This is a genomic window from Halorussus salinus (genome assembly GCF_004765815.2).
Classification (GTDB): domain Archaea; phylum Halobacteriota; class Halobacteria; order Halobacteriales; family Haladaptataceae; genus Halorussus; species Halorussus salinus.
In genome coordinates this window covers 597660-651163 of the sequence record NZ_ML974128.1, presented here as the reverse complement: position 1 = coordinate 651163, position 53504 = coordinate 597660, and the positions used below count along the sequence as shown (strand labels likewise).

Below are 53504 nucleotides of genomic sequence, written 5' to 3'. Positions count from 1 at the left end.
TCGTCACCACCCTCCTCCTCTCACAAGCAGGAGCCGTCGCCGCAAACGCAGGCGACGCAACTGCTGGACCCTAACTAAGCTCGTCACTTGACGTTTCGCTACTCCAGACCAACCCTTCCTTGGTCTCCACCGGCATTCGACGCTCCCGAGCGAGCAACCGATCAAGCTCCGTCGCGGACAACCGATACGAATCAGCCATCGGCGCGACGTACTTCTCCTCCGTTTGACCAAGATGAAGATTAAAAATCGTGCCAAGCCCGTGCGTCGCTCCCGGCAACGCTTGCACAATCGTCTCGAAATTCTCTCCGGACTGCTCGACCGACACATGCAACGGGCAACCGGACGGCGGAGAACACAGCGACAGTGTCCCGTCGCCAACCGTCAGCCAGCGGAACCCCGACATCGTCTCCTGACGAGCAATCCGCATCGCTGTCTGCAACTGGAAACCCGCGTTCAAAAGCCGGGCAACCGCCCGCCCAACCTTCATCGCAACACGATTCGAGACCTCCTCCATAGTCACGACTCCCGCAAGACTCCCAGACTCGACGAGCTCAACGCCTTGCTGAAACGACTGGCAGGCGTTCAATATGAATGCTTTCGTCCGCACGTCGGACACGTCGCGCGCATCGAGAAACCCATCTCGACACTGAATCCCTTTCGCGTCGACGTGGCCGATATAGTGCAGAAAGTCAGATGGCTTCGAGAAGAGCGACCGTAACTCGCTCGTCGAGATCTCTTCGTGCATCTCCACGTCGAACTGAATAAGATCTCGGACGCCGTACACGTCAGCGACCTCGCCTTCGGCCGCCATCTCGTCGTCGTTACAGACGACGTGAATCGTTATCGGCTGATCTGTCGTCGATTGCTCCAGACTACGGCGACGGGCATCGACATCAAGTTTATGCGACGAAACTGCAACTCCGGGCCCGACTCGCGCATGATCAAGCGACGGCCACACCACCTCCTCGGGTGTAACAAGAGCCTGATCCAAGTCCGGAAGCGGCTCCGACTCCTCCGTCGGCGACCGATGGAAATCATCGACAAACTCCGGCGGGTCCGGCGGCGTAGATTCTGACTCGATTGCCGTCCGCACGAGTGCGAGGTCATCGGCGATGAACGGCAGCGATTCGACTGTCTCAGAAATCGGAACAACATCGACGGTTCGAGGCCACACCGGCACTGCATCCGCGACCGACTCGAAGGCGACCGAGAGGTATTCTTCGAGTCGCTCAGCTAACGACTGGTCGTAAAGATTCTCGAAATTGAGCGACACGGTCTCCTCGACGGTGCGTTTCTCATGCACATCGTCTGGATACAACCCCTCGGTTCGGGTCACGCAATCGAGGAGGAACACCTGCCGAAGCACTTGTGCGACGGTGGTCTCGTAGCCCCGCGGCCCGTCGAGGTCGTACTCGAAGCCAGCGTCCGTGACGAGCCGAGGAGTGTCGGCCGGGACGACGTTCGCGCCGAGGTAGTACGCCAGCGACGCCGCGGGATAGACGTACTGGTAGTCCGCGGGGAGTTCGAGCCGGACTCCCGTGTCGGGGCGAGTCACACCCTCGGGGGCGTCGAACTCGTCGCCGAGTTCCACGAGCGGCGGATGACCGCGGAGGGTGGGAAAACTCCGCTCGGGACTGGTCGTCTTCAGCGCCGACCCGAGGAGCGAAATCGCGTCCATCGCGCCCACGGGATCGGGCGTGGTCGTGACGGTGCCAGCGGGCCGGTCGTGGAACGAGCGCGCGCCGACCGCGACCTCGGTCTCGCTAGGGAACTCTATCCAGACCTCGTCGCGACCATCAACAGTCGCTGTTGAAATCTCCATCGCGGACTCGACACCAAAGTAGAGTTTGACCGGGGCAGTATTTATTTCAATCCTGTGAGAGCGCTCGCTAAACGCCGTCGAGGACTCCATCGGATCGAACTGCGCGTGGACCGCCCGGCTGTTTGGACTGCGGACGAAGAGGCGCGACCGTTTCGGAATCGCGAGACGTGATGTCCGGATGCGGATGGACGTATCAATTGGCGCGTCGAAGGCCACGTCCGTCCCGCCGACGGTGACGGGGGCGGGCGTGAAGATAGGGAATTGAACTGACTGGATCGAGTCGGAGATGAGGACGCCCGCACGCTCGGAGGCCGTCGAGAAGTCGGTGTCGCGGAGAGCAGAAATCGACGGTGTCATCGGAGCAACCGGGTCCAATCCGACGTTAAGTCTAAGTGCGGGACATGCCAGCGCTCCTCGGGCCGGAGTTCCTCGTGGGTGCCGTACCGCAACTCGATCCGTGCGTCCACAATCTCGCCGAAAAATTGCGCGATATCCGACGAATCGGGGTGTCGGAGGTGGAAATAGGTGATCCCGTCAGCGTCTCGAACGAATCGTGAGATGCCGCGCACGAATCCGCGGACGGTCGTCCGGTCGGTGTCGTCGAGGAGTCCGTCGAGGCTGTTGATGACGACTCGGAGATCGCCCGGCACGAGGTCGAATCTATCGTCGAGGCCGCTGATCTCGTCTTCGATGGCGTGACGATATTGCATCAGCTCCAAGTAGTGGTTCGTTGGTGAAGGAGCGTCGTCTGGGACTGATGTAGCAGACCGGAGTGAGTCGCGGCGATCAACCACCACGCGGACGCCCGGATCGGTGGGCGTGGTGCCGTCGGGGAGGCAGTCTGTCGGGGACTCTTCCGGCACTGTTGAGGAGAGTCCGAGGATGCGTTTTCGGTCGTCTGCCCCGAACGCCTTCTGCATTTGTTTCTGTGCAATTGAGTTGCTTATTTTCCCGGTGACGAGAATGCTTCCGCCGCTCGTTTTGAGGTCGCGGAGGAAGTTCTTCAGTTGCTCGTTGCGGTTCGGGTCGTCTCCACCGCGGAAAAAATCTCCGTCAGTTCTTGTCATTGTTAAGGTGAATCAATTAGGGTTTTTAACAGTGTTTTTTACGGATGGTTTTGAGGGTTTCGGCGACCGCGTCGTCGCGGGTCTCCTCGCGATGCGCGTACACCATGGCCGTCTCCAGCACGCGGGGGTCGCGCTCGGGGCGGAAGACCGGGACGACGCCGTCCACATCGTAGCCTTGTAGGCGGAGGTCGACGAACGCGCTGTTCGCCGCTTCGCGAACGTCCTCATCGATGGACTCGCCGGTGTCGAGACCGTCTATACGGAGGTAGACCACCATCAGCCGTCCACCTCCTCGGGGAGGCCGAGTCGGTCAGCCGTCTCGGTGTTCTCGGCCAGCCACTCGCGGGCTTCCTGCTGGGTCTCCTCGATATCCGCGTCGTCCCAGACATCCGTCCACTCGTCGCCCTCGTCGATGATGGTCGCGCATGCTTCCGCGGCGACTTCCCGCGCCCGCCTTCGAGACTCGGCTTCGAATCGCTGGCAGGCGTCATCCATCGACTCCCATCGCTCGGAGCGGCCGTCCGGGCCTTCGTGGATGTCGCGTGCGTCTTCAGCGGCGGCAAGCGCGTCACAGTACTTGGCGAGCTCGTCGTCCCCACCGATATCCTCGTAGACCTTGTTGTGGAGGACGGTCGCGTCGAACTCGGTGGCGAGGTCTGATTCGAGGTGGGTCTGTCGCCGCCGGGACCGCGGGTGGCGTCGCGCCATCACCGCTCACCTCCCTCGGTGACGGCGGGGCGCGTCCGGAGGACGTAGTCCACGTCCACCCCGGCCGGGATGTCGCGAGCGCCGATAGCGAACAGGACGCGCCGGATGTGTTTGCAGCCACCGTCGGGTTCGCGGTGGCGGTAGTCGTCACACGTGCAGCGACCGTCCCGGATGTCCACTCGGTAGACCGAGTCAGTCGTATACACCTCGAACATCGCAGGACCGAACGGCGTGACGGTCATCGCTTCTTCGGCCGCCCGCCGGTCACGAGCGTCAACCGTGGCGGCGTCGCCAGTGGTCGAGACCGCCATCAGTCCTCAACCTCCTCGCAGTACCGGGCGTCCATCGCGGCCGCCTTGCGCGCTTTTCTCGGGGGCTGGCTGGCGGTCTGGGGGTAGGTCGCGACCACGCTGCCGCAGCCGCGGCATTCGATAGCGCCGTCTTCCGGCCGGACTTTGGTCGTGGTGGGCATCAGTCGTCGCCTCCTCGGCGGCAGTCGGCGCAGGTCACGCCGCGGCCGGACGTGATGCCGCCGCACTCGGGGCAGTCGTAGTAGTCGTGGTCGCCGAGCGGGTCGTCTTCGTTTTGCCGGCGCTGGAAGCGTTCGCAGTGCTGGCAGCGCTCGCCGATGCAGCGCGCGCCACAGTCTTTACACGTCATTGGTGGCCTCCGCGAGTCGATGCGTTCTTGTCGGGTCGAGTCGAATTCATGGGTGCTTCACCTTGGGTGAAGCGCGGTCGGGCGTGTTGTCGCACGCCCCGGCCAACTTCTGACCGGTGTCCCGCGCTCCTTACCTGATAGTACTAACCCCGACTACTTAACCCTTAGGGTCTAAGGATTATGGGGTAAGGCCTAAGTCCTACGACACTGTGGATTAAGGTATGGGCGCTACAACAGCAACCCACCAACCGATGCTCGACAAAGACGACCTCGGACCAGCCGACGAAGCACTCCTCGACATGCTCCGCGACGGCCGCGTCACCGCACCCTACGCCGCCGACGAAACCGGCTACAGCCTCCAGTACGTCCGCGACCGACTCGGCCGCTTCGTCGAACACGGCAACGCCCGAAAAGTCTACGAAGGACTCTACGAACTCGTCGATGACCCTCGCGCGGATGGTGAGCGCGATGCCTGAGCAAGATCCCTACCTCCGGTTCGAGGGCGAACAAGTCGTCCACAGGGTCGAGGACGGTGAGAGCACGGTCTGTGGACGGACTCTCGCCGAGGAGACCGTGTTCTCGACGACGCGATTCGACCCAGATTTTAATCCAGCGTGCGACACCTGCTTCACGGGAGGACCATGACTCAACGCCAGCACTCCCGGCTGGACTGGCCGCCGGGCTTCGACCGCACCCAGCCGGGCGACCGCGAGCGGAACAACCGGTTCGACACCGGGCTCCGCCAGTCTATCGACGACCTCGCCAGCGAGCTCGACCGCGTCGGCGTGGACGACTGGCGGCTCTCGACCGACGCCGAGCACCAAAAGCAGAACCCGCGGTATCCGTATGCGAACGCGCGGCCGGATGATCCGGGCGCGGTCGTCCGCTGGACGATGAACGATGACCAGTACGCGGCGGCGTGCGACGCCTACACCCGGCTGCGGGACAACATCCGGAGCCTGTATCTCTACATCCGGGAGAAACGGAAGATGAACCAGCGCCCTGTCGTCACCGGCGAGTCCGAATTCGCGAACGCCCGGCTCCCCAGCGGCGACGAGTCCGACGCGGTCGTCGCGCAGGAACCGCCCCACGAGATTCTCGGCGTCGCCCCCGACCCGGACCCCAGCGAGGTCCGTGAGGCGTTCCGCCAGCAGGTCCAAGCCGCGCATCCCGACCACGGTGGGAGCCAGACGGCGTTCGAGCGCGTGAAGACGGCGCGTGACCAGTTGCTCGAACAGGTGTAGCTGGTATGCAGGGGGATGGCATCGACGATTCTCTTTTAAACCCGGCGTGGTAGAAAGACTGGTATTAGAACAGACAGGTTTTACTCGTGGTCGTGAGTGGCTACTCTCATGGTCTGGTCCAACGACTCCTCGACTTTCGACGAGTACATCGCCCAACTGAAGACTGGCGAGACCGAGAAGGTCACGATTCCAAAAGACGAGGTCCCCGAACTACCCGAGTACTTCGAAGAACACGCACCAGCGAACGAACTTCAAGAAGATGGTGCCCTCCGCTCGTACCGGGACGACGAACCCGAGGACAGTGTGCACGTCATCGAGTACGAGGACTGCTGGAAGGTTCATCTTGACGACCACAACCCGAGACACAGGCCGGTCAAACACCTTGTGGAGGACGCGCCCCTCGAGGCCGCCGGGCTTGTCTTCGTGGCTGCATTACTCTTGAATCGATACGACAAGTGGCCGTTCAACGGATAGCTTTCTGCGTCGGGGGGTCTTCTTTGTCCCCGTCATCCGGGTGTCAGAGTTAGTTCTTCTCCAAAACCCGGACTATGCTGACCCCTGCAACACACATGAAGAGGTACGTGCTGATCGTTTTGAATATCTCGCCCTGTGACCGTAGTTCTGCGATGTCGGGCAGATATGTTGCGGCATCCGGGATGCCGAGATTCATCGCGACTCCGATTTCGAAGATGAGTTCGCCGAGTGGTGGGGAATATACTGATACGCCGATTCCAAGGAGGAGCATGAGGACGGCCACCTCCCCATCTCCAAGGTTTGTTCTCAAACTCATAGGACAGGATTCGGCCCAACAAATCAAAAAAATTAACCCCATACATTAATCCTGTCCTGCGATTCTAGAATAGCCAATTTCGAGGGGGTGGGGGGTTCTGGCCAAAGGTCCACGCGCACGCGTGCGTCTGATGACAGACAAGAAACCAGTCGCTAACCATTTAAAAGAGGAGGTGAGCATGATCGAGACTTCTGACCGTTCCAACATACATCCAGTACACAAATAGTCCATCCATTGAAGGGTGGGGTTTTATGTATACGTTCTAATCACTCTTGCTTATGTCCGCACTCACTACCCTACTCGCAGTAGTCATCGCATTCGCCGTCGTAGGTAACTACGCGACCAAGACGATGGTATCGGCCGGACTCAACATCCAGACCGCCAGCCCTATCGGCATGCTAGTCGCGGGCGTCATCACCATCGCCTACCTCGCCGCGAAACAATAGCTCAATACCCTCAAAAAACGTAATGTATTTATATTCCTACAAATATGCTCGGGGTATGGGAAGCGACAACGACCGTGGCTGGAATATTGTCCTCGGCCGTGCCCGTAACAGTCTCACCGCCAGCCTCCTCGGCGCATCACGCGACGGTGAACTCGCACTCCTCGACCTCCTCCTTCTCATGGTGGTCGGTGCACTCGCCACAAAAGCGTTCGGCGTCTGGTAGCTCCCCACAACTCCTTAGCCGGTGTCTTAACGGGCCGGTGGACGTGAACCCGGCATGCGACCAGTAGTAGACGGCGGGACCTCGGCGCTGTGGTCGGCTGTACGTACAACCCCAGTGTTAAACTGCCGTGCCGAGGGCGAGGACGCCGAGACTCGCCGCGCCGCCAAGCGCGAGCAATAGATAGTTCGCAATCGGGTTCGCGGCCTTCGCGACACTATACGTGTACTTTTGGTTCGAGACCGGCGCAAAGGGTTTGACGCCCATCGGCGTGATCACGTCGCCCGCGATGTGCGAGAGAATGACCGTACAACCGAGCATGAACCCATACACGGTCAGCCCGACCGCGGACAGTAAACCTGCTTGGAGGCCGACCAGTAGTCCAGCGGCGGCGAAAAGCAGGCCGATGAGGAGGGCGAACCAGACGGTGTGGGTGATCCCGCGGTGTTTGATACCGGGGACGCGTTGGTCTTGGTCGGGGAGCATCGCCAGCCCGACGACGGCGAAACCGCCGACTAGGGCGAGTTTGCGGAAGCCCGCGAGGACGAGTGGGAGTGCGAGGATGCTGTAGATGAGGAGTCCGACGCCGATATGGCCCTCTCGATGCATATCAACCACCAGACACCCCGACCCTATATTAGTTTCTTCCTCCAGATGGTTGAACACCATCCAGTAACTGTAGACAAATACTTACAGATGGATTAAGGACTGGATAGATATGCCCCACCACGTCCGCAGACGCATATTCGACATCTTCGAAGTCGGCGACGGCGGCCGCCTCGGCCGCACCATCGACCTCTCAATCATGACCCTCATCATCGGCAACGTCGCCGCCGTCATCCTCGCCACCGTCCCCACAATCCACGACCAGTACGGCGACCTCCTCTTCGCGTTCGAAGTCCTCTCAGTCACCGTCTTCACGCTGGAGTATCTCGCCCGTGTCGCTACCTGCACCACCCACCCCGACTACAGCCACCCCATCACGGGCCGCCTTCGATTCATGCTCCAGCCGTACCTCATCATCGACCTGCTGGCTATCCTGCCGTTCTTCGTCGGATTCTTCCTGTTCGACCTGCGCGTCCTCCGCGCACTCCGGCTGTTCCGGTTCTTCCGACTGTTCAAGCTCACGAAATACTCGAACTCCATCACGCGCTTCGGCGCGGTCATCCACGAGAAGAAAGAAGACCTAGTCGTCGCGTTGAGCGCGACCTCGGTCCTCCTGTTGGTCGCGTCCAGCCTGATGTACTACGTCGAGCACGACGCCCAACCCGAGAAGTTCACCAGCATCCTCGACGCGCTCTGGTGGGGCGTCGCCACCCTCACCACGGTCGGCTACGGCGACGTCTACCCAGTCACGCCAGCCGGGAAAGCACTCGGTGCACTCATCGCGACGCTCGGCGTCGGCCTGTTCGCACTCCCGGCGAGCATCCTCGCGTCCGGGTTCATCGAGGCCGCCGGAAGCGACCGCGAGTACTGCCCGCACTGCGGAGAACGACTCGACACTTAATCCCCGGCACTTAGTATCGAGATAGTTCTTGAGCTATTAGGATTTAAACACGGCGCGGAGATGAAACAATATGCGCGACGATCCACTCGACGAACTGCCGATGCAGATCGGGTTAAGCCTGATGACCGGCCTCACCGCTGGTATCGGTGCAACCTACTACTTGAACCGTGGCCCAGCATCTCTCATCGTCTTCATCATCGGAATCTATCCCATCATCCTCGGGATGGTACTCGCGGCTCGGCGATTCATCAACTGGCTCGAAGACGATGACGATGATCCACCGCCACCACCGTACGCCTCCTAACCAACAAGCGGACTACCACAGCCACGACAGCCATCAGACGCGACTACTATTCGCGCTGATACGCTGGGCGAAATCGTCCAAGACCCGGCCGGGACTCTCCCAATTCCCGAGATGCAGCACCGTCTCGCGGGGCGTCTGCTCGATTTCCTGGACTTCCAACCGCTTATCCGCAGGCAACTCGGCCCACGACAGCGCGTCCACGAGCGAGATATCCGCGACGTGGGGCACCACGACGCGCGCCGACCACTGCGGCTCCTGCACCCGCTGAATCAGATACAACGCCGCCTGCTGGCACGCCCGTACCGACGCCAACTCCGGCCGCGTCCGCACCACCGTTCGCGGACTCTCCCCCGCATCTGCCGCCGTGTACTCGCCGACCGGCTTAAACTCATAATCAATCTCGTAGGCCGCGCCATCCGCGAGACTCCCGCCGGAGAGCGCCTTGATCCGCCCTTGGGTCCGGTCGAGCGCGTAGTCCGCGCCCTGCTCAAACCCACTGGATCCTGTCGCGGGGTCGCGCACGATCTGGGTGCCCGCGACCAACTCGGATTCCGCAAGCCCAACCCACTCCCCAGCCTGCGCGGTCCACTCCTCGCCGCGGACTGGCTGATTCCCGCCCTTGATAACCGCTTTCTCGTAGCGGTTACTCGTCGATTTCGTGACCGTGTAGTCAATGAGGCTCGCGTCGATGTCCGCCTGCCGCTGGCCGGGCTGGGTCCACTCAACCCGCCAGCCGTCCTGGTCGCGCTCCAAACTCCAAATCATCCGGCCATACCCCGCAATCGAAGTCCACGCCTCGATGAGACTCCCGTCGACGCCGAACGCGTCCAAGACCGGCGTATCTTCGAGGTCGGCGCGAAGCTCGAACCCGTCGAGTGCCTGCCCCTTATACCCCTGCGTCGGCGTCGCGTCCGACCGACTGCCGTACCGTGAGAGAGTGAGTCGCCACTGGATCGACGCGCCCGCCGACCCGAACGCAGTCTCGAACGACGCCGTGTCTGTCGCCGACTGCCACGTCACGCCGTCGTCGTTGCTTAACTCCAACCGATGCGCGCCCTCGGTCTGCGCCATCGTGACCATGATTTCCGCACCGACGACGTTGAACGCCGTCCCGACCGTCTCGAACGCAACCTCGAACTCGTCCGGCGTCTCCTCGGGGCCCGCGAGATACCCCGCGTCACCGCCGTTATCGTTGTCGAACGTGAACGAAAACTCACTGCCGTAGCGGCCGCCGGTATCATAGAGTGCGACCACGTCGAAGATCGTCGTGACGCCGGTTGACCCGACGCCCTCCAGTCGGACGGTCACCGGCTCCCCCGCCGGGAGGTCCGCGCCGGTGTATCCGTCGCCGTTGAACACGTCGGGGAACTGCATCCACTCGACATCAACAGTCCCACCACCCACGTGGCTGGCGACCTCGTCGCCGTTCACGCTGAGGGAGAATCCCTGCAGGCTGGTCTGAGCGTCGAGGCGTGCCGCGACCGCAACATCGCTCGCCGGAATCCGATATTCGGGAGTGAACTCCCATTCCAGCCATGCGCCGTCGCTGCCGACACCCCGCCCAGACCCGCCTGAGAGGACATCTCGGCTTGTCGCGTAGTCCGGGTCGAATTCGTCCGTCGGCGACTCTCCTTCGGCGACGAAGCACGACTGCAGGAGCGACAACTGGCCGTCCGCGACTGCTATCGGGTCCGCGGGCTCGATAGCGCTGGCGAGCTCGTCGCGAAGCTCACTCTCAGTGTCGCCAGACTGCATCACGGTATCCGACTGCACCGTCGATGCGGGGTCGTCGACGTTCATCTGGTAGCTCGTATTATTCTGGCCGAGCTGCTTGGCGGCGAGATGCGCGGCCTCGTCGTCGAACTCAGCAGTCACGCGGTCGTCCAACTGGCGGCCACCACTCGCGACGAGCACCGTCCTCCCCGGCTTCAATTCCACGTCGTCGAGTGTCTCAATCGGACGGATCTTTCCGTCTTTCCACACGCTGACGCGGGCGTCCTCGAACCCGCTGGCTTGCCACTTCTCGTCGCGGGGAACCGGGATTCGGCACTCGGGTTTCGACTGGAGGGCAGGCGTGAACTCGGGGTCATCGAGGAGTCGGGGGCGGAGAACCCGCCCCGAGGAGTGCTCGATTTCGACCGTCCAGCCCGCGGCGTTGCGGCGCGTCCGTGACTCGCCGCTCGATTCAGTCGTCACGCTCGCGGTCGCCACCGACGTGTTCGTGGCGTCTTCGGTGAACGCGGTGAATCGGTACCGGTACGTGTTCCCCGGCGACACGGTGTCGTCGGTGCCGGTGACAGTGCCTGTCCCCGCGTTCGCGGGGAGGGTTTCGACAATCTGCCATGGGCCCCAGCCGTCGTCGTACTGGCGTTGGCGTTCGACCCGGACGCCGTCCTCGTTGTCCGCGTGGTCCTCGAAACTATAGTCGATAGCCGTCCGCGGATTCGAAGCGGGGACTGTCACGCTGGGGTTGGTTGGACTCGGGAAGTTCGTCGTGATGGTCGCGGTCGGCGACCAGTTGGTCGTGACGTGTGCGGTCCGCGTCCGCAGTTCAAAACTGTATGCCTCGCCGTCTTCGAGACCGGTGATAGTCGCCGAGGTCGCGGTCTCGCCGACCGTCCCCCAGACCTGCCACGTCGAACTGGATGACTCTCGATACCGCACCTCGTACTCGCCGTTGTCGATGGTGTCTGTCCAGTTAACCGTGATTTCGTCCTCGATACCGTTATCGAGACTGTCGATGCTCGCGCTCGGAAGCTCGGTCGTGAACGTGACAGGCATCTATTGATCCTCCGTCTCAGTATGGTCGGTGTACGCGACGACGCGCAGGTCGTACTCCTCGCCGTCGAGAAGATTGCTCGTCGTGTACTGGCTGGTCGTCCGACCGATGTTGTCGGCATCCACGGTCCACGAGGAGGCGTCGGTCGGTTTGACTTCGACGCGCTGGTCGCCGTAGTCGTGGTTCGGGGTCCACGAGACCGTGGCTTGGTCGCCGGAGATGGAGTCGACTGTGAGTCCAGTCGGCGCGGGGAGCACCGTCACCGCCGAGTTCTGCCCGCTGTCGGTACTGGCATGGTCGGTGTTCCGCCGGACGGTGTAGTAGTACTTCTCGCCGTCGGTCAATCTCGCGCCGGTGTAGCTGGTCTGTGTGAGGTCTGATACCGTCGCCACGACGGTCCCGGTTGACCCATCGGTCGAGCGGAGAATCTCCCAATCTCCGTCCGACGAGTTGTCGTTCTTGTCCCAGTTGAGCGAGAGTTCGTCTTCCACCGAGTCGTCGATACTGACCCCTGCCGCACTCGGGAGGTCCGTGACGCCCGAGGTCTCGTCGGAGAGCGTGTCGGCGGTCCCGCCGTAGTACGCAGCAACCCGATAGAAGTACCGCTCGCCGTTTTCAAGGCTGGTGTCCGTCCAGCTGGTGGTTCCGGCAGTGAGGTCGGCGACACGCGAGTAGTCCGCAGTGGAACTCCCCGAGGACTCAGCACGATACACGTAGTACCCGTCCGCTTGGTCGACGGCGGTCCACGAAAGGTCGATTTCGTTTGAGCGGGTGGCGTCAACCGACGCCCCCGAAACGGTTGTCCGGTGGGTGTTGCTGTACGCCCAGTCGGAACTCGTGTGCTCCGTTTGCGCTCGGACCGCAACTCGGAGTTCGTCGGCGGACTTATCGAAGCTGACGGCTGTCGATTCCGTCCCTGCGTCGGGAGTGCTATCGTCGGCCCATGTCCCGTCTTGTTCGACGTTCACGTCGAAGTTGGTCTCGTTGTCGCTGTTGTCAGTCCACGTTGCAGTTCCGCTGGTCGGGCTATCGATGGTGAGTGAGGTGCTAGACGGCGCGGGCAGCGCGGTCGTCGCGTAGTTCGAGTCGACCCAGTCGGAGGCCCCGGCGCTATTGTACGCCCGGACTCGATACCGGTACTGTTCGCCGTCCAGCAGGTTTGACTCGCTGCAGCTGGTCGTGTTTGCGCCGACGTCTGCGACCCGCGACCAACTCCCGTCGTAATACTTGTCGACGTGGAAGCCGTCTTCGTCGGTGCTGTTGTCGGACCACGACACCGAAGCGTCGTCGCCGCTGATCGAGAGCGATATCTCCGACGGGGCGTCCGGCGTGCGTTTCTCAAGATATAGATAATCGTAGGCCATCCGGTAGTTCGACCCGGACCCCCACGCCCCACTCGAGAAGTTTGAGACGACTACCGTCTCGATATCGACGCCCTGTCGGAGCGAGCCAGCGTGAGTCTGAGTCGTGCCACTCTGCAGGTCGCTTACCTCAAGCGCATACTCGCTATTCCCCCAGTCAAAACTGATTATCACTTCAATCCAGCGACTGTATCCATCTCCGCCATAGAACTGTCCGATCCCGTCGCCGCCGGAATAATACCACTCGGGGTTATCCGTCGCCATCCCCACCTCGTGGTTTCCGTTCGAGTTCCGAAGCCGCAGACCACCACCATAGCTAGTGTCGTCCTCCTCGAAGTAATAACCGAACGTCGCTGGACGGTACCCGCCCGACAGGTCTGCCGTGACGAGCGTCCCCGCAACCTCAACCTGCCCAATGCCGTCAGCAACCCCCGCGTAGGACCCCTCATACGGATCGCCACCGCCGTAGGTTGCTGTATCTGCTTTCCACCCGCCCGCAGTGTTCGTCCATTCTGCAACATCGCCGTCCTCAAAGTCATCCTGCACGGACACCATCAGCCAATCACCCCCTCACGCGCGACGAGTCCCTGCACAGCCTCCGAGGCGTAGTCCTGCGTGTCAGCGACGGGATCGAGGAGGTCCTGCAACCCACTCGGGGTCGGCGGCGTCTCCTGTTGGGCGACCACCCACTGCGGCCGCTCGTAGCCACGGGGCAGCCGCAAGTCCAGCCAGAACTCGCTGTCCGCGGTGGGGTCTCGGAACCGGCAGGACGCCTCGACCCGGCTCGGGCCGATCCGCGATATCGACCAGTCGTCGAGCGTCCAGTCCGACGTGCCGAGTCCGACCGTCGACCACGAGTCGTCGCCCGGCATGTACGCCTCGACGCCGAGGCCCGCGTCGAGGTGGACGCGCACGAGACCGTTATCCAGCACGGCCGCGCCCGCGAACTCGTGGCCGGTCGAGAAGCAGAATTGCCACGAGTTGATACCGTCCTGTAGTTTCGCGCGGTCGTGGTCGTCCCACACCACCACGTCGACATTCCTCTCCTGCTGATAGGCGAGGTCGTAGACGAGCGTCGGCGACGAGAACGAACTCGCTCGCGCGTCGACTACCTCCACGTCGCCGTGCTCGCCCGCTCGTGTCTCCACGACCGACACCGGTTCGGTCTGTTCGGTCTCCTCGTCGAACCACTGCACGTCGCTCGCGGCTGCGTCCACCCCGAGGAGCGCCGTCTGGTCGTTCCCGAGGTCGTTCTCAACTTGCGCGACGCTCGTACGGACCGCGCGGCGCTTCGACTCACGCGTCCCCGCCTTCGTCAACCGCCCGTCGAACTCGCGAAGCTCGTCCACGTTCGGGTCCAGCGGCTTCACATCCACGTTCTCCAGCGAGTAGTAGCCGTCTTTCCCGGACTCGCCCGCAGCGTAGAACGGCACTTGTGATATCGACCCGGCGTCGAAGAGCTCCTCGACCTCCGCAGCCATCAACCGAGCGTATTTTCCCGCGAACTGGCCGCGGAGTAGCTCTTGGTTCGGTTCGAGCGATAGTGATTCGACGGATGCGGTGTCTTCGTCGAGGAGGCCGTGGGTCGCGAGGTTCCGCTGGATCTCCGACCGGTTCATAATCTGTGCGTTCGCCGGGATGTGTAGCGTGTAGAGGTCTCTATCCATCGTTGAGTCTCCGTTATCGTTCGTTCCGCGAGGATGCGTGGTAGGGTTCTGATAGCGATGCTGTTTCGACGAACGTCAGACTGCCGTCAAACGTTGAGGACTGCTCGGTGAAGTCCACCTCAACGCGTGGCTCTTCGGGCGCGATGACGAGCGGCGCGTAGTAGCCCGACTCACTATAGTTCCCGACTTCGAGGTAGGCTTCATGCCCCGGCCGACTGTCGATCTCGCAGACCTGCAGGTAGCGGTCGAGCAGTTCCATCTGGCGCTGAAGGCTCTCGCCGGTCGCATCACTCGCGGTACCACCGTCCCCGGAGTCGCCCCACCGGTGCCCTGACCCAGTGAATCCTTGGAAGTCGAGTTCGATGACGTGCGCGCCAGCGCCAAGGTCGAGGACGACCTGCTGGCGCTTCCCGGTCCCCGCGAACTCCGTGTCGGTCTGCTGTTCGATAAAGTCGCTGAAGAACGCGAGGAACTGGTTCGCTTTCTGGCTGCCGAGCCGTCCGGTCCGCGTCTGGAACGCGACCGTGAGGTTCGTCCGGAACTCGAACACGCCCTGTTCGGGCTGGCCGTCGTTATCCACGTCCGCAGGCGGCAACGTGAGTTTCGCGCCCGAAAAGGTCACCGCCATCGCTACCGCCGCCCCGTGAACTCGCGGCGGAGTTCCTCAGCCATCGCTTGAGCTTTCTCCTCGGCGATCCGTTCGGTCTCACGCCGAGACGTTCCTTCGACGGTGACGTTACTCTCCGCGTTGATCGTCGTCGACCCACGGTTCTCCGCGGCCTTGTTCCCCGACGAGGAGTTGTCCGACTGGTTCGGTGGGTCTGTCGAGACGTTCGGCCCAGATGTTTTCAGGTCAACCGTGATGTTGTAGTTCGATGCGTCTACGTCCGGTGTTGAGACGTTGAGGTCCGGGCGGGTATCCGGCTGATTCATGTTCTGCCATGCCGCGAATGGTTCGCCTTTGCCCGGCTGGGTGTTCATCAGGTCGTTCGCCCCTGTCTTGTTCGACGCGGGATTGGGGTCGCCCGCCGTCACGTTCGACGACTTTTTACTCATCATCGCTTGCACGATATCGGTTTTTGTCACTTTCTCCGCGATAATGTCGGACCCGGAGACGATTGCGGCAGTCCCGACGAGTGCTCCCGCCGCGATGACCGCTGGAGAACTGATCAGTACCCCGGCGGTTATCGCCGCGGTCCCGCCGATAAGCGCCGACGCCGAGATCACTGCCGAATCAGACACCAGAACACCCGCCGAAATCGTCGCGGCCCCAGCGACCAACGCCGCAGGCGGGATGACGGCCGCCGCAGACACGAGCGCTGACGGAGCGATACTCGCCGCAGTCCCGACCAACGCGCTCGAGGACACCGTCGCGGTCGACGCAATCAACGCCCCGGCCGTGATAGACGCTCCACCTGCGATGACGTGCGCCGGGTTGATGTTCGCGCGATGATTGATGAGTTGGTCTGCGGTAATCGCTACGCCGCCCGCCATGAGCCCGCCGCTCGCGAGCGCTGCGACCGACCCGAGAACACTACTCAGCCCGACCGTGCCAACCATCCCGCCACCCCCACCGCCGCCGCCAGATGCTTGTCGTTTCTTGAGTTGGTCGAGGAGTTGGCGCTCCACGTCGAGCGACTCACGAGCGAACTCGTTTGCCTCCGTGAGCAGTTGTCGAGTCATCCCTCGCTCGCGACCCGTTATCTCGCGGGTTATCGACGAGGACGCTCCGGACGAAGCATCTACCCCCACCGAGACACTTCCGATGCTCGACTGAATCTCGTTCCGAGCAGCTGCGAGGCTCGTTTTGTCTACTGATACTTGCAGGGTGGACTGGGTGCTGAAGCTGGTGGTCATGAATTACAAAAACGAACGGTGGTCTTTCGAGGCGGTGCTACTGCGTAATCGTAACGTCGTGCGACTGGATTCGTGATTTCCAGTCCGGATTCCGGAGGTATACACGCACGGTAAATCGCCAGATGTCGTCAGGTTGAACGTTGTTTACAGACGTGATACCAGACGCGAGCACATGGCCGTTTTCCGCGTACAGTTGTGGGCGGACATCAAGATAGTCGATAGAACTCCCCGACGTATTCTCAACCCGACCCGTGACCCGGATTGTACTGCTGGCATCTGTTGGTACTTCCATCGAACTCTCCCGTACCCGGACCCCCTCGGGAGACGGCGTCCGGGACAGACGGCCAGCTTTCGAAATGCGGAGTTCAGCCTCCGCGATATCACTGGCGTCCCCCGGATAGACGAGCCACGGTTCCCACACGTCATCGGGACGTAACAGCCGGACATCGCCAATCGCCGTATCTAACAGTTCCTCATCACGATTGTAGAACGCTGCCGTAGCGTTCACGTACCCTAAAATCGCACCTCCGGTATTTTCAATCGTCCCCGTAACTGCGGCCTCAGTCCGGACGCTCGTCGTTCGAGATGCCAACTCGGCACTCGTAACTGAGACGTCTGCAGCCGGTGTCGGCGTCGAGACCGTTGTCGATTCCACAGGCTGGACAGCTTCCTCTTGAGGAGTCTCCGTATCGGCCGCGTCACTCTCGCTGTCTGTTCCGGCGCAACCGGCGAGCCCGAGGACGCCGCTAGTAGAGACTGCCGCACCGAGGAACATTCGGCGATTCATGACCGGCCCTTCACAGACGCAACAAATCAATCTTTAGCCAACTCACTCCTCGTCAGAAACACCGAGCGGCCCGAGATACTTCCGGACCGACAGATAGGCGTCGATAACCCGCCACGGGTACTCAGCGACCTCGCGGGGGTCGTGCCCGTCCGCCATCAACGCGGTCTGTGCGTACCGCCACATCACGCGTCGTCCGACTCGGTCTGTGTCTCCGCGAGCAATGCGTTGAAGCTCGTCTCGACGCTGTTTCCCATCGTCGTCAACTCGTCGATCCGGTATTCCGCCCACTTCAAGAACGTAATCGGGAGCTGACTCACAGCCCCGATCCGCTGCTCCTCGGTCATCTCGTCGCCGACGTACGGCGCTTCAACCGTGCCGGACGCAACCAGATACACGCGCGTCGCGCCGCCACCCGGTTGCTCCCCCCGCTCGGCCGCGGAGGAGACGACGGAGTCCTCGACCCGCCCGAATTCGCCACCCGTGAGTCCGGAGACCGTTACGGTCTCCGTCTCCCACTCCTCGAGCGCCCAGTTGAGCCCTTGGAGATAGGTGTCGATCTCGTTGCCTTCCTGCACCAGTTCACCGCGCTTCGGGTTATCGTCGGCGAGCGCGGCCGCCTGTTCTGCGAGGTCGCGTCGTCGTTGTTCAAGCCGGTCGATTTCACTCGCCAACTCGATTTCTTTCGTTTGCAGTGGCATAGTAGGGGTTAGACGATGGTGACGCCGCCGTTGACGTGGAACGACGTGCTGTCGGTCGTGTCGGTATCGCTCGATACGAGGTCGTTCCACCCGTAGGTGTCTGGTTTCAGTTTCGCAAGCTGGTACGTCGAGACCGCCGACCCAGCCGCGGACAGGTCAATGCTTCCGGAGACGTTCGACAGCGAGTCTTCGGTCGCCGACGCGCCCGCGGAGCCGTACGCGAGTTCCATCCGCGACGGCCCACTGAAGATTGCGTCCACGTCGAGCGTCGTCTCCGGGTTCTCGATGACCGCGTCGACGGGCTGGCGTTGGTCCCCCCACTGGAACCGCGCGATGTTCGAAATCGACAACGACGCCGACTGCAGCTTCGACACCGACGCCCCATCTACGGACAGTGAGAACCCGTGGAATGGCACGTCGTTGCCGTCACTCGGCCCGGTGATACCGGTGGGCGTTATCGACGTGTTCGTCGTTTCGTCGACGTACGCCATCGACAGGCTATACGAGACCATACCGTCGTTCTCCCAGTCGATACTGTACTCCAGCGGGATGCACCCGGATAACTCCCGCTCCGCAGTCCCAGACAGGAAGTCCAATCCGAGATAAAACGTCGCACTGGACGCGCGCCCCGACTTGAACCCGCTTCCGGCGTCGTTGAACACGAGTTTCTCGACCTCGCCGTGCACGTCCTTCGAGACGACCGCCTCGACGCTGACCGCACCATCCAGTCGCGTCGCAACGCTGTCGACGGGTTCGACCGCGCCGTCTTCACGCATCCGCTCAAGCGCGTTCGACAGTTCCAGTTCGGTGACGCTCGGGTTCCGGCCGGTCTTGAACGCGTCCGGGTTGCCATCGCTATCACTATCGACGAGGTCGCCCGCGAGCGTCTGTTCGTGGCTGAACGCGACCGTCGCCGTGCCTGCGCCGGTCATGGTGCGGGCCTCCTCGGTCGGCCGAGTAGATGGTTCGCGGCTTCGCGCGCGGCCTCACGGCGGACGGTGGATTTGGTTCGCTCGGCGACGCCGCGGCACAGGGTGAGTCTGCGGCGTGCGTCGAGGTACGAGTCGCCTGTCGTGGTGACCTCCGTCTCCGGGTCGCGGAGTCGCCAGACCTCGCTGCGAGACCCGGCCGCGCCACACGTGACGATTTCGACCGGCTGCGTCCAGTCGATTGTCACGTTCGAGACGGAGACTGAGAATGATAGTTCGTGAGTCATGGGAGTTCTTCGTAGCCGTTGAACACGATGTCAAAATCGTGCCGGAAATAATCCTGATAGTTGCTCGACTGGTTGCTCTCGTTCACCAACCGAAGGCCGGTGTACGTCACCCCGGTCCCGCCAGCGTCCGGATACGTCCGGTTAACGAGGAGCGCGTCACGGATGCGGTCGACCAGCCCACCGCCGCCACTGAACGGGATGCCGTCACTTCCGCCGGGGTCGATGTAGCCGAACTCGCTCTCGTGGAGTCCCTCGATGCGGACCCCGACCACGGCTTCGCGAGCGTGGTCGTACTCCGTCCCGACCGGGTCGTTGGTTACGTCGGCGAGTGATGCGCCGACCGCGTTTGTCTTCCGGAGTTCAGCGGTCCGCGACCGAATACCGTCGTCGAAGAACTCGCTTTCGTCGCGGTCGATGCGCTGGAGCGGCGTGGTGATCGCGCCGACGACGCTCCCGAGTTGGGTGAGCGTCCAGTCGACTTCCGGACTGGTCACGAGTTGACCTCCCGGTGAAGCCAGTTCTGTGCGTCACGGATCGCCCGACTCTCGGGAATCCCCCCTGTCTCGCTCCCCCACTCGACCGACTCCGTCGTTATCCACTGGTCGATACGGTCGTAGTAAAAATGCAGCACGGGGTCGCCCTCGATGGTGTGCGGGCTCACGCCGAACTCGAACAACGCGGTCAACTCCGGCCACTCGACCCGAACCGAGACCGAGGAGTCGTCGCGGTCAACCGACAGGGTGGCGTCCTGCCAGATATGGTCGATGTCGTAGTCGTTGCGCGAGGCGTACGCTTCGAAGTTCTGGCGGGCCGTCTGCTTGAACATCGGCCCGACCTCCTCGCGCATCGTCGTCTCCACGTCGTCGAGGGCGGCGTCGCGGAGCGCGTCTTCGAACCCGGAGTCGAGCGTCGTCACTGGTAGACCTCCAGTAGTTTGTTGGCCTTCCGTTCGAACTCGTCAGCGAGCGACTCGACGCTTCGGACGCGTGCGTTTTCGGGGATCTGCACCGCGGCTTCGTCGACGAAATCCGACGCGGCACGGAACGCGACCGCGCGCCGCACGTTCTGCGGGATGCCCTCGTGACCGTAGCTCCACTCGACGTAGACCGCGTTGGCGAAGCTGTCGAGGACGTACTCGTTGTCCTCGCCGTCCGCGAGGAGGTTCGTGGTGTCGAGATAGAGCCGACTCCAGCCGCCGTTGTTCACGCGGAAGTAGTAGTCGTCGCCGAGCGCGTCCGGCCACAACCCTCCCTCGTACTCGGTGGTCCAGTCCTCGTAGCTTCCATCCTCGGTGCGGACGAGGAGTTTGGAGATTGAGTCGGCGTCGCGGCGCGCGAGCTCGATCTTCGAATAGCTCCCCTGCGAGGTCTTCGGCGCAGGCCCCTCGTCGTCGACCACGAACGCGCTACTGGTCGGGATGTCCTCCTCGTCGTCACGGCTCTTCGGGCCGGTCGGAATGTCGATCTGACCGGCTTCGTCGAGGATACTGGCCCCCGCGGGCGCATACCAGTGGCGTTTCAGCGATTTCTCCAGCGGCTCGGTCTGGGCTGTGATTGCGTCGACGGCGAGTTGTTTGTCCTGCTGGATGTCTCCCGGTAGCTCCGCGTCTTGGAGTGCTCGCCGGAGGTCCTCAAGCGTGCAGTAGCCCGTGTCTGACATCGCTGGCTACCTCGGGTTGTTCCGTACTTCGATGCTGTACGTACAGCCGTTACTCGACGTAGCGCGGACCCCCTCACACTGCGGCAGGTCCACCGTATAGGTCGTCGTTTCCGAGAGCGTCTGCACGTCGGCCTCGTAGGTGGCGGCCGCGCCGTCGAACTCGATGGTCAGCGTGTCGTCGGCGTTGCCTTCAAGGTCCTCCAGCGCGACGCAGACGACCGGCGTGTGGTAGCCTCCGCCGCTGGAGAAGTTGAACTGGACGGCCTCGCCAGCAGTGAGACTCTCCGAGTCCGCGAGGACGGCGGCCGCATGCCAAGCGGGCACGGGTTAGTCCTCCGCAAGTTCGGCGCGCCGGTCGTCGACCGCTTCGAGAACGGTGTCGCTGGTTTCCACGGCTTCGACCGCGTCGAGGGAGTCGTCGAGGTTGCCCGCTGTGACTGCCTCCGCACGGTCTTGGTAGTCGTTGGCCAGCCAGTCGGACTCCGAGAAGCCCTCGCCAGCGAACGCCTCGCTGGCAGCGCTGTTCGACTCGCCAACATCCGGGTCGCGGTCGCTGTCGCCGCTCTCGACCTCGAAGTCGCGGTGGTCGTCGAGGTAGCTGGCGAGTTCCTCGTCGATGGTCTTGGTGTCGCCGGGGTCGAAGCCGACGCCACCGACGCGGTAGTGGCCGCCGTCAGCCGTATATGTGGCTTGTGGCATCTTGGGTCACCTCACACCGCGATGTTGTTGATGAGGACCGCACCCTCCTCGTCTTCGACTTGGAAGTCGTCGCGAGTGCGCATGAAGTAGCGGGCGAACAGGTCGTTCTCGGCGGTCTTGTCCGTCGCGTCCAGCACCTCGATTTCGGTGTCGCGCCAGACGCCGTAGATGAGGTTCTCGGGGTAGGTGAACAGCGCCGTGCCCTCGGGCCAGCCAGCGAACCCGTACACGTCGTAGTTGAATGGCGTCAGGTCGTCGTCGCTGAAGATGACCGCAGCGCCGAGCGGGTCCTCACGCTGGGTGAGTTCGTATTCCCAGTCCTCGATCTGGCTGAGGTTCATCATGTAGACGGGTTCGTTCACCGTCGCCGACCGCTTGAACCGGTTAGGGAGCGCCGCCCGCGCCTCGTGGAACAGCGACGTGTCGATTGCGCCGCCCGTGTGGTCGTAGGTGTTCGTGTCCGTACGGTTGTTGAGGAGTTTCAGCCAGCCATCGTTCTGGCTGAGGAACGCCTGCGTGTCGCCGCCCGACGCGTCAGCGGTGTCGCCGTTGATACCGAGATCCTGCGTGTCCACGCTCCACTGGCGCGCCATCTTGTCGAGCACGATCTCGTCGACCTGCCCGATGGTGTCCTCGACGGTCTCCCGCGGGAGGTCCCACGACAGCACGCCCTTCTCAGCGTCCATCTCGATGCCGTCCGTGTTCACCTCTGCGCTACCGCCGCTGGTCCCCTCCTCGGTGCCAGCGCCGCGGCGCATGCGTTCGCCGACGCCGATGCGGGCGAGTTCCATCTTCGGCCGCGGGAGGATCTCGGTGCGGACCATGTCCATCAGCATGGACGTGTCCTGCACGCGCCGGTACCAGTCCTCGAAGAGGTCACGCGGCATCACGCCGCCCGAGAGGTCGCCCGGCGCGATGTCCTTCAGCGCTTCTTCGTTACTCTTCCGGACGCCGGTCATGCCTGCGTAGTTTCCGTTCATCGACTACCTCCCGTGACTTCGCGAGCCTTGCTTTCCGGGATGAAGAATGCTTGTCGCTCGGTGAGGCCGCCCTCGTCGTCCCCGCCCTTCTCCGCGCCGCCGAGCTGCTGGGATTCGGTCGCGCCAGTCTGCTTGCTGATCGCGTCGATGCGCTCGGCGTTCTTCTGCGTCTGTTTGCCGATCTCTTGTGCCCATTCAGGGGCGTCCGCCAGCAGGTCGCTATCGCCGTCTGCGTTCTGGATCTCGTCCAGCCGCTCGGCGTTGTCCTTGGTCTGTTCGATCAGGTCTTGTGCCCACTCGGGGGGCTCGTCGTCTCCGTTAGTCATGTCAGAATCGTCAGTGGCAGTGGTGCTGCCATCGCCGTCCGACGTGTCGCCGCCGGGAGCGTCTTTAGCAGTTGATTCGTCGGCAGTCTCCGAGACCTCGGCCGTCGTCGCGTCCGTCGTTTCGCCACCGGAGGCCCCGGTCAACGTGTTGAGGAACGCTGTCGCCGCGCTCGTCAGCTTACTCGCCGCACCGGGCTCACCAGCGCCCTCGACGTTGATTCCACGGTCGAGCACGTCCCACAGCCGTTCGGCGTCCTCTTCGCTGTGCCCGCGCTCCAACGCTTCTTCGATGAACCCGTCACGGTTCCCGAGATGGTCGGCGAGGCGCTTCTCCGCGGTCGCCGCTCGCGCCTTCGAGGTCGAGAGAATCTGGGCGTCAGGCACCGCCGGGATGTCGACCGCACTGACCTCCTGCATGATGCCGTCTGTCAACTCCCAGTACTCCTCGACATCGACCGCGTCCGGGACCGAGACCTCGTCGGGGAGGTCGTCGGCGTCGCTGCCGGTGTACGTCCAGTCGACGTTGACCGCGCCGATAGAGTGCCCGCCGAGGATGTCGTCCTCGACGAGACTCCAGAGTTCGTCGTCGTGGTAGGCCCACGTCTGGACCCACGTGCCCGCCTCGACGGTCTGGCCACCGATCTCCTCGGCCTCGTCGAACACCTCGTTCCGTTCGAGCGTCATCCAGTCGCTCGGCCAGACAGCATGCATCACGCCGCCGTCGGCCTCCTCGACATCGATGAACGCCTCGAACTGTGCGGCGAACGCCTGAATCGTCTCGGGGCGTTCCCAGTCGCCGTGATGGTCAACCATCCACGGCACCATCACGACGCCCGTCGCGGACTGGGCGTCTGCGTCTTTCTGGACGTAGTCGACGCGCTTCTCGTAGTGCTGTTCGTCGCGCTGTTCGGTCATCTATCAATCCTCGTCGTCGTCGTTGGCGGTGGAGTCGCTGGCGTCGTCGAGGTCTTTGGCACGACCGGATGAGAGGACGCCGCGCTTTTCACCGCGCTCTTTGTCACTATTTTCGCTCATGGTAGAATCGGGATTGTCCTCGGTCAGATCTCGCTCGCACGGGGAGTCGAGGTGCTTCCGTGCTGACGGTCATCGTCGCGCTCGTCAGTCGTCAGTCGGCGCTGCGGCCCCGATCTGCGGCCAGCCAGTTGTGTCGGTTAACTCCTCGTAGACGAAGTCCCACTTGATGTGCTCGTGGTGATACGACCCATGTGAGGAGGCGTCCTTCAGGCCCGCCCACGTCTCTTCGGAGACATCGAGGTAGACGTAGATTCGGTCGACGGGGTCGCCGTGAAACCGGATATAGAGGTCGCGCGTCTGTCGGTCGTACAATCCAGCGACGAGGTTCGAGGAGTCGAACTGCATCATGTCGACGCGAGTCTGCTCCGGCGAGAGCGGGTCGTCCAACTCGACGGTGACACCGGGGCGTTCGCCAACCTTGTTCTCCGCTGGTGGCGCATCTTCCGGACGGCTGGCCTGCACCGCTGATCCAAGCGTCTCGTCGGCGTCGCTGCCGACGTTCGCGACGAGCGTCTCGCCGTCGACCGGATGGTCGTCGGGGAGTGGGTCCTCGCCGATCATCTCCAGCGCTCGGTCGACCGGCACTGCGCCGCGGACCGCCTGAATCTTCGTGCGTGCAGTCCGCGCTTCTTCGGCGGGGCGGTCCGCGCCCCGGAGCTCGAAGTCGATGGTCCACTCGTCGACGCCGAGTGCGGTCTGATGGAGAATCCGGTACAGCCGAGCCTCGAACTTCGCTTGCTCGGGTGCGATAACGTCCTCGGCGAACTCGCGGACTTGTGCCTCACTGTTCGACCGGTTGCTCGTGCTGGTGACGTTGATGAGGAGTGGCGGGACTTCGTGGACTTTCGCGATCTCGTGTTCGTTACGTTCGCGGAACGCTTGGAACTCCATGTCGTTCGAGTCCGTCGCTCCTAAGGGCTCGAACTCGATCTCGACATCGCTACCATCCTCAGCCTCCAAGGGGGTCTGCTGCTCGAACTCGTCGACTTCGAGGATGGCCGTTCGGTACGGTTCGCCTTTCAGGTTCTGTTGGAGCTCTCGAAGTTGGTCTTTCGACTCCTCGGTGAGTTTGCCGCCGGTGACTTTGATGGCGTAGTGCGGAATCCCGAGGTTGTCGAAGATGTCGTGGTTCCACTCTTGCGCGGCCTCGTCGGCGGCCATCGTCCGCATCGCCGCGACCCAGTCCGGGATGCCATAGTAGAGACTGATCGGACTTGGGTTCGGAACGAAGAGGAGTTCATTCGCGGGCTTGTTGTCGAGCGCCTCAGCGCTGTCGGCGACCTCGCCGGTCTCCCGGTCGACGAACGTCGGGTCGTCGCCGTAGCGGTCGCCTGCCTCGCCGAAGTATCGGCGGCGGCCCTGCCGGATCTGGACGTACCCATGCCCGCTCATGATTTCTTCTTGCTCTTCGCCGTCAGCGGTTTCGACGGTAGTGGTGGTCTTGCGGACGCGGACGGTCGCTGCGGGCACATGTGCGAGGCCGACGGGGCTGCCGTCGCCTTCGACGAGGATTTCGAGCGCGGCCCAGCCAACGCCGTGGTAGTCGAGACGGCTGAGTTCGAGGACCTCCTCGGGAGTTGACGCGGCCGTGCCCTCAGGACCGATCTGCCAGCGTGACTCCGAGCCGTGCCAGAAATCATGTACTGTTTGGTGGGCGGTCCCCGGTCCGGTGTCGGGGTCGTCCGCGCTCGGGTGAGGGGCGATGTCGAAGCCGTAGCCGACCTCGTAGCGCGCTTTCTTCCGCAGACATGCTTGATGGGTTTCGTTGAGTTCCTGGAACGCCGCGAGCGTTTCGGGGTCGTATGGTGGGACGATGCCGCGGCCAACGTCGGTCGCGATGCGGCGCTCGTCGAGCTGGGTTGATTCTTCGGCTTTCTCCAGCGCTCGCTTGTTGCCGGGCGTTGAGATGGACAGCGATACCGTCGGTTCTGAATCGTCGTTTGAACGGTCTGTCATAGGTAGCTCACTCCGTTCGAATCGTCATCAGGGCTGGTGTCGGCGTCGAGGAGGCCTGCTGCCTCTAACTTCCGGAGGCCTTGTTCGGCCATGTACCATGCCGCGATGAGGTCAGGGGTGTGTCCCGACAGCTTGCCGTCTTTGAGTTCTAGCGACAGGGCGGCTTGGACGAAGTCTTCGGTTGGCTGGTGGCCGCGATAGAACTGGATGCCGCCGTTCTCGACAAGCGTCCGCAACCGTGGGATGCCGTTCTCCCAGCTGTGTTTCTGGCCGGTGGTCGGAATCGACGTGATCTTGGACCGCAGACTTGGACTGAATTCGATGGCGTCGTTGGCGACGTACTGCTGCATGCCGTTGGACTCGATGACGACAAGCGCGGGGTCGTAGCGCTGGTCGAGGTCGAGGAGTTCCGCACGAATTTCGCTGGGCTGGAGGCCGGTGTCGGCGCGCGCGTCAAGGAGGCGTCGGCGACCGTCCCGCTGGACGTGGAAGGCGACGAACGCCGCGTTGTCCCCCGTCTTCGACTGCGCCGGGTCATGGGCAACGACCGTCGCCTCTCCTGTGCCGGGCGATAGCTCTTCCGGGGGGTGCTGGTTGCGGATCGAACAGCCACCATCGCTGGCGAGCGCGTTGATGTCGGACTGGTCAACGAGATTCCCGCTGGCACCCTGAATCGTGAGCGTGTATTCGCGCCAGAACAGGTGGTCGCTCATCTTCGTCTTCTTCTCCGCGAGGAACTCGGGGCCGCGGGCCTCCGGCCACAAGACCTGCACGGTCTCGCCGTCCTGCCACGGCGACGAGACCTCGGTGTAGTATTCGGGGTCGGGGCGGCGTTCGTCGTAATCGTAGTCGTCGGCGAACTCGCGATCCCACGTATCCAGAATCGCCGGGAACTCGCGGAAGCTATACCCCTCGTAGCCTCGGAAGTGTGAGTAGATGTCGTCCGGACGTTTCCGGGTGCCGATGATGACCTCGCGGCCGTCGTCCTTGACCATCGGCGTGCAGACACCGTCCACCCAGTTCAGAATCGTCTCGGTATCGCCGTCACCGTGCTCTTTGATGATGTCGTCGAGGATGAGGAGATGCGCGCGCTCGCCCTCGATGCCGCCGAACAGCCAGCTTGTGAGGAGCGACGACCCGTTCGCGAACACCTTCGTCTCTTTGGAGTCCTCTTCGCGGGGCTTGTTCAACTCGATCAGCCACGGGTTCCGGTCGATCATCCGGTTCAGTTCGCGGTCCGCCTTCGAGTGCGCCTGCCCCTGCGTGTTCATCGCCCAGATCGCCCGGTATCCCGGCCGGTATTCGAGGCACGCAACGAGGAACACCGTGACGATAGTCGTCTTCAGTCCGTCGCGGTGACACAGCAAGGCGAGGTCGCCGTCAGCGTCCGCGTCACCCGCGAGATGCCGCAGCCACTGGCCGTGATGGTCCCCTAAAGGCTGCCAGTCGTCGTGCTCGACCTCCATGTAGCCCTGCGTGAGCTTATTCGCAAAATCCAGCCAGCACCCGTGCTCGAACGGATTGTACGCCGCCCGAATCTGGGTTGGGGAGAGGTCGACCTCCTCGGTCGCGTCCGACGACTGAGTCGAGGAGCCGGTCTGCGTTGTGCTACTCATCGAGGGTTGCCTCCCGGACCGCGGCCGCGGTCTCCTCGTCGAACTCCACCGACTCGTTCACGTCGAGTTCGCCCGACAGGTTGATATCCGTGCTGTAGACGCCGAGCACGTCCGCTTTCTCCCGCATGTGGCCCGCCATCTCTTTCCGCGCGAACTGGCGTTGCTGGAGGTCGGGCTGGTCGCGCTCCAACCCGACGACCACCTGCCGGTACTCGGGCGTCCGCCCACGCTCGGCCCCAACCGGATACTCCTCGCCCGGCGGGAGATAGGTCACGCCGTCAGTGAACGCGAGGATAACGTCGCGGTCGGTCGCCCACTCCGGCCGCCGCTCCTCGTCGCTGGGCGGCACCCGCTCCCACGCCGACACGCGAACCTCCTCGTCATCCTCGTTCACCGTCATCTTCGGCACCATCGCCGTCACCGGCTCGTCGTCCACCGCAAGCGTTTCGAGGTCCTCGCGCGCCTGCTGGTACAACCGCTCGTAGCGTTCGGCCGCCTGCAGCCGGACATCCGCGTGCTTCTGCTCGATCTGCTCGATAATTTCCTCTTTCGGCGACTCGTTCAGATAATCGCGAACCGTCGACGCAGACGTGATATTGTACCCGTTCTCTTGAAAGCGCTCGACGATCTCCTCGGGCGTGAGGTTGTCGAGATGATGCCACTTCAGCGCGAGGTGGACGCGGCGTTCTCTCTTGCTCATGGTACTGGAAAGGTGTCGTGGTGCGTCGGGGCAGGGTATTTAATATTTAAATAGGGTTACTGGTCGTGGCGGGGAAGGTGCGCGGGTCGAAGTCGGTGTTAGTCCACGCGGTCTCGACCCAGTCGGTCGCCGGATGCATGTCGAGTTCTTTCAGGTGCGCCCTGGGGTGGTGTTCTGGCGCGGGCTCCTCGTGGGCGTGGACTTCGACGCCGTCGTCGGTTTGGAAGCCACGGATGTGGAGCTGGCGATGCGGATGCGGTCGCGTCGCGTCGAAATAATATCTACGTGCGTTCAAATCCTCGCCGTAGTAGCGATAGGAGAGTGGCCAGCCGGGGTTGTAGGACTTCTCGGCGAGCATGTCGTGGAGGTCCTCGATGGTGGTGTCGAGGACGACCGGGTCGCGGTCCGGTTTCGAGACTGTGAACCAGCGCCGGCGGACCGCGTAGAGGGTGCGGCGGAGCGCACGCCACGGGAGTCCCGAGAGGGGGACGCGGCCGGTCTGACGGTAGCGCGCAAGCGTGCCGGTGAGACCGAGCACTAGTGCGCCGAGTGCTTTGCCGAGCGGCGACTGGGCGAGCGCGAGCAGTTGCTCGACGCTCATGGCGCCGTGTCCTCCTCGTCGCTGTCGTCGTCAGTGCTGGATTGGGTGGCGCCGAACGCTTGCATGTTGACGATTTCGATGCCCCACATCTGGCCGAGGATGAGGAAGACCGCAGGGCGGAGGTAGACCATCAGGCTGGACGGCGGTTGTCCGAGGCCGGTCGCGGTCGCGGTCTCGATGACCGCCCACGTCGCGAACACGAGAATCGTGACGAGTTTCCGGGTGTCGGCGTTGTACTCGTGGGGGTAGAACGTGAGAGCGCCAGCGAAGAAGTAGCATTTCAGGGCGGCGCCGGGACGCTGGCGCCACTGGGTGAGCGCTGCTGGGTCGATTCGGTCATGGTCGAACATCTGTCGAGGGTATCTGGGTAGGGGTGTCATTGGTCATCGATGCTATCGAGGGATACGTTTCAGTTCACGCCAACCCTCCGCGGTGCGGATGCCGACGACGACGACCGCGTCGGCTTCGTGGCGGACCTGCAAGGGTGCGCCGACCGCGGCCTCTATCGGTGGCTGGCTGGGCATAGCTGGGTCTCGGGGTACTGAAATCGAGAGTAAAGGGTGGTTTGAGAGAAGTCCCTCAGCGGACGCCACGTGCTGGGTGTGGGAGGCCTCGTGGACGTTCGCCGGACGGCCGCATCATCGGGACTGGTCGCGAGACTTTGCCTTCAGGTGGGCGTCGATGTCCTCCAACTGGGTGCGCGTCCACCGGTCGGACTCGATAGCAGTCTGCCAGTTGAGTGCCGTCGGGAAGCCCGTGAGGACCGTTCCGTTCTCCGGGTCGACAACGATGACGTACGTGACGCCGTCGAACGCAGCCTTGAACCGGACCGCGTCGGAATCTCGACGGTCAATCCACCCCTCGGTGATGCACGTCCGGACGATGTCGCCATCGAGATGTCGGGGCGGGTCGTCAGTCGCGTCTCGGAATCGGTCACGGAAATGGTTCGTCGGCCGATACGCCGATGGGTCGCGGGGCACCGACTCACCGGCCGAATGATTCGAGGACGTGTCGGTGGACATAGCTATCTCTCAGTGATCTGGAGCTGGCCGCGGTCGAGCGACGAGTCGAACGCGGCGGTAAATGTCTCGCGAATCTCGCGGCGGATGTCGCCGAACACGAACTCGTCGCGGTCGCGGCAGTTGACACCGCACTTCGGGAGCAGCTCGCCCTTCGGCGCGGGTCGATACTTCAGCCACGAACCACAGTGCGGGCAGACGAGGACGACGTCGGCCATCCGCATCCAGCCGACGTTGAAGCCGTCCCGGTGGAGGCGCTCGGCGAGCGCGTACCAGACCCATTCGTCGCGAGCATCAGTCTCGGATTTGAGCGCTCGAAGGTACCGGGTTGCCGACGGCAACTGCGTTCGCTCGGGATCGTCGGCGTACTCGCCGTGCGTGCGCTCAAAGAATGCGGTGAGCGCGCGTCGTGACGAGTGTGTCTGCCCGGTTGAGAGGACGTCGTGGTCTGGCGTCTGGGGTTCGCGTTGCGGGATACCGCGGTCGTCCGGATGGCGGTCCTCGGAGAGATCCGCGCCGCTGCTGGGACAGATTGCGTGCGGGCCCTTCATGAGCGGCCTCCTGAGAAGACGAGTCCGGTCGCTGTTCCCCACCAGTTCACCCACCCCGTTGTGGGGTGTCCCCAGCGGGTGGCTATCCTGTGGACGTGAGTCCGAGTGTTACAGGTCTTGATTCGGAGTTGATGAAGCATAATCTTTAGGAATCCACCGTAGAAGTCCCCTCCTCTGTGGGGAGATAGCTCTCTCGCGGCCGATACGACACCGGGTCCGCACCTTGGACCCGGACCAGCCGGTCCTCCTCGACGAGCCGCCGCAGATGCGTCTCCACCGTCGACGGAGAAAGCGGCACCCGGTCCGCGATGACGTCCGCAGGCACGCCGCCCTCAAGGAGGTCTGTTTCACCGTCCGCGACCGCCTCCCGGGCGACCGCGAGCAGTTCGTCGTCGTTCAGCTTCTGCGGCCGCCCATCCCGACTCACGACGAGTCACCTCCATCAGCGACCGCCTGTGTGGCCGCCTCGAATCGACGGCCCTTCGACACGCCCGTCGGCCGTTCGCTCCACGGCCGACGTTCGACGACCTCGCCCGACTCGTCGCGCTCCACCCACTCGACAGTCGCCGCGGGCAGGTCGCGGTCGTGGGGCCGGTAGCGCTCCGGCAGTTCGTGGCGATGCTGCGCGAGGAGATCGCGCGGACGCTCCCCGTGGGTTTCGAGATACTCGCGGCGGTCCTCGAGCGCCCGGAGGACGCGCCGCCTGCCGGGTTCGATATCGTGCTCGTAGAAGTCGACGTCGTCCGGGTCGACCGCGTCCGGCAGCGCCTCGATGTCTCGGCCGCGTTGCAGTTGGCGTTCGCACGCCCGCCATGCGTTGATGACCTCGATCCGGTCGATGCCGTCGATCCGGTCCTGCATCATCCGCCCCAGCCCATGTTCGGACGGCACTTGATGCGGGTTCTCCGGGAGGGGCCGGTCGAGAAACCGCGCTGGATTCTCCCCGATATCAGCTTTCATCGCCCGGAGCCAGTCCGGCGTCTCGCCGCTCGGATTCATGACTGACCTCCATCGAGAAACCGCCACTGGTCGCGTCGGACGGGGAGTCCGGCGGCGAGCCGATAGAGGTCCTCAAGGTGGGTCTGGCAGTGCGGACACACCCGCTCTTCGAGCAGGCGGTCTTTGTCGACGGTCTGGCCGCAGTCCGGACACGCCGTCATATCCGCACCACTCCCCGCGGACCGAGGAGGCCGTCAACGTCTGGCGCGTGCTCCTCGCAGAGCGTATACTCGCGGTTGACGAGCGCGCTCGCTGGCACGAGCTTCGACCGCGGGCAGCCGTCGATACGGCACGGCGCACGCTGGTAGTCCGGATGCAGTTCGCGGACGTCCACGTACTCGTCGGTCACGCCGACGCACCTCCCGACGCCGAAGCAGAAAGACTCGCCTGAGTCTGGTGGCCGAACACCACGGCTTCCGGAGCCCTCTCATCACCCTCGGTCACCGCCTCAAGCATGTCGAGCCAGCGACCGACTCGCGGCCACCACTCGATGAGCGTCTCCGGACTCGTCGCCCACCCTGCACGAATATCCGTCATCGCCCGACCACGCTCCCCATCACTGTCGAGGAGGGCGGTGGCGAGTTGCATCCCGAGCGACCGGAGCGCCACGACGAACGGCAGGCCGTCGTCGGGTTTCACGAACCACGGCGACTCCCCGCTGTAGCGTTCCTCGTCGGAGTGGGCTGCGAGTGCGAGCCGCCAGCCCGCCGCGGTCTCCCGGACGAGCCCCATCGCCGCCAGCCAGTCCTTGTGATTCTGCCACGTCCCACGGGAAACGCCGGCGCGCTCGGCGATTGCCCGGCCGGAGAGCGGGTCCGTGGCGGCAAGTAGCGCCGCCACGAGCTTCGAGACACCGTCCGATTCCCACGGCAAGACGCGTCCTGTACGCAGTGTCGAAAGCCCGTAGCGGACCTCCGACAGCCGCAGGTCGCGACGCTCATCCTCACTACCGAGTGCGGCGACGGCGCGGGCCGCATCCAGCGGCGTCGCGACGAACGTCCGGAGCGCCGACACGGTCTCGCGGGTCACCCCGAGATTTTTCCCGGCGGCCATGCGTTCGACAGCGCTGGCGAACTGGGTTCGGTCGAGGTCCTCCGTGCTGGCGACCGGCACCCGGACGGCGATCTCCGGTGCATCCTCATGCACTTGGTCGTCCAACCCGGCAAGACGGCCACGGAGTTCCCCGGCGAGGTCGGCCTCGACGCCGCCAAGGTCGCCGACCACGACCAGCGACCCCGCCATCTCGGCGACATCGAAGGCATCCACGCTCGGCGAGATAGCGGTCTCCCGGCGGTCCTCGTCCTGCTCGAACAGTTGGCGGTAGACCGAACTCCGCCCGTGGCGGGCCTGCAGCTTCACCGCCGTAACGACCGATTTCACGAGCGTACTGCGTCGTTTCTCGGCGAGCATCTCGTGGCGACCATCGTTCTGGCGGGGGAGCCGCACCTGCTGGACGACATCGACGCCGACCAACTCGAGGAGGTCGAGCATCGTCTTTGCGAGGCCCATCGCCTCCCGAGTGACGGTGCCGCGATACTCCGCCTCGGAAACCTGCTCGAACTCCCCGCCAGCGAGGTCTCGGGTCAACTCACAGAGGTGGCGTTCAGCCTGCTCGAGTTCCTCAAGGTAGCCTGCGCCGTCCTCGACGCTGTCGGGCAGATGGCCGAGACACGTCGAGTCTCGGAGCAGATGCTTGTGGTCGGTGAGGAACGCGCCGACCTCGTCGTGGTCGTCAAGCCGGTCGCCCTCCTCGAGAATCCAGCTAAAGGTGCGGCGGCTGGCTAACGCTCTGGCAACGCACACCCAGTACTGCATCGGATTCGAGTACTCAGCACCCACGACGAGGCGGTCCACCGATTCGTCGTAGTACCACCGCGGACTCCCGCGGTCAGACTGTTCCGCGAGGGGGTAGTCCACGGTGGCGACGCCGTGCTCGACGGCTGACGCGGCGGTCCCCTGTGCGTCCCACCGCGGAAGTGGCTGGACGGTGTGGAGCGCCGGGAGGCGGTGGCGGCTGCGGCCTCCCTCGGTCTCCGGCCCCACGTGCGTGCGCGGGTCTTCACGGCTATCGTCGGACGCATTGCACACATCGCTAACGCAGTCCTCGATGGTCTGCTGTCGGGCGATCTCCTCGTCGAGAGACTGGAGATACTGGCGGCCAGCCGGGAGCAGTTCCACGTGCTTGCGTGACTGCGGGCCGAACGTGTCGACGAGGCCGAGGTCGGTGAGTGTCGAGATGAGTTGGCTTCGGCGGCTTCGTGAGACCGTTAGCTGGCTGTCCAGCGCCGGGTAGGCGAGCGTCTGGGCGTCCTCGTCGGCGAGGAGTCGGAGGACGTGGACGTCGCGGCCGTCCGGGTCGAGGGCGTCGGTCGCCTGTTCGATGCGCTGGTCGCGGCTTTCCTCGGGGGGTGTGATGTCGTCGCGGCTAACGGGCAGGTCCTCGCGATGGTCGTCGACGAGTCGGCGCTGCTCGATGCCGGACGCGACGACGCGGAGGTCGCACCCGCGGGCGAGCGCTGCGAGATAGGTGCAGACCGACTGGCGTTGGCTGCGGCGGAGCGTCCAGAACTCGTCGGTGAGCGTGACGGCGACGGTCGGCGTCCGGTCGGCGAGCGCGAGCAGGCGCGGGGCAAGCTGGAGGTCCTCGGTGGTGGCGCGCCCACCGGTTTCGGCGAGGACGCTGGTGAACTCCCATGCGGCCTGTCGGTCACCGCGGGCGATGCGGGCGGCGAGACCATGGAGGTCGGCGTCCTCGACTGTGATGTTGGCGTCGTGGAGGATGGCCTGCAGTTCGAGGGCGCTGCGGCCGTTGGCGAGGTCGCGGATGGCGGCGACGAGTGGGTCTCGGAGACCGTCCACGACAGTACTTGATAAAGCGGATAACGGTTTGTCAAGGGCTGTGGTGGTTGCTGGACTAACCGGCAGTTGGCGGGTGAGCGACAGCCCGCCCTCGCGCCCGAGGTCCTCGGGGGCGTCGTGGTCGACGCCAGCGTAGTCGTGCTCGAGGGAAACATCATCCGCGAACCGGGTGTCTTGCTCCTCGAAGACTCGTTCGGCTTGGTCGGCGAATCGGTTGTGTAGGTGCGAGAGGGCGTTGCGGGCTTCGTCTTCGAGGCGGCGGTCGCGCTCCTCGAAGACGCGTTCGGCGTCGTCTTCGTAGAGCGAGTACCAGCCCTCGAAGACTTGGTCGGCCTCGTCGGCGAGCAGTTGCTCGCGCTCGCGATGGCGTTGTTGGGCGCGGTCGCCGAGGACGCCGTAGTCGTCCATCGCGTCGTAGGCGTCGAGTTCGCCAGCCTGTTCGGCGAGGATGCGTGACCGGATCTCGGCGGCGACTTCTCGCGAGTCGTGTTCGAACCGGACCGAGAGCGTGCTCGTGTCGTGGTCGGTATAGCAGAGTGGGCACTCGACGGTCTCCTTGATGCGGAGGTCGTCGGTGAGCCAGTGGCCGCTGCAGGTCGAGCAGCCAACGACCTGCCAGCTCACGCCACACCACCCCGGTTGACGGTCTGTTGGCTGGCGTGGGGTGGTGTCTGAGAATGGTTCGGTTCACTGGATTGTGAACCTGAATTCCGAAGCCAGGGGTGGGATTTGAACCCACGAACTCCCGATTACAAGTCGGGTGCTTGAACCGCCCAAGCTCCCCTGGCGCGCTCGTCACGGACCGTCGTGACGCAGTGGCACCTTCTGGCTACTCCTTTGTGAGCGTATCGCTTTCGACCGATTTTTCCAACTCGACGCGATGCGGAGCGTAGCCGTGGCGGCGGTAGAACCGGCGGGCGTCGGCGTTCGCGGCCATGACTTCGAGCGAGACGGCGTCCGCACCGGCCTCTGCGAGTCTGGCTTCCGCGGCGTCGAGGAGTGCCGACCCGATACCCTCGCCCCGGCGCGCGGGCACGACGTAGATGTTCTGGACGACGCCCCGAACCACGTCCTGCTCGTAGTTGCTCGACTCGACGATGACGGTCACGAAGCCAATCAGTTCGGAGTCGGTCGCCTCCTCGGAGTCGGTCGCGTCGCCCGTCTCGGTGGATACCGATTCCCCGTCCGCGTCGGCAGTCGCTCCGTCGGCGCGAGCAACGAGGAGTTCGTCGGCGACCGCGTGCTGGGCGACGGACTCCCGGACCTGCTGGCGGTTCTCGCCCGGTAAGAGGTGGGAGTCGAACTCGCGCTGGCCCTCGGCCAGTTCGACCCACAGGTCGGCGACCGCGTCGGCGTCCGCCGTCGTGCCGACCTCGACGGTGACCATTCAGTTTCGGAGCGCCTCGACCGCGGGTAGCTCCTCGCCGGTCAGCATGTTGAGCGCCGCGCCGCCGCCGGTGCTGACGTGGTCGAAGCCCTCGATGTCGAACGCCCGGATGGCCGCGGCGGTGTCGCCGCCGCCGACGACGCTGTACTCGGCGTCCGTGGCGGTCTCGAAGAGGTCGCGGGTCCCGTGAGCGAACGTCTCGTCCTCGAAGACGCCCGCCGGGCCGTTGAGGACGACCGTCCCGGAACCCGCGACGACTTCGCCGTAGGCCTCTATCGTCGCGGCTCCGATGTCCATCGCGGCCTCGCCCTCGCGGGGCGGTAGGTCTTCGACGGCGATTTCGTGGCGCTCGCCGTCGCGCTCGACGGCCAAATCGACCGGGAGTCGGATGCGGTCGCCGTACTCGGCCAGCAGGTCGGCCGCGCGGTCGATTTCGTCCCAGTAGCCCTGTTCGTACACGAAGTCCGCGCTGGCGTCGCCGAGGTCGGTCCCGTCGGCCAGCAGGAAGACGTTGGCGACGACGCCGGTCGTCAGCACCTCGTCGGCGAGGCCGCGTTCGAGGACGCTCTCGGCCACCGAAATCGAGTCGGGGACCTTCGCGCCGCCGACGACGTAGGTCCGGGGTTCGGGCGTCGATTCGATGTCGCCCAGCACGTCGAGTTCCGACTCCATCACGCGCCCGGCGTAGGCCGGAATCCGGGTCGGGAAGCCGACGATGGAGGGCTGTGAGCGGTGAGCCGCGGCGAAGGCGTCGTTGACGTAGGCGTCCAAGACCGGCGCGAGTTTGTCCACGAGTTCGGTCTGCCCGGCGCGGTCGGCGGGAAACTCCATGTACTCCTCGCTGTAGAATCGCGTGTTCTCCAGCACGACCGCCTGCCCGTCGTCCAGATTCTCGACTTTGCGGCGGGCCTCCCCCGAGAAGGTGCCGTCGGCGTACCCCACCGGCGCGTCGAGGAGTTCGTCGAGTCGGTTCGCGTGCGGGCGGAGGTCCCGGAACTCCTCGCCGCCCGGACGGCCTTGGTGGGCGAGAATCGCGACTCGGCCGTCGCGGTCGAGCAGTTCCGAGAGGGTCTCGACGTGGGCGCGGAGACGGGCGTCGTCGGCCAGCGCGCCCTCGTCGGTCAGGGGGCTGTTGATGTCGATACGCACTCCCAGCGTGGTCCCTTGGACGGCGAGGTCGTCCAGGGTCTCTATCGCCATGTAGGTGTGTCCAACGGCGGGAGGGAAATATGTGTCGGGCTATCCGACAAATAAAAATTCGATTCCGAGTGAACTTTCCGGAGACCGGCGTTAGGTTCGCGCGCCGACGGGTGTGAGTTAGGTTCACAATTTGCAAACTTTTTTATAGCCCCTGTGAGACCTACTGGTAGACTATGACAGGCAAGGACAAGTCGCGGCGCGCGTATCTGAAGACGACTGCGGCGGTTGCGGGGGCCGGACTCACCGGTCTCTCGGGCTGTATCGGAAGTATCTCCGGCGGCGGTGGCGGCGGTGGCAGTCCCATCCAGATGGGGTCGGTTCTCCCGATTACCGGGTCGCTGAGTGCTTACGGACAGGGGATGCAGGACGCGGTGAACCTCGCCAAGAAGCACATCAACGACGGCGGCGGCCCGCTCGGACGTACCGTGAAGGTGACCAACAAGGACAGCGAGACGAAACCCTCGAAAGCCTCCCAGAAGTACAAATCGCTCGTCAACGAGCAGGGCATCGTCGGCTTCGTCGGTGCGGCCTCCAGCGGCGTCTCGGTCCCCATCGCGAAGAACGTCGCATCCGACGGCGTGATGCAGGTGAGCAACGCGAGTACGACGCCCGCCCTCGCGGAAATCGGCTACGACGGCGACACGAAGTACTTCGGCCGGACGGCCCCGAACGACGGCCAGCAGGGCATCGTGATGGGCCAAATCATGAACAAGAGCGACTACATCGGCGCGGACAAGGCCGCGTTCCTCTACGTCAACAACGCCTACGGGGAGGGCTTGGCCCAGAAGGCGAAAGCCGCGTTCGACGGCGAGGAGGTCGGGATGGTCCCCTACGACAAGAAATCGACGGACTACACCTCGACGCTCGACAAACTGTTCGAGAACGACCCGGACGCCATCGGCTTCGTCGGCTACCCCGGCAACGGGAAGACCATCCTCAAGCAGTGGGACAACGGCGGCTACGGCGGTCAGTGGGTCCTCAGCGAGGGCCTGAACGACAAGGGGTTCTTCGAGAGTCTGAAGTCCATCACCGACGGGATGTACCTCGCGTCGCCGAGTCCCGACTCCGCGGACAAGAGCGCCTCGGCCTTCGAGGAGGGCATGGGCGACCAAGCGGGGACGCTGTTCGCGCCCCACGCCTACGACGGACTCTTCCTGCAAGCGCTCGCCATGCACAAAGCTGGCGAGGCAACCGGCGAAGCCATCGCCGGGAACATCCGGTCAGTCTCGCGCGAGGGGACGAAGGTGTACGCCGGGCAGTTCCAGCGGGCGAAAGACTTGCTTGACGACGGCGAGAATATCAACTATCAGGGCGCGTCCAGTCCCGTGGACATGAACAAGAACCTCGAACCGCTCAACAAGTTCGCCATCATGCAGGTCGAGCAGGGCGCACGGACGGAACGGGACACTATCGAACGCTCGTGGTTCGAGGGCAAGCTGTAACCGCCTCGTCACTTACGCGCGGGTGACACCGACCGCCGACCGACCGCGAAACCGCCGAACGACGACGCTTTCTTTCGGGCCGCTCTCCGAACGCGATTGAACTATCCCGACGTGTCACCGGAATCATACACAATAGTTTATTACTATCGCGTCGTGTGTCACGTCGGAGATGTCAGAGAAATATCGAACGACGCGACGGGTGTATCTAAAGGGCGCGACGGCCGCGGGGGTGGCCGGGTTGACCGGACTGTCAACGTCCGCGGGTGCGGCCCAAGGCGGTCCCATCCAGATGGGGTCGATTCTCCCCATCACGGGGAACCTGAGCGCGTACGGGAGCGGGATGCAACGAGCGGTCAACGTCGCGGTGCAGGACGTGAACGACGCTGGCGGCCCGCTCGACCGCCAGATAAACATGACCAACACCGACAGCCAGACCCAGCCCTCGCGGGCCATCCAGCAGTACAACTCGCTGGTCAACGAGCAGAACATCATCGGGTTCGTCGGCGCGGCCTCCAGCGGTGTCTCGGTCCCGCTGGCGCAGAACGTCGCGGCCGACCAAGTGATGCAGATGAGCAACGCGAGTACGTCGCCCGCGCTCTCGGAGATCGGCTACAACGAGGACCGGAGCGTCAAGTACTTCGGCCGGACGGCTCCGAACGACGCCCAACAGGGCATCGTGATGGGTCGCATCCTCAGCGACGACCAGTACATCGGCGCGGACAGGGCGGCGTTCCTCTTCGTGGACAACCCCTACGGGCAGGGCCTCGCGGAGCGCGCCCGCGAGCAGTTCCAAGGCGAGACGGTCGGGATGGTCGGCTACAGCCAGCGGGCCAGTGACTACACCTCGACGCTCGACTCGCTGTTCCAGAACGACCCGGACGCCGTCGGCTTCATCGGCTACCCCGGCAACGGCCGGACCATCCTGAACCAGTGGAACAACGGCGGCTACGGCGGCGAGTGGGTCCTCAGCGAGGGCCTGAACTCCTCGGAGTTCCTCAGTAGCCTGAGCAACATCACGTCGGGGATGTACCTCGCGTCACCGAACCCCGAGCAGACGCCGGGCCAGACCGCGTTCGAGGAGAAGATGGGCGACCAAGCGGGGACGCTGTTCGCGCCCCACGCCTACGACGGGCTCTTCCTGCAGGCACTCGCCATCGAAGCCGGTGGACAGGCCGACGGGACCACCATCGCACAGAACATCCGGTCGGTCTCTCGCCCCGAGGAGGGCGCGAGCCAAGAGACGGCGACCACCACGGGCGACGGTGGCGGCGGTGGCGGCGGCCAGCAGGCCAACGTCGTCACGGTGGGGCAGTTCCAGAAGGCTAAGGACCTGCTGGCCAACGGCGAGGACATCAACTATCAGGGCGCGTCCAGTCCCGTCAACCTCAACGAGTCGCTCGAACCGCTCAACCAGTTCGCCATCCTGCAGGTGCAGGACGACGGCTCGACCGAGACGCTGGAGACGATTCCCCGCGAGTTCTTCCGCGGCAAGGTCGGCAACGGCGGCGGTGGCGGGACGACCACGACGACGCAAGGATAGATTCGGAACCGGAGGAGCGACCCTCGACGACCGAACCGATTTTGATTTTTCGGTCGAATCGAGAGCGAGGAAGCCAGCGACGCGAGGATTTAAATCCGAAGACGGGACGAAGGTCGCTCGGACGCCTCGTGCGGTTTCGGCCGTGGTAGAGTCGAGACCGCCAGTCCGACTAACCTGAGAGAGGGCTGAGCTAACCGAGAACGTCAGTTCGGCACGCGTCGGGAGTGACGACTATCGGGACCGAAAGTCGGTGACTGTGACCGGGACAGTAGAGTCAGCGACGACCACCGGAACGGCGACAGGGCAGCTAGCTTCAGGCTTGAACACAGGAGTCACCGCCACCGCACAGCACCGCGACCGCCACCGCACAGCGAAAGCCTCACACCTCCCCAACCGCCTGCGCTTCTCACTTCGCTGCGATGTCTGCGAACGACGTTCGCAGATCAGCGAGACGCGTCGCGTCTCGCAAGCCTCGTCCCTCGCGCGGTTGGCGCGTCGCCTACGGCGACCCGCCAGCGCGTGCCGGGCGGGGAGAGCAGCCTCACTCGAAACTCGAGAGTCAGAAAAGCGGTCGAAAAACGTGGTCGCTAGTCGTCAGTCGCCGCTTCACCGGTCTCGCCAGCGTCGCCGCCAGCGCCGAGGTACAGCTCCGTCACCTCGTCGTTGTCCAGTAGCGCCTCGCCGGTGTCCTCGAAGCGGTTCTCGCCCATCTCCAGCACGTAGCCTCGGTCGGAGTTCCGCAGGGCCTTCCGGGCGTTCTGCTCGACCATCAGCATGGCCGTGCCCGACTCGTTGATCTCGATTATCTTCTCGAACACCTCGTCCACGAGGTCCGGCGCGAGTCCGGCGCTCGGTTCGTCCACCAGCATCAGGTCCGGGTCCACCATCAGCCCGCGACCCATCGCCAGCATCTGCTGTTGGCCGCCGGACATGGTTCCGGCCTTCTGGTTCTGGCGCTCCTCGAGAATCGGGAAGCGGTCGAACACCTCCTGTAGGGCCTCCTCGGGCATCGAGTCGAGGATGTACGCGCCCATCTCCAAGTTCTCCCGGACCGTGAGGTTCGGGAAGACGTTGTCCACCTGCGGGACGTAACACATCCCCTCGCGGGTGATCTCGTCCGGCCGGAGGTCGGTGATGTCCGCGCCGTCGAAGTTGACCGACCCCTCCCAGCAGTCGATGAGGCCGAAGACCGCCTTCATGAAGGTGGACTTCCCGGCACCGTTCGGGCCGATGATGCAGACGATCTCGTCGTCGGCCACGTCCATCGACACGCCGTGGAGGATTTGGGCGTCGCCGTACCCCGAGACGATGTCGCGGGCTTCCAGTAGCGCCACGAATTATCCCCCCAGATAGGCGTCCACAACTCGTTGGTCGTTCTGTACCTCTTCGGGCGAGCCTTGCATGAGTTTCTTGCCTTGGTCCATGACGATGATGGTGTCCGAGAGGTTCATGATAACCTCCATGTCGTGTTCGACGATGCAGAACGTGTAGCCCTGCTCGCGCAGGTTCTCGATGCGTTCGAGCAACTTCTCGGTCAGCGCGGGGTTGACCCCTGCGACCGGTTCGTCCAGCAGGATGAGGTCGGGGTCGGTCATCAGCACCCGACCGAGTTCCAGCAGTTTGCGCTGGCCGCCAGAGAGGTTGCCCGCGTACTCGTTGGTGAGGTGGTCGATTTCGAGGAATTCCAGCATCTCGACGGCGCGCTCGCGCACGTCGCCCTCCTCGTCTTCGACCGCGCCGCGGCGGAACCACGCGTTGGTCAGACTCTCGCCGCGCTGGTCCTGTGGTGCGAGCATCAGGTTCTCCAGCACGGTCAGCCCCTGTAGCTCCCGCGTCAACTGGAACGTCCGCGAGAGTCCTTCTTGCGAGACCCGGAACGGGCGCTTGTTCTTGACTTCGAGGTAGTCGTTCTTGACCTTCTCCTCGGCCTGATAGACGCCAGCGCCCAGTCCCGCGCCGACGAGCGCCGCGCCGCCGGTCGCGAGCGTCGAGACCCCGGCCGAGGCCGCGGCCGCAAGTCCGATACCGCCGAAGGTCATCCCGGACGCGCTCATCCAGATGCCCTGCTCGGTCCCGCTCGGGCGCATGATGTCTTGGAGGTCGGTCCCGCGATACCGGACTTCCCCACCGTCGGGTTCGTAGAAGCCGCTGATGAGGTTGAACGTCGTCGTCTTCCCAGCCCCGTTCGGCCCGATGAGACCGGTGACGGTTCCCTCCTCGACCTCGAAGGTCGCGCCGTCCACGGCGGTAATCCCGCCGAAGGTCTTGCGCAGCCCCTCGACTTCGAGTATCGCTTCGCCAGTTCCGTGCGTCTCGTGGTCTGATTCGACTGTTTCGCTCATTCTTCTGCCACCTCCGCGACGGTTCGTTTCTCGCCCCACAGCCCCTCGGGGCGGTAGTAGAGGATGACGATGAGGAGTGCCCCGATGAACGCCAACCGGAGCGCCTGCACCGACGACCGCGCGGCCGTCGGGAAGAACCCGGCGATGTCGGCGGTCGCCTTCTGGAACGCCCAGTAGATGGTCGCGCCCAGAATCATCCCCTTGTTGTTCGCCGTGCCGCCGATGATGAGCGCGAGGAACGCGATGAACGTCACCCGCGGCGCGAACATCGTGTGGACGAGACTCTGGAAGTAGATGGCGGTCAGGCCGCCGGCGAACCCGGCGAGCGCCGACCCGAGCATCATGCTCTGGACCTTGTAGGCGAACGTGTTCTTGCCCAGCGAGGTCGCCACGTCCTCGTCCTCGCGGATGGCCTTCAGCACGCGGCCGAACGGCGACTCGACCGTAATCTCCGCGAGGTAGTAGAGCATCCCGAGCGATGCCAGCGTCAACACCAGCAGGAACCGCGCGTAGTCGAACTCGGCGGTCCCGCCTTGGAACTTCATCAGCCAGATGAGGTTCTGCACCGTGTTGTCCACGACCGCGCCCACGCCAGCGCGCTGGAACGGTTCGATGCTCGCCATCACGAAGTACCGGATGGCGAACAGCCAGATGGCTCCGACGCCGACGATGCGGACGAACTCGACGCCCGAGCCGAATCGGCTCCAGTTCGACCCGACGTAGTAGACGCCGTAGAGGAACGCCGCGAGCATCCCCATCGTGACGAACAGGCCGATACTGCTCATCGCGTCGCCCGACCCGCCGCCCAACACGATGAGCGGCGCGAAACAGGCGACGAACACGACCGCGAGGACGAACGAGACGCCGAAGTCCCGGCCCGAGAGGTCGCTGTACTTGCGGACGACCGCAACCGCGCCGAATATCCACGTGAACAGCGAGATGGCCGCGAGGAAGACGAACGCAACCATCGGTGAGTCGCCCGCGAGGAGCGCGCCACCGAACGCCGCCGTCGCCGTAATCGCGCCAGCCATCGGAGCGTAGCGGCGGTTCGCGCCGTAGAAGCCCGTGGTGACCGCGGCGAAGACGACCACGCCGAACAGCCAGTCGAGGTTCACGCCGAACAGCGTCCACCACTCGAAGGCCTGCCATGCGACGACTCCGGCCGCGAGACCGAACAGCCCACCCGCACCCAGTAGGACGCGCTGTTCGGACTCGCTGGTCTCCGTCCGCGAACGGCGCGCCGCGGCGTACCCGACTCCGAGGGTCGTCAGCGCGAGCAGGCCGTCCACGACCCACCCGCCGATACCGGGCGTGCCCGAGATGGTGCGGCCCGCCGTGACACCGCCGTCGGAGCGGGCCTCCGATGAGGCTCGCTCACCGCCGTCCGCAGCCACCTCAGTCTCGCGGCCGGTACCGACCTGTGCGAGGAGGAACGTCGCCACCGTCCAGAGGACGAGGACGACGAACCCGAGGAGGGCGGCGGCCGCGAGGGTGTCGCCGGGGAGCGGGAAGTAGCCGCGGAACGGCTGGCTGAACCCGCGGAGCGACCCCGGCCCGTTCGCCAGCCAGCCCTCCGACTGGACGACACGCTTCAGGATGACCGAGATGCCCAGCACCGCGATGGCCAGATAGTCCTCCCGGAGGCGTATCGCCGGGAGCGCGACCAACATCCCGAGGAGTCCGGCGACGACCGTCCCGACCGCGATGGCCGGGAGCCACGGCCAGTTCCACCCCAAGATGTACGTGGCGAACTGTTGAGTGCTGGCGGGTGGAAGGACCAGCAATGCGGTGACGTACGCGCCGACCAGATAGAACGCCACGTGGCCGATGTCCAACAGTCCGGTGTAGCCGAACTTGATGTTCAGTCCGAGGGCGAGTATCGCGTAGATGCCCACGATGATGCCGAGCGAGACGAGACTGGACGAGAGTGCCATGGTTAGCTACCCCCCGTGATGCCTTCCGGCTTGACGAGCAACACGACGAACAGGATGGCGAACGCGATGGGGATGCGGTACGTCGAGCCGATGTTCGGAATCGCGTAGATGCCCACGTCCATCGACAGGCCGACGATGTAGCTCCCGAGAATCGCGCCGTACACCGACTGGAGGCCGCCGAGGATGACCCCGGCGAACATCGGGAGCAACAGGAAGAAGCCCATGTTGACCGTCAGTTGGCTGAATAGTACGCCGAGCATCACGCCGCCGACCGCCGCGAACGCCCCGGCGATTATCCACGTCGCCATCATCACGCGGTCGGTGTTGATGCCCGTAATCTTCGCGAGGTCGATGTTGTCGCTGGAGGCCCGCATCGCCTTGCCGAGTTTGGTCTCCTGCAACAGGAAGTGGAGCATCGCCATCATCCCGATGGCGATGAAGAACACCGACGACCGCATCAGCGAGAGGCGGATGCGCGTCTCGAACGCCGACGAGTCGGGCACCGACCCGCCGCCCGCCAGTAGGAACAGGAGCGCGACGAACGTCACGACGCCGCCGACGGCGGCAGCGAGTTTCGGGCCGACGGTGTGACTCGTGCCGTAGCCTTCCGCGCCGCCGCGACGCCAGCGGTAGAGCGCGGCCGCGACCCCGACCGTGAGGACGACCAGCGCGACGAGCGCGAGCCACGAGTAGGCCGCGGTGAACATCGCTTGGTCGGGGTCCGGCCCGGTGTCGATGACGTGCAGAGTCAGGCCGCTTCCGGTGACGTAGAAGTCGAAGAACTTCGCGGCCGACAGGCCCACGTCGTAGCCGAAGACGGTGCCGACCTGCGGGACGACGTAGGTCCGGACCTGCCCGCCGTAGAACGCCTGCGTGCCGAACCGAAGCACGAACGAGAGGCCGAGGGTGACGATGAGCATCGTCGCCAGCGAGGCGTCCTTCGCCCGGAACTTCTGGAAGATGACTTTTTCGAGGAACGGTGCGATCCACGCCAGCATCAGCGCCGAGAGCAACAGTCCGGCCCAAATCGACGGGAAGCCGAGCGTGACGACGACGCCCAGCGCCGCGGCGGCGACCGCGTGGACGCCGAGCGCGAGCGCCGAACTGGGGTCGCCGGGCCACCACGACCCCTTCAGCGCGGGTAAGCCGCCGAGTAAGTACACCGCGGCGAGCGCCGACCCCGCGGCCAACACGAAGAGGACGACCATCCCGACGCCGCTGAGTTCGCGGCTCGTCGCCTCGGTGAACAGCTCGAACACCGGCACGGTCGTCGGTTTGTTGACGAACAGCGCCATGTACGCCCCGAGCATGAGGAGTTCCCCGTGCGCGAAGTTCGGGACCTCGGCGATGTTGTACACCAGCGCGAGTCCGATAGCGCCCAACGCGACGATGCTCCCGGTGACGAGACCGGTCACGACCGCATTGGCCAACCCGGTACTAGGTGGCATACGGAACCACCTCGCATGTCTGCTTGTCACAACCTACCATATCACGTATCTCGCAAGCCCGACCTATTTGTGTCTTGCGCTTTTTCACACCTCCTTCCCGGCCGGATTCGGCGGACCCGCCGGGTAGTGGGAGAACGCGGTAACGACGACCGTCGCCGCCGTGGCCGCCTACACTTCGCGGCAGTCTGCGCAGATGAGTTGCCCGTTGACGTTGGTGAGTTCCCGACTGAGCGTCCCGCAAGTCTCACAGATGCTCCGGTCGGAGTACTCGTGGTCGCCGTTCTCGCCGACAGTCCCGGCCGGATTCGACGGCCGGTCGCCGGTCATCGGGTCGCCGCCCGCCCGGTCGTCGGCCATCGGACCGCCGCCGGTGACTTCGCGGGGCGAGTCGCCGCGGACCGACGGGACGCCCGACAGCGACGCCGACGCCGAAATCACGTCGCGCTCCGAGAGGAGGCCCACTAACTCGTCGTCGTTGGTCACGAGCAGTCGCCGGATGTCCTCGCGGGACATGGTACCGGCGGCGTCGGAGAGTTCGCGCTCGGCACCTACCGAGACGACCGGTTCGGACATCACCGAAGACACCTGCGTCTCGGCGGGGTCGCCCTCGTCGGCGACCAGCGCCAACACGTCCGATTCGGTCATGATGCCGACCGGTTCGCTCCCTCGGAGGACGACCACGCACCCGGTTCCCTCGTCGTTCATCAGCCTCACCGCTCCGAGAACCGTGTCGGACTCGCTGACGCCGACGTATTCTCGGGTCATCACGTCCCGGACAGTCACTTCGCCTTCCATGTGAGAACGATTGCCATAGGTTCTCTAAAAAGTATCCCCGGCAAGTTTATGGGTGTAAGAATCTTATGTTAGAGATTGTCTACCCATCGACGACTCCGCCGGTCGGTTCGGCGGTGGACCGCCAGCAGGGAGTGGCCCCGTCGGACGGTTCTCGCGGCGTCGTCGGACGGACCCCTCTCGGGGCCAGCGTACTGGTCGCTCGCGAGACTTGCGGCTCGGGGAGTGCAATACCGAGTCCGCGCAGAACAGTCGGGACTCCTCGGGAGTAGTTCACAGAGAAAGTCGCGAGTCGTACCGCCGTCAAGCGGACAACTGCGTATTTAAAGTCGCGTCAGATTCGTCGCGCGCGGGCCCTTCTCGGCCTGCTCGATTTCGAACTCTACGTCAGTGCCTTCTTCGAGGTCCGGGCCGCCGATATCTTCCATGTGGAAGAAAACGTCCTCGTCCGCGTCCTCGGTGTCGATGAAGCCGTAACCGCCTGTGTCGTTGAAGAAATCAACGGTTCCTTCTGCCATAGCAATTCTACGAATGTCCGCCTCACGGATAAGTATTGTGAGATTCGCCTACGAAATGGCCAAAAATCTGGCCGTATATTTTCCGCTTTCGTACTTTCTTCGCGAGAGGCCGACCGTACAGTCACTTCGGCAGCGATTCGAGTCGGATTCGTCTTCTCTCGGTAGTATTCTGTCCGTATCGACAATTGCCACGAGCCAGATTCCGAACTCGGACCGCTCGTTGTTCTCAGTTCTGGAAACGCTACCAGAATTAGGACAGCTTATAAGCAAGCGTCACGAACGAACTGCCAACAGTGACGAACGCGCAGGTCACCCTGATCCAGATCGACAACTACGGACCGTGGACCGTAACGCCCGAACCGCGCCGGGAAGTGGACCTTCAGACCCTGCAATCGCGGCTGTACGCCGACCTCGCGCAACTGGTCGGCAACCGCGAGGGGTACGTCTTCTTCACTCGGTTCGACAACATGATCGCCGTGACGAACGGGATGGACGAAGCCGACCACGCGCTCGTGCAGGAGTCGGTGGCCAACCGCTACCCCGTGACCGTCAGTTTCGGCGTCGGCGTGGACCCGAGTCCCGTCGCGGCACTCTCCGCGGCGACCGAACACATCCAAGACGCCGGGAGCGCCCAAGCGGCCGACCGCACCGAAATCCTCCGAGGAGCGACCTTGGACCCGGACGAGCGCACGGACGACGACGTGCAGATAGCGCACTTCGACGTGAACGACGCCACCGGGAAGTACACCGACCAGATGAACGCCTTCGACTCGTTCATCCACATCGAGCAGGGCTACGCCGAGTTGATGCGGTACTTCCGGCGCGCCCACGAGGGACTGTCGTTCTTCGTCGGCGGGGACAACGTCATCGCGCTCTCGCCGGACCTCGACGCGGCGGCCTACGAAGACGCCATCCGACACGTCGAGGAGACCGTCGAAGTCGAACTCAAGGTCGGCGTCGGGCAGGCCGCGAACGCCCAGCACGCCGGAATGGCGGCCAAGCACGCGCTCGAAGACTGCCGGGACGACGGCGACCGCGTGGTCATCGACTAGCGCGACCCGGAGACCCCGAGGATTCTTTTCGAGGTGTGGACCGCTATCGACACGACGGGCCACCGCGACCGCACCCGCGGGACGGTTCTCCCGCGAACATTTCCCGCAGAGTGAACGAAAAATCCGATTCCGAGGGATTCAAACCCCAGTCCCTTCTCCAACACACCAATGACTATCCCGTCGTTCGTCGTCGGCATCGCGGGGGGTACCGGGGCCGGAAAGACGACGGTCGCCCGCGAGATTACCGAGGAGGCCGCCGACGCCGTCACGCGCATCCCGATGGACAACTACTACGAGGACCTGAGCCACATGGACTACGACGAGCGCACGGAGGTCAACTACGACCACCCCTCGGCGTTCGAGTGGGAACTCCTGCGCGAACACATGGACGCGCTGCTGTCGGGCCAGTCCATCGAGATGCCCCAGTACGACTTCGAGATACACAACCGCAAGGACGAGACCGTCACGGTCGAACCGACCGATGTCATCGTCTTGGAGGGCATCTTCGCGCTCCACGACGAGGAGCTAAACGAAATGCTCGACATCCGCGTCTACGTCGAGACCGACGCCGACGTGCGCATCCTCCGGCGCATCGAGCGCGACGTGGTGGACCGGGGCCGGGACTTGGAGGGCGTCATCGACCAGTACCTCTCGACGGTCAAGCCGATGCACGAGCAGTTCGTCGCGCCGACCAAGAAGCGCGCCGACCTCATCATCCCCGAGGGTGCCAACGCCGTCGCGGTGAACTTACTGGAGGAGAAAGTCCGCGCGGAGACCTACACCGACTCGGGGTCGGCGTGGACGCTCGGCGACGAGGGCGTCGAGCGCGAGGAGTCCGAACGCCTCACGGTGACGAACGCGGGCGAGACCGACCGCGAGTCCCGAGCGACCGACGGTCGAACGACGACCGACGACGACGCGGACTCCGAGAAGTGGAACAGCGAGCGCGTCGAGTAACGAGAGCGCGTCGCATACCGAGAGCGCGGCGTCGAAAACGTAAGTGTTCGACTGTTGACGGACTCAGGCGCTCTTCTTCTCGGGCGACTCGCCCTCGGGGTGGTAGTCCCAGAACCCGCCGCGGCGCATCCCGGCACCGACCGCCTTGTGGAACTCCACGATGGAGTCGAAGGTCTCGCCCTCGACGTGTTCGAAGATGTCCTCGACGCTGACGACCCGCTGGTAGTTGATGCGAATCGGCTCGTCGGCGTGTTCCTCGACGAACTCCGCCTTCGAGAGCGGGAAGTCCTCGTCCTCGTCGAGTTTCTTGGCGAGAATCGCCATGCCGTACTTGCGTCCGCCTTCGCTTCCCTCCTCGCCGTCGGGGTCGTGGGGCCAGTCCATGTCCGAACCGTTGGGTGGGTAGAGGAAAAGGATTTCTCTCTCGCGCAGGTGATTTCGGGTCGTCTTTCGTGGTTCTCCTCGGCTTCGAGTCTGTCGGAGACGCGTCGGTGCAGTACGTCGAAGAATATCGGTGACCAGTGAACCGGCTATTCACTGGACTGGAATACGGAACTTCAAGCTGAGCTAGCTGCAGGCTTGAGCCACGGAGTCACCGCGACCGTACAGCACCGCACCGCGGCCGCAGGCCTCACACCTCCCCACCCGATTGCGTTGCTCACTCCGTTGCGCTACTCATCCCTCGCGCGGATGGGCACGGCGCACGGGAGCGCCGCGCCCGCGCGCCAGAGTTCAAACATGTCGAGAACGTCGCTATCGAGTACCGTCTTCGTCAGAATACGGTGGGATTGGGATTTGAACCACGCCGAGACGGTCCGGGCATGTGGCCCTCCGGGCCATTCCGGGAGTGCGACTCGTCTATTTCAAATCTCAATCCGAGACCGAATTAGGCACTCACGGGTGGCGAACACACGAGGTGTTCGCCGTGTTGTGAGCGCCAAAAATACGGTGGGATTGGGATTTGAACCCAAGAGGCTTGACGCCACCTGCTTTCAAGGCAGGCGCAATAGGCCGCTCTGCCATCCCACCGCGGAGTCTGTGGTCGTCCCCGTCACGTCATGCGATTTCAGCGTCTTCGAGGCCGAAACCAATGAAACTGACCTGTTCCACTGTTCCTCGATTGAATCGCCCCGAAACCGCTGAAATCGCCGTCATACAGGGACTATGAGTACGAACAAACCCGAGAAAGTTGAAGGTATCGTTCTTATTCCCGGCCCGTCACGCGATTACCTCAATGAGCGCCAACGGGTCGCCTACGAGAGCCATCGCAGGAAGTTACTGAAGTGGCTCGCGCGACAGGGGAAGAACCCGGACGCGCTCGAAGGCTACGCCCACCACACCGCGCAGAACTACGCTGGCATTATCGACAGGTTCCTGCGGGGGTTGTGGGAGCAAGACGGGTACACGATTGATGTGAGCCACGAAGACGCCGAGGAATACCTTCGGTCGTTGCTCTTGGCCGACGACGAGTATTCACGCACTCACTTGCACAACACGAAACTGGCCCTGCTTGCCTACTTCCGATTCCAAGGTGACGAGTGGGAGCCGGACATATCCATCAGTTCGTCGTCGGGTGTCTCACAACCCCGAGACTTCCTCTCGGACGACGAGCGAACCGCGCTTCGTGAGGCCGCGCTTGAATACGGGACTGTCCCGGCGTATGCCGCGCTCGAACCCGAGGAACGAACGAAGTGGAAGCGGTTCCTCGCCCGTCGGTATGGGAAACCCACATCCGAAGTGTCACGCGATGATTGGGAGCGTGCGAACGGCTTCAAGTATCCGAGTATCATCCACACCGCGCTCGACGCGGGCCTTCGACCTATCGAGGTAGGTCGCGCCCGAACTTATTGGGTAGACGTAGAGAACGCCACCCTCCGTATTCCCGAGGCGGAGTCCTCGAAGAACGAGGATAATTGGACAGTGAGCCTACGCCGGGAGACGACTGAATACCTCGCCCGCTGGCTCGAAGAACGTGGGATGTACGAGAAGTACGAGGACACCGACCGTCTTTGGCTCACGCGACACTCGAATCCCTACAGTGCGTCGTCGCTCCGGTATGTCCTCGACGCTGTGTGTGACCTCGCGGATATTGAGCGCGACGTAAGTTGGTACGCCATTCGGCACTCGACCGGGACCTACATGGCGCGTGAAGAGGGCCTTGCCGCCGCGCAGTCGCAACTCCGCCATCGGAGTATTGGAACGACCGCCAAGTATGACCAAGCGCCAGTTGAAGACCGCCGGGACGCCCTCGACAGAATGGGGTGATAACGAAATTGGACGCTACGCGTTGTTCGGTGGCGATAGCGTTGTTTCGCATTTCCAGCACTCCGGGTCGTACTCTCCCCCTGCGGTCCCACAGAACGGACACTGCGCTTCAAAACTCACGAGAACCACCATCCTTCTTCGGGAACACGTCTGCGATACCGTTGCGGTAGTTTCGGTCGCCTCTCTTCAGCCCGAGTGAAAGCGCTCTCCGCACTGTGCGGTCGAACCTATCCACATCCACCAGAATCTCGTCCTCGCAGGACAGAACCATTCCCTTCTGATTCTCTGGTACCTTGCACTTGTATCCGCAGGACGGGCAGGTGGCACGCTGACTGTTTCCGCTGTAGGGCCACATATAGCCGCCACGGGGGCATTTCACGACCGTATCACCGGGCTTCGAGTATTCAGGTATCATACATCCACCAGCAGAACTGGCGGACGTATAAATCATTAGCCGAGGTAATGAAAATATCGAATAAAATCGGCGTAGTGTACCGAATTACGATAGACAGAGCAATGAAAAACTCCTATTTGTTCGGTCGAAATTGGATTATGTGGGTTCCGTAGAATCGGGAGTTCTGTTCATTGACCACCCACCGAACAGTCAGCAATACGGGTTGTTGTGTACGACTTGAACGTAGATTCGTGAAAGGAGGTTAATCCCTCGTAGCCGAAGAAGTCAAACGCGCAACGGAGCGGATGTTATTTCCACTCTTTGTTTGCTACACCACGAGCCTCTTTTTTCCGTAGTTTCTGTGCTTTGCGGTAGAACAACACGGCGGCGGGGATCCCGATAATCGTAATGGCGAACAGTCCGGTTAGTACCGAGTACAGCACCCGTGACCCGGTGAATGACGCGTCGTACCCACAGTGAGGACAGCGGCCTACATCGGCGTGTTCAAGTTCACTATGGCACTCGTAACATTTAGCGTGGACGGGGTTGTCGTTGGCCTTCCGCTTGTGGGCTTCAACCCGTTCAGACACCCCCAGTGCTTCATCTGCGTCCTCTGCCATCATGCCGAATAACTTCTTCAACGCACCCCATCTTCCGTGTTCTTCAACCATTTCATCTTCATCCAATTCGTCGTACTTGTTCCCCATTGTCCAGATATAATGATAATATGGTGGAAAAGATTTTGTGTATATTTCAACACGAAAGTCAACTCGAATGTAACCGTTTGGGAACCCCTCGACTCAGCCAACAGAGGCTCTGACGACGAGGACTGGCCCCCATTCATTCCCTAAGCCGGAAAGAGAACACTCCTACCACAACTTTCGACGGTAGTAGATAGGCCAGTGAGCCGTGAGAGCGGCGTCAGCAGGGCCTTGAGTGCGTTCGTCGCGGAGCGAGTGGTTATTACCGTCGTTTTTTGACGTGCGCTCTGCGGCTCTGTGCGGCTGTGTGAAAGAGAACAATTCTTGTAGCGCATTTTATTTTATAGAATTATAACTACCAAGTATTATAGTACCACGGAACCAATAATCAACAGAGGGCGACCGCTTCTCGGGCTTGATTCGCGTCGAAAAGCCCGCCTGCTGGTACAGGCGAGCGGTGGCCTTCGGGAGTCGAAAGCCATGTCCAAATCAGCATTAGAAGTACTTGAGTCCGACGAACAGGTAGAGAAACGAGCGCAGTGGGAGGCCTTCGAGTTCACCGTTGTCGGTGACGGCGACGTAGAAGTAGTCAACGACTCCCACGCGGACGCCGACGACCACACGTACACTGTCCACGTCGAGGACAGTATCCCGTCGGATTGTACGTGTCCTGCGTGGGAGTACCAGCCCGGCGCGTGTAAGCATATGGTGGCCGTCGGTATTCGAGAGCCAGTCCTCGAAGCGGCCAGCGGGGAACAGCCTGTCCGTGCTGACGGTGGTGTCACCCTCGAAGAGTTCGCTACCAAGGACACCGACGAACACGATTGCTGGTGCGACGACCACGACTTCCCGTGTTTCGACTGCTACAACGACGGTCGCCGTGACCTGCCGGGTGAAGACGAATGACCCGACCGTCTCCGGCGGCGGCGCTGAACGGCGTACAGGTGGGCCACATATGCGACCGGTGTAATAGGGGTATCAGGACGGGCGATAAGGCTGTAGTCTACGCGACCTACTACGACGCCGATGGATGGGTCGTCCGGCGCGTGATGTGTGACTGCGGAAGTCGTACTATCGGACTGCCGACCGACGGGGCTGACGAAGCACTCGTTGAAGCCGTGTATTGGCGGTCGCGGCTGGTTGGTGTCAAGACCGTTGACCGGAGTCGGCCCTGATTAGGACGACGATTCAGCCAACTCGTCGTACTTGTCCAAGACCGTCTCGAAATACGCCTCGTCCATGATACGGGGACTCTGAACCCGGTGGAAGTCCTCAAGCACGAACTCGGCTTGGTCGCGGTCAAGGCCGTAGGCGTGGAACGCGGCGGCGTCGAGTTCAGCCTGAACTTCCCGACGTTCGTCCATGTCGGTCGCCGGTTCGATACCACCGAGCCGGTCGC

Annotated in this window: 65 protein-coding genes, 2 tRNA genes and 1 pseudogene (2 of these 68 cut by a window edge); 14 read left to right on the top strand and 54 right to left on the bottom strand. The window is 63.4% G+C overall.

Features of this window, described 5'->3' with window-relative positions; translation table 11 throughout:
* On the top strand, nucleotides 1-74 hold the end of the coding sequence (locus EPL00_RS11415; RefSeq protein WP_162224181.1) for a DUF7503 family protein. It extends 100 nt beyond the left edge of the window; 74 of the gene's 174 nt are visible here — the last part of the coding sequence; its start codon lies off the left edge, out of view; the stop codon is at nucleotides 72-74.
* On the opposite strand, the gene EPL00_RS11410 is transcribed toward EPL00_RS11415, so the two are convergent.
* Genes EPL00_RS11410 through EPL00_RS11380 form a run of 7 tightly spaced genes read right to left on the bottom strand, consistent with a single transcriptional unit; the run spans nucleotide 71 to nucleotide 4257 of the window.
* A complete protein-coding gene (locus EPL00_RS11410) occupies nucleotides 71-2179 on the bottom strand; it encodes a hypothetical protein (RefSeq protein WP_135852591.1) in 2109 nt (702 codons plus the stop codon). The two genes, EPL00_RS11415 and EPL00_RS11410, sit on opposite strands and share 4 nt — an antisense overlap.
* Nucleotides 2176-2889 (bottom strand): DUF7504 family protein, encoded by a 714-nt coding sequence (locus EPL00_RS11405; RefSeq protein WP_135852592.1) that lies wholly within the window; start codon nucleotides 2887-2889, stop codon nucleotides 2176-2178. The genes EPL00_RS11410 and EPL00_RS11405 overlap by 4 nt, the downstream gene beginning before the upstream one ends.
* Nucleotides 2890-2914: 25 nt before the next feature.
* Entirely contained in the window at nucleotides 2915-3166 is a 252-nt protein-coding gene (locus EPL00_RS11400; protein WP_135852593.1) for a hypothetical protein, read from the bottom strand.
* Nucleotides 3166-3597 (bottom strand): hypothetical protein, encoded by a 432-nt coding sequence (locus EPL00_RS11395; RefSeq protein ID WP_135852594.1) that lies wholly within the window; start codon nucleotides 3595-3597, stop codon nucleotides 3166-3168. Before EPL00_RS11395 ends, EPL00_RS11400 begins: the two co-directional genes overlap by 1 nt.
* Nucleotides 3597-3908 carry a hypothetical protein gene (locus tag EPL00_RS11390; protein WP_135852595.1) on the bottom strand — a complete coding sequence of 104 codons (312 nt, stop codon included), beginning with the start codon at nucleotides 3906-3908 and terminating at the stop codon, nucleotides 3597-3599. Before EPL00_RS11390 ends, EPL00_RS11395 begins: the two co-directional genes overlap by 1 nt.
* On the bottom strand, nucleotides 3908-4069 hold the full coding sequence (locus EPL00_RS11385) for a hypothetical protein (RefSeq protein WP_162224204.1): 162 nt from the start codon (nucleotides 4067-4069) through the stop codon (nucleotides 3908-3910). Before EPL00_RS11385 ends, EPL00_RS11390 begins: the two co-directional genes overlap by 1 nt.
* On the bottom strand, nucleotides 4069-4257 hold the full coding sequence (locus tag EPL00_RS11380; RefSeq protein WP_135852596.1) for a hypothetical protein: 189 nt from the start codon (nucleotides 4255-4257) through the stop codon (nucleotides 4069-4071). Before EPL00_RS11380 ends, EPL00_RS11385 begins: the two co-directional genes overlap by 1 nt.
* Before the next feature lie 221 nt (nucleotides 4258-4478).
* On the opposite strand from EPL00_RS11380, the gene EPL00_RS11375 reads away from it, so the two are divergent.
* The 3 genes from EPL00_RS11375 to EPL00_RS11365 all read left to right on the top strand — a co-directional run bounded on the left by EPL00_RS11375 (nucleotide 4479) and on the right by EPL00_RS11365 (nucleotide 5975).
* Nucleotides 4479-4733, top strand: coding sequence for a hypothetical protein (locus EPL00_RS11375; protein WP_202932604.1), 255 nt, complete (start codon nucleotides 4479-4481; stop codon nucleotides 4731-4733).
* A gap of 165 nt (nucleotides 4734-4898) precedes the next feature.
* The gene (locus EPL00_RS11370) at nucleotides 4899-5501 is read left to right on the top strand and encodes a J domain-containing protein (protein ID WP_135852597.1); all 603 of its coding nucleotides are present in this window, start codon (nucleotides 4899-4901) and stop codon (nucleotides 5499-5501) included.
* A 108-nt stretch (nucleotides 5502-5609) separates the two neighbouring features.
* On the top strand, nucleotides 5610-5975 hold the full coding sequence (locus EPL00_RS11365; protein ID WP_135852598.1) for a hypothetical protein: 366 nt from the start codon (nucleotides 5610-5612) through the stop codon (nucleotides 5973-5975).
* 49 nt (nucleotides 5976-6024) lie between these two features.
* On the opposite strand, the gene EPL00_RS11360 is transcribed toward EPL00_RS11365, so the two are convergent.
* Complete coding sequence (locus tag EPL00_RS11360) at nucleotides 6025-6291, bottom strand: hypothetical protein (RefSeq protein WP_135852599.1); 267 nt, start codon at nucleotides 6289-6291, stop codon at nucleotides 6025-6027.
* Between the two features lie 278 nt (nucleotides 6292-6569).
* Between EPL00_RS11360 and EPL00_RS11355 the strand changes: the two genes are divergently transcribed.
* Together EPL00_RS11355 and EPL00_RS11350 are read left to right on the top strand one after the other, a co-directional pair.
* Nucleotides 6570-6737, top strand: a complete 168-nt coding sequence (locus EPL00_RS11355) for a hypothetical protein (protein ID WP_162224203.1) — start codon at nucleotides 6570-6572, stop codon at nucleotides 6735-6737.
* A gap of 55 nt (nucleotides 6738-6792) precedes the next feature.
* A complete protein-coding gene (locus EPL00_RS11350; RefSeq protein WP_162224202.1) occupies nucleotides 6793-6960 on the top strand; it encodes a hypothetical protein in 168 nt (55 codons plus the stop codon).
* 117 nt (nucleotides 6961-7077) lie between these two features.
* Here the strand turns inward: EPL00_RS11350 and EPL00_RS11345 are convergent, their stop codons facing one another.
* Nucleotides 7078-7566, bottom strand: a complete 489-nt coding sequence (locus tag EPL00_RS11345) for a metal-dependent hydrolase (protein ID WP_135852600.1) — start codon at nucleotides 7564-7566, stop codon at nucleotides 7078-7080.
* Nucleotides 7567-7675: 109 nt separating this feature from the next.
* Between EPL00_RS11345 and EPL00_RS11340 the strand changes: the two genes are divergently transcribed.
* Both EPL00_RS11340 and EPL00_RS11335 read left to right on the top strand, forming a co-directional pair.
* Complete coding sequence (locus tag EPL00_RS11340) at nucleotides 7676-8464, top strand: ion transporter (protein ID WP_202932603.1); 789 nt, start codon at nucleotides 7676-7678, stop codon at nucleotides 8462-8464.
* Between the two features lie 70 nt (nucleotides 8465-8534).
* A complete protein-coding gene (locus EPL00_RS11335) occupies nucleotides 8535-8768 on the top strand; it encodes a hypothetical protein (protein WP_135852601.1) in 234 nt (77 codons plus the stop codon).
* 33 nt (nucleotides 8769-8801) lie between these two features.
* Here the strand turns inward: EPL00_RS11335 and EPL00_RS11330 are convergent, their stop codons facing one another.
* From EPL00_RS11330 to EPL00_RS11175, 34 genes and pseudogenes are all read right to left on the bottom strand, one after another.
* The gene (locus tag EPL00_RS11330; RefSeq protein ID WP_238398179.1) at nucleotides 8802-11231 is read right to left on the bottom strand and encodes a hypothetical protein; all 2430 of its coding nucleotides are present in this window, start codon (nucleotides 11229-11231) and stop codon (nucleotides 8802-8804) included.
* A gap of 96 nt (nucleotides 11232-11327) precedes the next feature.
* Nucleotides 11328-11549, bottom strand: a pseudogene (locus EPL00_RS24170) (fibronectin type III domain-containing protein); the annotation flags it as partial.
* A complete protein-coding gene (locus tag EPL00_RS11325) occupies nucleotides 11550-13463 on the bottom strand; it encodes a fibronectin type III domain-containing protein (RefSeq protein WP_135852603.1) in 1914 nt (637 codons plus the stop codon). It lies immediately after the preceding pseudogene.
* Nucleotides 13463-14575, bottom strand: coding sequence for a hypothetical protein (locus tag EPL00_RS11320; protein WP_135852604.1), 1113 nt, complete (start codon nucleotides 14573-14575; stop codon nucleotides 13463-13465). Before EPL00_RS11320 ends, EPL00_RS11325 begins: the two co-directional genes overlap by 1 nt.
* Nucleotides 14576-14588: 13 nt before the next feature.
* A complete protein-coding gene (locus tag EPL00_RS11315) occupies nucleotides 14589-15203 on the bottom strand; it encodes a hypothetical protein (RefSeq protein WP_135852605.1) in 615 nt (204 codons plus the stop codon).
* A 2-nt stretch (nucleotides 15204-15205) separates the two neighbouring features.
* Nucleotides 15206-16258 (bottom strand): LbetaH domain-containing protein, encoded by a 1053-nt coding sequence (locus EPL00_RS11310; RefSeq protein WP_135852606.1) that lies wholly within the window; start codon nucleotides 16256-16258, stop codon nucleotides 15206-15208.
* A 211-nt stretch (nucleotides 16259-16469) separates the two neighbouring features.
* On the bottom strand, nucleotides 16470-17219 hold the full coding sequence (locus EPL00_RS11305) for an FxLYD domain-containing protein (protein ID WP_135852607.1): 750 nt from the start codon (nucleotides 17217-17219) through the stop codon (nucleotides 16470-16472).
* Nucleotides 17220-17261: 42 nt separating this feature from the next.
* Entirely contained in the window at nucleotides 17262-17402 is a 141-nt protein-coding gene (locus EPL00_RS11300) for a hypothetical protein (protein WP_162224201.1), read from the bottom strand.
* Complete coding sequence (locus EPL00_RS11295) at nucleotides 17402-17917, bottom strand: hypothetical protein (RefSeq protein WP_135852608.1); 516 nt, start codon at nucleotides 17915-17917, stop codon at nucleotides 17402-17404. The genes EPL00_RS11300 and EPL00_RS11295 overlap by 1 nt, the downstream gene beginning before the upstream one ends.
* 8 nt (nucleotides 17918-17925) lie before the next feature.
* Nucleotides 17926-18849 carry a phage tail tube protein gene (locus EPL00_RS11290; protein WP_135852609.1) on the bottom strand — a complete coding sequence of 308 codons (924 nt, stop codon included), beginning with the start codon at nucleotides 18847-18849 and terminating at the stop codon, nucleotides 17926-17928.
* Nucleotides 18846-19133, bottom strand: a complete 288-nt coding sequence (locus EPL00_RS11285) for a hypothetical protein (RefSeq protein WP_135852610.1) — start codon at nucleotides 19131-19133, stop codon at nucleotides 18846-18848. Before EPL00_RS11285 ends, EPL00_RS11290 begins: the two co-directional genes overlap by 4 nt.
* Nucleotides 19130-19627, bottom strand: coding sequence for a hypothetical protein (locus EPL00_RS11280; RefSeq protein ID WP_135852611.1), 498 nt, complete (start codon nucleotides 19625-19627; stop codon nucleotides 19130-19132). Before EPL00_RS11280 ends, EPL00_RS11285 begins: the two co-directional genes overlap by 4 nt.
* Nucleotides 19624-20049, bottom strand: coding sequence for a hypothetical protein (locus EPL00_RS11275; RefSeq protein WP_135852612.1), 426 nt, complete (start codon nucleotides 20047-20049; stop codon nucleotides 19624-19626). Before EPL00_RS11275 ends, EPL00_RS11280 begins: the two co-directional genes overlap by 4 nt.
* Entirely contained in the window at nucleotides 20046-20792 is a 747-nt protein-coding gene (locus tag EPL00_RS11270) for a hypothetical protein (protein WP_135852613.1), read from the bottom strand. The genes EPL00_RS11275 and EPL00_RS11270 overlap by 4 nt, the downstream gene beginning before the upstream one ends.
* A 6-nt stretch (nucleotides 20793-20798) precedes the next feature.
* Nucleotides 20799-21116, bottom strand: a complete 318-nt coding sequence (locus EPL00_RS11265) for a hypothetical protein (RefSeq protein ID WP_135852614.1) — start codon at nucleotides 21114-21116, stop codon at nucleotides 20799-20801.
* 3 nt (nucleotides 21117-21119) lie between these two features.
* Nucleotides 21120-21491 carry a hypothetical protein gene (locus tag EPL00_RS11260; RefSeq protein WP_135852615.1) on the bottom strand — a complete coding sequence of 124 codons (372 nt, stop codon included), beginning with the start codon at nucleotides 21489-21491 and terminating at the stop codon, nucleotides 21120-21122.
* An 11-nt stretch (nucleotides 21492-21502) separates the two neighbouring features.
* Entirely contained in the window at nucleotides 21503-22471 is a 969-nt protein-coding gene (locus tag EPL00_RS11255) for a phage major capsid protein (RefSeq protein WP_135852616.1), read from the bottom strand.
* Nucleotides 22468-23712: an XkdF-like putative serine protease domain-containing protein gene (locus tag EPL00_RS11250; protein WP_135852617.1), complete on the bottom strand. Its 1245-nt coding sequence runs from the start codon at nucleotides 23710-23712 to the stop codon at nucleotides 22468-22470. Before EPL00_RS11250 ends, EPL00_RS11255 begins: the two co-directional genes overlap by 4 nt.
* Nucleotides 23713-23916: 204 nt before the next feature.
* A complete protein-coding gene (locus EPL00_RS11245; protein WP_135852618.1) occupies nucleotides 23917-25788 on the bottom strand; it encodes a phage portal protein in 1872 nt (623 codons plus the stop codon).
* Entirely contained in the window at nucleotides 25785-27404 is a 1620-nt protein-coding gene (locus EPL00_RS11240) for a phage terminase large subunit family protein (RefSeq protein ID WP_135852619.1), read from the bottom strand. The genes EPL00_RS11245 and EPL00_RS11240 overlap by 4 nt, the downstream gene beginning before the upstream one ends.
* The gene (locus tag EPL00_RS11235; RefSeq protein WP_135852620.1) at nucleotides 27397-28104 is read right to left on the bottom strand and encodes a hypothetical protein; all 708 of its coding nucleotides are present in this window, start codon (nucleotides 28102-28104) and stop codon (nucleotides 27397-27399) included. Before EPL00_RS11235 ends, EPL00_RS11240 begins: the two co-directional genes overlap by 8 nt.
* Nucleotides 28105-28150: 46 nt before the next feature.
* Nucleotides 28151-28705, bottom strand: coding sequence for a hypothetical protein (locus EPL00_RS11230; RefSeq protein WP_135852621.1), 555 nt, complete (start codon nucleotides 28703-28705; stop codon nucleotides 28151-28153).
* A complete protein-coding gene (locus tag EPL00_RS11225; protein WP_135852622.1) occupies nucleotides 28702-29055 on the bottom strand; it encodes a hypothetical protein in 354 nt (117 codons plus the stop codon). Before EPL00_RS11225 ends, EPL00_RS11230 begins: the two co-directional genes overlap by 4 nt.
* 42 nt (nucleotides 29056-29097) lie before the next feature.
* The gene (locus EPL00_RS24040) at nucleotides 29098-29229 is read right to left on the bottom strand and encodes a hypothetical protein (protein ID WP_274380993.1); all 132 of its coding nucleotides are present in this window, start codon (nucleotides 29227-29229) and stop codon (nucleotides 29098-29100) included.
* A gap of 114 nt (nucleotides 29230-29343) precedes the next feature.
* Nucleotides 29344-29727 carry a hypothetical protein gene (locus tag EPL00_RS11220; protein WP_135852623.1) on the bottom strand — a complete coding sequence of 128 codons (384 nt, stop codon included), beginning with the start codon at nucleotides 29725-29727 and terminating at the stop codon, nucleotides 29344-29346.
* A 2-nt stretch (nucleotides 29728-29729) separates the two neighbouring features.
* Nucleotides 29730-30275 (bottom strand): hypothetical protein, encoded by a 546-nt coding sequence (locus EPL00_RS11215; protein ID WP_135852624.1) that lies wholly within the window; start codon nucleotides 30273-30275, stop codon nucleotides 29730-29732.
* 145 nt (nucleotides 30276-30420) lie between these two features.
* Nucleotides 30421-30702 (bottom strand): helix-turn-helix domain-containing protein, encoded by a 282-nt coding sequence (locus EPL00_RS11210; RefSeq protein ID WP_135852625.1) that lies wholly within the window; start codon nucleotides 30700-30702, stop codon nucleotides 30421-30423.
* Nucleotides 30699-31274, bottom strand: coding sequence for a hypothetical protein (locus EPL00_RS11205; RefSeq protein WP_135852626.1), 576 nt, complete (start codon nucleotides 31272-31274; stop codon nucleotides 30699-30701). Before EPL00_RS11205 ends, EPL00_RS11210 begins: the two co-directional genes overlap by 4 nt.
* Entirely contained in the window at nucleotides 31271-31435 is a 165-nt protein-coding gene (locus EPL00_RS11200; RefSeq protein ID WP_162224200.1) for a hypothetical protein, read from the bottom strand. The genes EPL00_RS11205 and EPL00_RS11200 overlap by 4 nt, the downstream gene beginning before the upstream one ends.
* On the bottom strand, nucleotides 31432-31623 hold the full coding sequence (locus tag EPL00_RS11195; protein ID WP_135852627.1) for a hypothetical protein: 192 nt from the start codon (nucleotides 31621-31623) through the stop codon (nucleotides 31432-31434). The genes EPL00_RS11200 and EPL00_RS11195 overlap by 4 nt, the downstream gene beginning before the upstream one ends.
* A complete protein-coding gene (locus EPL00_RS11190; RefSeq protein ID WP_135852628.1) occupies nucleotides 31620-34757 on the bottom strand; it encodes a DUF5817 domain-containing protein in 3138 nt (1045 codons plus the stop codon). Before EPL00_RS11190 ends, EPL00_RS11195 begins: the two co-directional genes overlap by 4 nt.
* A 90-nt stretch (nucleotides 34758-34847) precedes the next feature.
* Nucleotides 34848-34921: transfer RNA gene (locus EPL00_RS11185), tRNA-Thr, on the bottom strand.
* 41 nt (nucleotides 34922-34962) lie between these two features.
* Nucleotides 34963-35520, bottom strand: a complete 558-nt coding sequence (locus tag EPL00_RS11180; RefSeq protein ID WP_135852629.1) for a GNAT family N-acetyltransferase — start codon at nucleotides 35518-35520, stop codon at nucleotides 34963-34965.
* On the bottom strand, nucleotides 35521-36720 hold the full coding sequence (locus EPL00_RS11175) for a phosphoglycerate kinase (protein WP_135852630.1): 1200 nt from the start codon (nucleotides 36718-36720) through the stop codon (nucleotides 35521-35523). It abuts the gene before it with no gap.
* A gap of 173 nt (nucleotides 36721-36893) precedes the next feature.
* Here EPL00_RS11175 and EPL00_RS11170 point away from each other — a divergent pair, with 173 nt between their 5' ends.
* Nucleotides 36894-38162, top strand: a complete 1269-nt coding sequence (locus tag EPL00_RS11170) for an ABC transporter substrate-binding protein (protein WP_135852631.1) — start codon at nucleotides 36894-36896, stop codon at nucleotides 38160-38162.
* 169 nt (nucleotides 38163-38331) lie between these two features.
* Entirely contained in the window at nucleotides 38332-39702 is a 1371-nt protein-coding gene (locus EPL00_RS11165; protein WP_135852632.1) for an ABC transporter substrate-binding protein, read from the top strand.
* Between the two features lie 587 nt (nucleotides 39703-40289).
* Here the strand turns inward: EPL00_RS11165 and EPL00_RS11160 are convergent.
* The 6 genes from EPL00_RS11160 to EPL00_RS11135 all read right to left on the bottom strand — a co-directional run bounded on the left by EPL00_RS11160 (nucleotide 40290) and on the right by EPL00_RS11135 (nucleotide 46736).
* Entirely contained in the window at nucleotides 40290-41036 is a 747-nt protein-coding gene (locus tag EPL00_RS11160; protein ID WP_238398177.1) for an ABC transporter ATP-binding protein, read from the bottom strand.
* A gap of 3 nt (nucleotides 41037-41039) precedes the next feature.
* Nucleotides 41040-42044 (bottom strand): ABC transporter ATP-binding protein, encoded by a 1005-nt coding sequence (locus EPL00_RS11155; RefSeq protein WP_135852633.1) that lies wholly within the window; start codon nucleotides 42042-42044, stop codon nucleotides 41040-41042.
* Nucleotides 42041-43978 (bottom strand): branched-chain amino acid ABC transporter permease, encoded by a 1938-nt coding sequence (locus EPL00_RS11150; protein ID WP_135852634.1) that lies wholly within the window; start codon nucleotides 43976-43978, stop codon nucleotides 42041-42043. Before EPL00_RS11150 ends, EPL00_RS11155 begins: the two co-directional genes overlap by 4 nt.
* A 2-nt stretch (nucleotides 43979-43980) precedes the next feature.
* The gene (locus tag EPL00_RS11145) at nucleotides 43981-45426 is read right to left on the bottom strand and encodes a branched-chain amino acid ABC transporter permease (protein ID WP_135852635.1); all 1446 of its coding nucleotides are present in this window, start codon (nucleotides 45424-45426) and stop codon (nucleotides 43981-43983) included.
* Nucleotides 45427-45594: 168 nt separating this feature from the next.
* Nucleotides 45595-46221: a CBS domain-containing protein gene (locus tag EPL00_RS11140; protein WP_135852636.1), complete on the bottom strand. Its 627-nt coding sequence runs from the start codon at nucleotides 46219-46221 to the stop codon at nucleotides 45595-45597.
* Nucleotides 46222-46541: 320 nt separating this feature from the next.
* The gene (locus EPL00_RS11135; protein WP_135852637.1) at nucleotides 46542-46736 is read right to left on the bottom strand and encodes a cold-shock protein; all 195 of its coding nucleotides are present in this window, start codon (nucleotides 46734-46736) and stop codon (nucleotides 46542-46544) included.
* 293 nt (nucleotides 46737-47029) lie between these two features.
* Here EPL00_RS11135 and EPL00_RS11130 point away from each other — a divergent pair, with 293 nt between their 5' ends.
* Together EPL00_RS11130 and udk are read left to right on the top strand one after the other, a co-directional pair.
* Nucleotides 47030-47788, top strand: coding sequence for a GTP cyclohydrolase IIa (locus EPL00_RS11130; RefSeq protein ID WP_135852638.1), 759 nt, complete (start codon nucleotides 47030-47032; stop codon nucleotides 47786-47788).
* Nucleotides 47789-47956: 168 nt separating this feature from the next.
* Nucleotides 47957-48745 (top strand): uridine kinase, encoded by a 789-nt coding sequence (gene udk / locus EPL00_RS11125; protein ID WP_135852639.1) that lies wholly within the window; start codon nucleotides 47957-47959, stop codon nucleotides 48743-48745.
* Between the two features lie 63 nt (nucleotides 48746-48808).
* On the opposite strand, the gene EPL00_RS11120 is transcribed toward udk, so the two are convergent.
* Nucleotides 48809-49129, bottom strand: coding sequence for a DUF5785 family protein (locus EPL00_RS11120; RefSeq protein WP_135852640.1), 321 nt, complete (start codon nucleotides 49127-49129; stop codon nucleotides 48809-48811).
* A 562-nt stretch (nucleotides 49130-49691) separates the two neighbouring features.
* Nucleotides 49692-49774 (bottom strand) — tRNA-Ser (locus EPL00_RS11115).
* 135 nt (nucleotides 49775-49909) lie between these two features.
* On the opposite strand from EPL00_RS11115, the gene EPL00_RS11110 reads away from it, so the two are divergent.
* Nucleotides 49910-51010: a tyrosine-type recombinase/integrase gene (locus EPL00_RS11110; RefSeq protein WP_135852641.1), complete on the top strand. Its 1101-nt coding sequence runs from the start codon at nucleotides 49910-49912 to the stop codon at nucleotides 51008-51010.
* A 109-nt stretch (nucleotides 51011-51119) separates the two neighbouring features.
* Here the strand turns inward: EPL00_RS11110 and EPL00_RS11105 are convergent, their stop codons facing one another.
* Both EPL00_RS11105 and EPL00_RS11100 read right to left on the bottom strand, forming a co-directional pair.
* Nucleotides 51120-51425 carry a hypothetical protein gene (locus EPL00_RS11105; RefSeq protein ID WP_135852642.1) on the bottom strand — a complete coding sequence of 102 codons (306 nt, stop codon included), beginning with the start codon at nucleotides 51423-51425 and terminating at the stop codon, nucleotides 51120-51122.
* A 287-nt stretch (nucleotides 51426-51712) separates the two neighbouring features.
* Entirely contained in the window at nucleotides 51713-52111 is a 399-nt protein-coding gene (locus tag EPL00_RS11100; RefSeq protein WP_135852643.1) for a zinc ribbon domain-containing protein, read from the bottom strand.
* A gap of 474 nt (nucleotides 52112-52585) precedes the next feature.
* On the opposite strand from EPL00_RS11100, the gene EPL00_RS11095 reads away from it, so the two are divergent.
* Complete coding sequence (locus tag EPL00_RS11095; RefSeq protein WP_135852644.1) at nucleotides 52586-53011, top strand: SWIM zinc finger family protein; 426 nt, start codon at nucleotides 52586-52588, stop codon at nucleotides 53009-53011.
* A gap of 269 nt (nucleotides 53012-53280) precedes the next feature.
* Here EPL00_RS11095 and EPL00_RS11090 read toward each other — a convergent pair whose 3' ends face one another.
* A protein-coding gene (locus EPL00_RS11090) for an Eco57I restriction-modification methylase domain-containing protein (RefSeq protein ID WP_135852646.1) crosses the window boundary here: on the bottom strand, nucleotides 53281-53504 show its 3' portion. Its footprint extends 3625 nt past the window's final position; 224 of the gene's 3849 nt are visible here — the last part of the coding sequence; the start codon falls outside the window, past its right edge; the stop codon is at nucleotides 53281-53283.

Excerpts from the sequence above, each read along its gene's own strand:
- EPL00_RS11400 (WP_135852593.1), bottom strand. The coding sequence starts at position 3,166 with ATGGTGGTCTACCTCCGTATAGACGGTCTCGACACCGGCGAGTCCATC.
- EPL00_RS11395 (WP_135852594.1), bottom strand. The coding sequence starts at position 3,597 with ATGGCGCGACGCCACCCGCGGTCCCGGCGGCGACAGACCCACCTCGAA.
- EPL00_RS11335 (WP_135852601.1), top strand. The coding sequence starts at position 8,535 with ATGCGCGACGATCCACTCGACGAACTGCCGATGCAGATCGGGTTAAGC.
- EPL00_RS11345 (WP_135852600.1), bottom strand. The coding sequence starts at position 7,566 with ATGCATCGAGAGGGCCATATCGGCGTCGGACTCCTCATCTACAGCATC.
- EPL00_RS11295 (WP_135852608.1), bottom strand. The coding sequence starts at position 17,917 with ATGCCACTGCAAACGAAAGAAATCGAGTTGGCGAGTGAAATCGACCGG.
- EPL00_RS11285 (WP_135852610.1), bottom strand. The coding sequence starts at position 19,133 with ATGACTCACGAACTATCATTCTCAGTCTCCGTCTCGAACGTGACAATC.
- EPL00_RS11250 (WP_135852617.1), bottom strand. The coding sequence starts at position 23,712 with ATGACCGAACAGCGCGACGAACAGCACTACGAGAAGCGCGTCGACTAC.
- EPL00_RS11145 (WP_135852635.1), bottom strand. The coding sequence starts at position 45,426 with ATGCCACCTAGTACCGGGTTGGCCAATGCGGTCGTGACCGGTCTCGTC.
- EPL00_RS11405 (WP_135852592.1), bottom strand. The coding sequence starts at position 2,889 with ATGACAAGAACTGACGGAGATTTTTTCCGCGGTGGAGACGACCCGAAC.
- EPL00_RS11385 (WP_162224204.1), bottom strand. The coding sequence starts at position 4,069 with ATGCCCACCACGACCAAAGTCCGGCCGGAAGACGGCGCTATCGAATGC.
- EPL00_RS11410 (WP_135852591.1), bottom strand. The coding sequence starts at position 2,179 with ATGACACCGTCGATTTCTGCTCTCCGCGACACCGACTTCTCGACGGCC.
- EPL00_RS11355 (WP_162224203.1), top strand. The coding sequence starts at position 6,570 with ATGTCCGCACTCACTACCCTACTCGCAGTAGTCATCGCATTCGCCGTC.
- EPL00_RS11095 (WP_135852644.1), top strand. The coding sequence starts at position 52,586 with ATGTCCAAATCAGCATTAGAAGTACTTGAGTCCGACGAACAGGTAGAG.
- EPL00_RS11150 (WP_135852634.1), bottom strand. The coding sequence starts at position 43,978 with ATGGCACTCTCGTCCAGTCTCGTCTCGCTCGGCATCATCGTGGGCATC.
- EPL00_RS11320 (WP_135852604.1), bottom strand. The coding sequence starts at position 14,575 with ATGGATAGAGACCTCTACACGCTACACATCCCGGCGAACGCACAGATT.
- EPL00_RS11165 (WP_135852632.1), top strand. The coding sequence starts at position 38,332 with ATGTCAGAGAAATATCGAACGACGCGACGGGTGTATCTAAAGGGCGCG.
- EPL00_RS11225 (WP_135852622.1), bottom strand. The coding sequence starts at position 29,055 with ATGTTCGACCATGACCGAATCGACCCAGCAGCGCTCACCCAGTGGCGC.
- EPL00_RS11215 (WP_135852624.1), bottom strand. The coding sequence starts at position 30,275 with ATGAAGGGCCCGCACGCAATCTGTCCCAGCAGCGGCGCGGATCTCTCC.
- EPL00_RS11170 (WP_135852631.1), top strand. The coding sequence starts at position 36,894 with ATGACAGGCAAGGACAAGTCGCGGCGCGCGTATCTGAAGACGACTGCG.
- EPL00_RS11270 (WP_135852613.1), bottom strand. The coding sequence starts at position 20,792 with ATGTCAGACACGGGCTACTGCACGCTTGAGGACCTCCGGCGAGCACTC.
- EPL00_RS11135 (WP_135852637.1), bottom strand. The coding sequence starts at position 46,736 with ATGGCAGAAGGAACCGTTGATTTCTTCAACGACACAGGCGGTTACGGC.
- EPL00_RS11200 (WP_162224200.1), bottom strand. The coding sequence starts at position 31,435 with ATGACGGCGTGTCCGGACTGCGGCCAGACCGTCGACAAAGACCGCCTG.
- EPL00_RS24040 (WP_274380993.1), bottom strand. The coding sequence starts at position 29,229 with ATGCCCAGCCAGCCACCGATAGAGGCCGCGGTCGGCGCACCCTTGCAG.
- EPL00_RS11105 (WP_135852642.1), bottom strand. The coding sequence starts at position 51,425 with ATGATACCTGAATACTCGAAGCCCGGTGATACGGTCGTGAAATGCCCC.
- EPL00_RS11205 (WP_135852626.1), bottom strand. The coding sequence starts at position 31,274 with ATGAATCCGAGCGGCGAGACGCCGGACTGGCTCCGGGCGATGAAAGCT.
- EPL00_RS11240 (WP_135852619.1), bottom strand. The coding sequence starts at position 27,404 with ATGAGTAGCACAACGCAGACCGGCTCCTCGACTCAGTCGTCGGACGCG.
- EPL00_RS11315 (WP_135852605.1), bottom strand. The coding sequence starts at position 15,203 with ATGGCGGTGACCTTTTCGGGCGCGAAACTCACGTTGCCGCCTGCGGAC.
- EPL00_RS11370 (WP_135852597.1), top strand. The coding sequence starts at position 4,899 with ATGACTCAACGCCAGCACTCCCGGCTGGACTGGCCGCCGGGCTTCGAC.
- EPL00_RS11255 (WP_135852616.1), bottom strand. The coding sequence starts at position 22,471 with ATGAACGGAAACTACGCAGGCATGACCGGCGTCCGGAAGAGTAACGAA.
- EPL00_RS11305 (WP_135852607.1), bottom strand. The coding sequence starts at position 17,219 with ATGAATCGCCGAATGTTCCTCGGTGCGGCAGTCTCTACTAGCGGCGTC.
- EPL00_RS11110 (WP_135852641.1), top strand. The coding sequence starts at position 49,910 with ATGAGTACGAACAAACCCGAGAAAGTTGAAGGTATCGTTCTTATTCCC.
- EPL00_RS11230 (WP_135852621.1), bottom strand. The coding sequence starts at position 28,705 with ATGAGCGTCGAGCAACTGCTCGCGCTCGCCCAGTCGCCGCTCGGCAAA.
- EPL00_RS11180 (WP_135852629.1), bottom strand. The coding sequence starts at position 35,520 with ATGGTCACCGTCGAGGTCGGCACGACGGCGGACGCCGACGCGGTCGCC.
- EPL00_RS11350 (WP_162224202.1), top strand. The coding sequence starts at position 6,793 with ATGGGAAGCGACAACGACCGTGGCTGGAATATTGTCCTCGGCCGTGCC.
- EPL00_RS11310 (WP_135852606.1), bottom strand. The coding sequence starts at position 16,258 with ATGACTCGACAACTGCTCACGGAGGCAAACGAGTTCGCTCGTGAGTCG.
- EPL00_RS11290 (WP_135852609.1), bottom strand. The coding sequence starts at position 18,849 with ATGACCGGCGCAGGCACGGCGACGGTCGCGTTCAGCCACGAACAGACG.
- EPL00_RS11120 (WP_135852640.1), bottom strand. The coding sequence starts at position 49,129 with ATGGACTGGCCCCACGACCCCGACGGCGAGGAGGGAAGCGAAGGCGGA.
- EPL00_RS11300 (WP_162224201.1), bottom strand. The coding sequence starts at position 17,402 with ATGTGGCGGTACGCACAGACCGCGTTGATGGCGGACGGGCACGACCCC.
- EPL00_RS11390 (WP_135852595.1), bottom strand. The coding sequence starts at position 3,908 with ATGGCGGTCTCGACCACTGGCGACGCCGCCACGGTTGACGCTCGTGAC.
- EPL00_RS11375 (WP_202932604.1), top strand. The coding sequence starts at position 4,479 with ATGGGCGCTACAACAGCAACCCACCAACCGATGCTCGACAAAGACGAC.
- udk (WP_135852639.1), top strand. The coding sequence starts at position 47,957 with ATGACTATCCCGTCGTTCGTCGTCGGCATCGCGGGGGGTACCGGGGCC.
- EPL00_RS11365 (WP_135852598.1), top strand. The coding sequence starts at position 5,610 with ATGGTCTGGTCCAACGACTCCTCGACTTTCGACGAGTACATCGCCCAA.
- EPL00_RS11100 (WP_135852643.1), bottom strand. The coding sequence starts at position 52,111 with ATGGGGAACAAGTACGACGAATTGGATGAAGATGAAATGGTTGAAGAA.
- EPL00_RS11325 (WP_135852603.1), bottom strand. The coding sequence starts at position 13,463 with ATGGTGTCCGTGCAGGATGACTTTGAGGACGGCGATGTTGCAGAATGG.
- EPL00_RS11220 (WP_135852623.1), bottom strand. The coding sequence starts at position 29,727 with ATGTCCACCGACACGTCCTCGAATCATTCGGCCGGTGAGTCGGTGCCC.
- EPL00_RS11340 (WP_202932603.1), top strand. The coding sequence starts at position 7,676 with ATGCCCCACCACGTCCGCAGACGCATATTCGACATCTTCGAAGTCGGC.
- EPL00_RS11155 (WP_135852633.1), bottom strand. The coding sequence starts at position 42,044 with ATGAGCGAAACAGTCGAATCAGACCACGAGACGCACGGAACTGGCGAA.
- EPL00_RS11360 (WP_135852599.1), bottom strand. The coding sequence starts at position 6,291 with ATGAGTTTGAGAACAAACCTTGGAGATGGGGAGGTGGCCGTCCTCATG.
- EPL00_RS11245 (WP_135852618.1), bottom strand. The coding sequence starts at position 25,788 with ATGACAGACCGTTCAAACGACGATTCAGAACCGACGGTATCGCTGTCC.
- EPL00_RS11260 (WP_135852615.1), bottom strand. The coding sequence starts at position 21,491 with ATGCCACAAGCCACATATACGGCTGACGGCGGCCACTACCGCGTCGGT.
- EPL00_RS11380 (WP_135852596.1), bottom strand. The coding sequence starts at position 4,257 with ATGACGTGTAAAGACTGTGGCGCGCGCTGCATCGGCGAGCGCTGCCAG.
- EPL00_RS11235 (WP_135852620.1), bottom strand. The coding sequence starts at position 28,104 with ATGAGCAAGAGAGAACGCCGCGTCCACCTCGCGCTGAAGTGGCATCAT.
- EPL00_RS11140 (WP_135852636.1), bottom strand. The coding sequence starts at position 46,221 with ATGGAAGGCGAAGTGACTGTCCGGGACGTGATGACCCGAGAATACGTC.
- EPL00_RS11175 (WP_135852630.1), bottom strand. The coding sequence starts at position 36,720 with ATGGCGATAGAGACCCTGGACGACCTCGCCGTCCAAGGGACCACGCTG.